The organism is Rhizobium sp. 21-4511-3d, assembly GCF_053522545.1.
Window position 1 is genome coordinate 1 of sequence record NZ_JBNWCF010000012.1, and the last position, 54,546, is coordinate 54,546.

General features: G+C 58.8%; 57 protein-coding genes and 4 pseudogenes (1 of these 61 only partly in view). 27 read left to right on the forward strand and 34 right to left on the reverse strand.

Annotation, left to right across the window (positions count from 1 at the left end; all coding sequences use genetic code 11):
• The first annotated feature begins 631 nt into the window (after positions 1 to 631).
• Positions 632 to 1,408, forward strand: coding sequence for an SOS response-associated peptidase (locus ACQZ5H_RS23555; protein WP_203431640.1), 777 nt, complete (start codon positions 632 to 634; stop codon positions 1,406 to 1,408).
• Between the two features lie 1,327 nt (positions 1,409 to 2,735).
• On the opposite strand, the gene ACQZ5H_RS23560 is transcribed toward ACQZ5H_RS23555, so the two are convergent.
• A complete protein-coding gene (locus tag ACQZ5H_RS23560) occupies positions 2,736 to 3,065 on the reverse strand; it encodes a hypothetical protein (RefSeq protein WP_449099144.1) in 330 nt (109 codons plus the stop codon).
• A gap of 562 nt (positions 3,066 to 3,627) precedes the next feature.
• Here ACQZ5H_RS23560 and ku (ACQZ5H_RS23565) point away from each other — a divergent pair.
• Positions 3,628 to 4,545: a non-homologous end joining protein Ku gene (gene ku, locus ACQZ5H_RS23565; RefSeq protein ID WP_203431641.1), complete on the forward strand. Its 918-nt coding sequence runs from the start codon at positions 3,628 to 3,630 to the stop codon at positions 4,543 to 4,545.
• 11 nt (positions 4,546 to 4,556) lie between these two features.
• Entirely contained in the window at positions 4,557 to 5,369 is an 813-nt protein-coding gene (gene ku, locus ACQZ5H_RS23570) for a non-homologous end joining protein Ku (RefSeq protein ID WP_203431305.1), read from the forward strand.
• Between the two features lie 272 nt (positions 5,370 to 5,641).
• Here ku (ACQZ5H_RS23570) and ACQZ5H_RS23575 read toward each other — a convergent pair whose 3' ends face one another.
• Positions 5,642 to 6,058, reverse strand: coding sequence for a low affinity iron permease family protein (locus ACQZ5H_RS23575; RefSeq protein WP_112716942.1), 417 nt, complete (start codon positions 6,056 to 6,058; stop codon positions 5,642 to 5,644).
• 445 nt (positions 6,059 to 6,503) lie between these two features.
• On the opposite strand from ACQZ5H_RS23575, the pseudogene ACQZ5H_RS23580 reads away from it, so the two are divergent.
• Both ACQZ5H_RS23580 and ACQZ5H_RS23585 read left to right on the forward strand, forming a co-directional pair.
• A pseudogene (locus ACQZ5H_RS23580) lies at positions 6,504 to 6,776 on the forward strand (Na+/H+ antiporter NhaA); the annotation flags it as partial.
• Positions 6,777 to 6,867: 91 nt separating this feature from the next.
• A pseudogene (locus ACQZ5H_RS23585) lies at positions 6,868 to 7,326 on the forward strand (hypothetical protein); the annotation flags it as partial.
• A gap of 201 nt (positions 7,327 to 7,527) precedes the next feature.
• On the opposite strand, the gene ACQZ5H_RS23590 reads toward ACQZ5H_RS23585, so the two are convergent.
• From ACQZ5H_RS23590 to ACQZ5H_RS23610, 5 genes are all read right to left on the reverse strand, one after another.
• Positions 7,528 to 8,586, reverse strand: a complete 1,059-nt coding sequence (locus ACQZ5H_RS23590) for a nucleotidyltransferase family protein (RefSeq protein WP_246777768.1) — start codon at positions 8,584 to 8,586, stop codon at positions 7,528 to 7,530.
• Between the two features lie 415 nt (positions 8,587 to 9,001).
• Positions 9,002 to 9,169 (reverse strand): hypothetical protein, encoded by a 168-nt coding sequence (locus ACQZ5H_RS23595; protein WP_246777689.1) that lies wholly within the window; start codon positions 9,167 to 9,169, stop codon positions 9,002 to 9,004.
• The gene (locus tag ACQZ5H_RS23600; RefSeq protein WP_246777690.1) at positions 9,166 to 9,618 is read right to left on the reverse strand and encodes a zeta toxin family protein; all 453 of its coding nucleotides are present in this window, start codon (positions 9,616 to 9,618) and stop codon (positions 9,166 to 9,168) included. The genes ACQZ5H_RS23595 and ACQZ5H_RS23600 overlap by 4 nt, the downstream gene beginning before the upstream one ends.
• 10 nt (positions 9,619 to 9,628) lie before the next feature.
• Positions 9,629 to 9,802, reverse strand: coding sequence for a hypothetical protein (locus tag ACQZ5H_RS23605; RefSeq protein ID WP_203431307.1), 174 nt, complete (start codon positions 9,800 to 9,802; stop codon positions 9,629 to 9,631).
• A 195-nt stretch (positions 9,803 to 9,997) separates the two neighbouring features.
• On the reverse strand, positions 9,998 to 10,261 hold the full coding sequence (locus ACQZ5H_RS23610; protein WP_203431308.1) for an MFS transporter: 264 nt from the start codon (positions 10,259 to 10,261) through the stop codon (positions 9,998 to 10,000).
• Positions 10,262 to 10,864: 603 nt separating this feature from the next.
• Here ACQZ5H_RS23610 and ACQZ5H_RS23615 point away from each other — a divergent pair.
• From ACQZ5H_RS23615 to ACQZ5H_RS23625, 3 genes are all read left to right on the forward strand, one after another.
• Positions 10,865 to 11,203, forward strand: coding sequence for a type II toxin-antitoxin system RelE/ParE family toxin (locus ACQZ5H_RS23615; protein ID WP_449099145.1), 339 nt, complete (start codon positions 10,865 to 10,867; stop codon positions 11,201 to 11,203).
• 3 nt (positions 11,204 to 11,206) lie between these two features.
• A complete protein-coding gene (locus tag ACQZ5H_RS23620; protein WP_203431309.1) occupies positions 11,207 to 11,530 on the forward strand; it encodes a helix-turn-helix domain-containing protein in 324 nt (107 codons plus the stop codon).
• Between the two features lie 328 nt (positions 11,531 to 11,858).
• Entirely contained in the window at positions 11,859 to 11,981 is a 123-nt protein-coding gene (locus ACQZ5H_RS23625) for a hypothetical protein (RefSeq protein WP_281438227.1), read from the forward strand.
• A 1,103-nt stretch (positions 11,982 to 13,084) separates the two neighbouring features.
• Here ACQZ5H_RS23625 and ACQZ5H_RS23630 read toward each other — a convergent pair.
• The 15 genes and pseudogenes from ACQZ5H_RS23630 to ACQZ5H_RS23700 form a co-directional block, all read right to left on the reverse strand.
• Positions 13,085 to 14,347: a type II toxin-antitoxin system HipA family toxin gene (locus ACQZ5H_RS23630; protein WP_112716948.1), complete on the reverse strand. Its 1,263-nt coding sequence runs from the start codon at positions 14,345 to 14,347 to the stop codon at positions 13,085 to 13,087.
• Positions 14,344 to 14,571: a helix-turn-helix domain-containing protein gene (locus ACQZ5H_RS23635; protein WP_112717548.1), complete on the reverse strand. Its 228-nt coding sequence runs from the start codon at positions 14,569 to 14,571 to the stop codon at positions 14,344 to 14,346. The genes ACQZ5H_RS23630 and ACQZ5H_RS23635 overlap by 4 nt, the downstream gene beginning before the upstream one ends.
• A 145-nt stretch (positions 14,572 to 14,716) precedes the next feature.
• A pseudogene (locus tag ACQZ5H_RS23640) lies at positions 14,717 to 15,307 on the reverse strand (HNH endonuclease); the annotation flags it as partial.
• A 670-nt stretch (positions 15,308 to 15,977) separates the two neighbouring features.
• A pseudogene (locus ACQZ5H_RS23645) lies at positions 15,978 to 16,187 on the reverse strand (aldo/keto reductase); the annotation flags it as partial.
• 152 nt (positions 16,188 to 16,339) lie between these two features.
• Complete coding sequence (locus tag ACQZ5H_RS23650; protein WP_203431310.1) at positions 16,340 to 16,837, reverse strand: GNAT family N-acetyltransferase; 498 nt, start codon at positions 16,835 to 16,837, stop codon at positions 16,340 to 16,342.
• Entirely contained in the window at positions 16,834 to 17,124 is a 291-nt protein-coding gene (locus tag ACQZ5H_RS23655) for a type II toxin-antitoxin system TacA family antitoxin (RefSeq protein ID WP_203431311.1), read from the reverse strand. The genes ACQZ5H_RS23650 and ACQZ5H_RS23655 overlap by 4 nt, the downstream gene beginning before the upstream one ends.
• Positions 17,125 to 17,693: 569 nt before the next feature.
• Positions 17,694 to 18,641, reverse strand: coding sequence for an ABC transporter permease (locus tag ACQZ5H_RS23660; protein ID WP_199628404.1), 948 nt, complete (start codon positions 18,639 to 18,641; stop codon positions 17,694 to 17,696).
• Position 18,642: 1 nt separating this feature from the next.
• Complete coding sequence (locus tag ACQZ5H_RS23665; protein ID WP_203431312.1) at positions 18,643 to 19,620, reverse strand: ABC transporter permease; 978 nt, start codon at positions 19,618 to 19,620, stop codon at positions 18,643 to 18,645.
• A gap of 1 nt (position 19,621) precedes the next feature.
• Positions 19,622 to 21,103 (reverse strand): sugar ABC transporter ATP-binding protein, encoded by a 1,482-nt coding sequence (locus tag ACQZ5H_RS23670; RefSeq protein WP_203431642.1) that lies wholly within the window; start codon positions 21,101 to 21,103, stop codon positions 19,622 to 19,624.
• Positions 21,103 to 22,116: an ABC transporter substrate-binding protein gene (locus ACQZ5H_RS23675; protein WP_130279691.1), complete on the reverse strand. Its 1,014-nt coding sequence runs from the start codon at positions 22,114 to 22,116 to the stop codon at positions 21,103 to 21,105. The genes ACQZ5H_RS23670 and ACQZ5H_RS23675 overlap by 1 nt, the downstream gene beginning before the upstream one ends.
• A 142-nt stretch (positions 22,117 to 22,258) precedes the next feature.
• Positions 22,259 to 23,143 carry an SMP-30/gluconolactonase/LRE family protein gene (locus tag ACQZ5H_RS23680; protein ID WP_449099146.1) on the reverse strand — a complete coding sequence of 295 codons (885 nt, stop codon included), beginning with the start codon at positions 23,141 to 23,143 and terminating at the stop codon, positions 22,259 to 22,261.
• Positions 23,144 to 23,146: 3 nt separating this feature from the next.
• A complete protein-coding gene (locus ACQZ5H_RS23685; RefSeq protein ID WP_112716998.1) occupies positions 23,147 to 23,338 on the reverse strand; it encodes a tautomerase family protein in 192 nt (63 codons plus the stop codon).
• Between the two features lie 111 nt (positions 23,339 to 23,449).
• Positions 23,450 to 24,190 (reverse strand): response regulator transcription factor, encoded by a 741-nt coding sequence (locus ACQZ5H_RS23690; protein WP_130279693.1) that lies wholly within the window; start codon positions 24,188 to 24,190, stop codon positions 23,450 to 23,452.
• Positions 24,191 to 25,468 carry a GAF domain-containing sensor histidine kinase gene (locus ACQZ5H_RS23695; protein WP_449099147.1) on the reverse strand — a complete coding sequence of 426 codons (1,278 nt, stop codon included), beginning with the start codon at positions 25,466 to 25,468 and terminating at the stop codon, positions 24,191 to 24,193.
• A 609-nt stretch (positions 25,469 to 26,077) separates the two neighbouring features.
• A complete protein-coding gene (locus tag ACQZ5H_RS23700) occupies positions 26,078 to 26,413 on the reverse strand; it encodes a hypothetical protein (protein WP_203431314.1) in 336 nt (111 codons plus the stop codon).
• Positions 26,414 to 26,486: 73 nt separating this feature from the next.
• On the opposite strand from ACQZ5H_RS23700, the gene ACQZ5H_RS23705 reads away from it, so the two are divergent.
• On the forward strand, positions 26,487 to 26,840 hold the full coding sequence (locus ACQZ5H_RS23705; RefSeq protein WP_203431315.1) for a cupin domain-containing protein: 354 nt from the start codon (positions 26,487 to 26,489) through the stop codon (positions 26,838 to 26,840).
• A gap of 59 nt (positions 26,841 to 26,899) precedes the next feature.
• Here the strand turns inward: ACQZ5H_RS23705 and ACQZ5H_RS23710 are convergent, their stop codons facing one another.
• A complete protein-coding gene (locus ACQZ5H_RS23710; protein WP_449099148.1) occupies positions 26,900 to 27,316 on the reverse strand; it encodes a prolyl oligopeptidase family serine peptidase in 417 nt (138 codons plus the stop codon).
• Complete coding sequence (locus ACQZ5H_RS23715) at positions 27,220 to 27,555, reverse strand: hypothetical protein (RefSeq protein ID WP_449099200.1); 336 nt, start codon at positions 27,553 to 27,555, stop codon at positions 27,220 to 27,222. Before ACQZ5H_RS23715 ends, ACQZ5H_RS23710 begins: the two co-directional genes overlap by 97 nt.
• A 250-nt stretch (positions 27,556 to 27,805) precedes the next feature.
• Between ACQZ5H_RS23715 and ACQZ5H_RS23720 the strand changes: the two genes are divergently transcribed.
• From ACQZ5H_RS23720 to ACQZ5H_RS23735, 4 genes are all read left to right on the forward strand, one after another.
• Positions 27,806 to 28,141 carry a hypothetical protein gene (locus ACQZ5H_RS23720; RefSeq protein ID WP_203431318.1) on the forward strand — a complete coding sequence of 112 codons (336 nt, stop codon included), beginning with the start codon at positions 27,806 to 27,808 and terminating at the stop codon, positions 28,139 to 28,141.
• A 314-nt stretch (positions 28,142 to 28,455) separates the two neighbouring features.
• Entirely contained in the window at positions 28,456 to 31,119 is a 2,664-nt protein-coding gene (gene ligD, locus ACQZ5H_RS23725; protein ID WP_449099201.1) for a DNA ligase D, read from the forward strand.
• Positions 31,120 to 31,457: 338 nt separating this feature from the next.
• Positions 31,458 to 31,703 carry a hypothetical protein gene (locus ACQZ5H_RS23730; RefSeq protein WP_203431319.1) on the forward strand — a complete coding sequence of 82 codons (246 nt, stop codon included), beginning with the start codon at positions 31,458 to 31,460 and terminating at the stop codon, positions 31,701 to 31,703.
• 291 nt (positions 31,704 to 31,994) lie between these two features.
• Positions 31,995 to 32,618: a hypothetical protein gene (locus ACQZ5H_RS23735; RefSeq protein WP_203431320.1), complete on the forward strand. Its 624-nt coding sequence runs from the start codon at positions 31,995 to 31,997 to the stop codon at positions 32,616 to 32,618.
• 16 nt (positions 32,619 to 32,634) lie between these two features.
• Here ACQZ5H_RS23735 and ACQZ5H_RS23740 read toward each other — a convergent pair whose 3' ends face one another.
• Together ACQZ5H_RS23740 and ACQZ5H_RS23745 are read right to left on the reverse strand one after the other, a co-directional pair.
• Positions 32,635 to 33,387, reverse strand: a complete 753-nt coding sequence (locus ACQZ5H_RS23740) for a sulfite exporter TauE/SafE family protein (RefSeq protein WP_203431321.1) — start codon at positions 33,385 to 33,387, stop codon at positions 32,635 to 32,637.
• 114 nt (positions 33,388 to 33,501) lie between these two features.
• Positions 33,502 to 33,792 carry an SDR family oxidoreductase gene (locus ACQZ5H_RS23745; protein WP_203431322.1) on the reverse strand — a complete coding sequence of 97 codons (291 nt, stop codon included), beginning with the start codon at positions 33,790 to 33,792 and terminating at the stop codon, positions 33,502 to 33,504.
• 374 nt (positions 33,793 to 34,166) lie between these two features.
• On the opposite strand from ACQZ5H_RS23745, the gene ACQZ5H_RS23750 reads away from it, so the two are divergent.
• Together ACQZ5H_RS23750 and ACQZ5H_RS23755 are read left to right on the forward strand one after the other, a co-directional pair.
• A complete protein-coding gene (locus ACQZ5H_RS23750) occupies positions 34,167 to 34,457 on the forward strand; it encodes an HAD hydrolase-like protein (RefSeq protein WP_203431324.1) in 291 nt (96 codons plus the stop codon).
• Positions 34,458 to 34,700: 243 nt separating this feature from the next.
• Positions 34,701 to 35,345, forward strand: coding sequence for a DUF6904 family protein (locus ACQZ5H_RS23755; protein WP_203431325.1), 645 nt, complete (start codon positions 34,701 to 34,703; stop codon positions 35,343 to 35,345).
• A gap of 233 nt (positions 35,346 to 35,578) precedes the next feature.
• Here the strand turns inward: ACQZ5H_RS23755 and ACQZ5H_RS23760 are convergent, their stop codons facing one another.
• A complete protein-coding gene (locus ACQZ5H_RS23760; protein WP_130279705.1) occupies positions 35,579 to 35,923 on the reverse strand; it encodes a Rap1a/Tai family immunity protein in 345 nt (114 codons plus the stop codon).
• Between the two features lie 557 nt (positions 35,924 to 36,480).
• On the opposite strand from ACQZ5H_RS23760, the gene ACQZ5H_RS23765 reads away from it, so the two are divergent.
• The 4 genes from ACQZ5H_RS23765 to ACQZ5H_RS23780 all read left to right on the forward strand — a co-directional run bounded on the left by ACQZ5H_RS23765 (position 36,481) and on the right by ACQZ5H_RS23780 (position 40,040).
• On the forward strand, positions 36,481 to 37,356 hold the full coding sequence (locus ACQZ5H_RS23765) for an alpha/beta fold hydrolase (RefSeq protein WP_203431326.1): 876 nt from the start codon (positions 36,481 to 36,483) through the stop codon (positions 37,354 to 37,356).
• 161 nt (positions 37,357 to 37,517) lie between these two features.
• The gene (locus tag ACQZ5H_RS23770) at positions 37,518 to 37,760 is read left to right on the forward strand and encodes a hypothetical protein (protein WP_112717031.1); all 243 of its coding nucleotides are present in this window, start codon (positions 37,518 to 37,520) and stop codon (positions 37,758 to 37,760) included.
• A gap of 766 nt (positions 37,761 to 38,526) precedes the next feature.
• Positions 38,527 to 38,709, forward strand: a complete 183-nt coding sequence (locus ACQZ5H_RS23775; RefSeq protein WP_112717033.1) for a hypothetical protein — start codon at positions 38,527 to 38,529, stop codon at positions 38,707 to 38,709.
• 761 nt (positions 38,710 to 39,470) lie between these two features.
• Positions 39,471 to 40,040 carry a type 1 glutamine amidotransferase domain-containing protein gene (locus tag ACQZ5H_RS23780; RefSeq protein ID WP_130279708.1) on the forward strand — a complete coding sequence of 190 codons (570 nt, stop codon included), beginning with the start codon at positions 39,471 to 39,473 and terminating at the stop codon, positions 40,038 to 40,040.
• Positions 40,041 to 40,312: 272 nt separating this feature from the next.
• Here the strand turns inward: ACQZ5H_RS23780 and ACQZ5H_RS23785 are convergent, their stop codons facing one another.
• The 3 genes from ACQZ5H_RS23785 to ACQZ5H_RS23795 all read right to left on the reverse strand — a co-directional run bounded on the left by ACQZ5H_RS23785 (position 40,313) and on the right by ACQZ5H_RS23795 (position 42,474).
• Complete coding sequence (locus ACQZ5H_RS23785; protein ID WP_203431328.1) at positions 40,313 to 41,044, reverse strand: SDR family NAD(P)-dependent oxidoreductase; 732 nt, start codon at positions 41,042 to 41,044, stop codon at positions 40,313 to 40,315.
• Positions 41,045 to 41,113: 69 nt separating this feature from the next.
• Positions 41,114 to 41,692: a TetR/AcrR family transcriptional regulator gene (locus ACQZ5H_RS23790; RefSeq protein WP_203431329.1), complete on the reverse strand. Its 579-nt coding sequence runs from the start codon at positions 41,690 to 41,692 to the stop codon at positions 41,114 to 41,116.
• Between the two features lie 185 nt (positions 41,693 to 41,877).
• Positions 41,878 to 42,474 carry an alpha/beta hydrolase gene (locus ACQZ5H_RS23795; RefSeq protein ID WP_203431330.1) on the reverse strand — a complete coding sequence of 199 codons (597 nt, stop codon included), beginning with the start codon at positions 42,472 to 42,474 and terminating at the stop codon, positions 41,878 to 41,880.
• Positions 42,475 to 42,974: 500 nt separating this feature from the next.
• On the opposite strand from ACQZ5H_RS23795, the gene ACQZ5H_RS23800 reads away from it, so the two are divergent.
• The 5 genes from ACQZ5H_RS23800 to ACQZ5H_RS23820 all read left to right on the forward strand — a co-directional run bounded on the left by ACQZ5H_RS23800 (position 42,975) and on the right by ACQZ5H_RS23820 (position 45,843).
• The gene (locus ACQZ5H_RS23800; protein WP_348652537.1) at positions 42,975 to 43,181 is read left to right on the forward strand and encodes a helix-turn-helix domain-containing protein; all 207 of its coding nucleotides are present in this window, start codon (positions 42,975 to 42,977) and stop codon (positions 43,179 to 43,181) included.
• A gap of 391 nt (positions 43,182 to 43,572) precedes the next feature.
• Entirely contained in the window at positions 43,573 to 44,085 is a 513-nt protein-coding gene (locus tag ACQZ5H_RS23805; protein ID WP_203431331.1) for an RrF2 family transcriptional regulator, read from the forward strand.
• Between the two features lie 12 nt (positions 44,086 to 44,097).
• A complete protein-coding gene (locus ACQZ5H_RS23810) occupies positions 44,098 to 44,850 on the forward strand; it encodes an SDR family oxidoreductase (RefSeq protein ID WP_203431332.1) in 753 nt (250 codons plus the stop codon).
• A 12-nt stretch (positions 44,851 to 44,862) separates the two neighbouring features.
• Positions 44,863 to 45,303 (forward strand): cupin domain-containing protein, encoded by a 441-nt coding sequence (locus tag ACQZ5H_RS23815; RefSeq protein WP_449099202.1) that lies wholly within the window; start codon positions 44,863 to 44,865, stop codon positions 45,301 to 45,303.
• Between the two features lie 93 nt (positions 45,304 to 45,396).
• Complete coding sequence (locus ACQZ5H_RS23820; RefSeq protein ID WP_112717055.1) at positions 45,397 to 45,843, forward strand: carboxymuconolactone decarboxylase family protein; 447 nt, start codon at positions 45,397 to 45,399, stop codon at positions 45,841 to 45,843.
• Positions 45,844 to 45,910: 67 nt separating this feature from the next.
• Here ACQZ5H_RS23820 and ACQZ5H_RS23825 read toward each other — a convergent pair whose 3' ends face one another.
• Positions 45,911 to 46,834, reverse strand: coding sequence for an SDR family NAD(P)-dependent oxidoreductase (locus ACQZ5H_RS23825; RefSeq protein WP_203431334.1), 924 nt, complete (start codon positions 46,832 to 46,834; stop codon positions 45,911 to 45,913).
• A gap of 62 nt (positions 46,835 to 46,896) precedes the next feature.
• On the opposite strand from ACQZ5H_RS23825, the gene ACQZ5H_RS23830 reads away from it, so the two are divergent.
• A complete protein-coding gene (locus tag ACQZ5H_RS23830) occupies positions 46,897 to 47,844 on the forward strand; it encodes a LysR family transcriptional regulator (RefSeq protein ID WP_203431335.1) in 948 nt (315 codons plus the stop codon).
• Between the two features lie 65 nt (positions 47,845 to 47,909).
• Here ACQZ5H_RS23830 and ACQZ5H_RS23835 read toward each other — a convergent pair whose 3' ends face one another.
• The 3 genes from ACQZ5H_RS23835 to ACQZ5H_RS23845 form a co-directional block, all read right to left on the reverse strand.
• Positions 47,910 to 48,104, reverse strand: a complete 195-nt coding sequence (locus ACQZ5H_RS23835; protein WP_112717061.1) for a hypothetical protein — start codon at positions 48,102 to 48,104, stop codon at positions 47,910 to 47,912.
• A gap of 388 nt (positions 48,105 to 48,492) precedes the next feature.
• The gene (locus ACQZ5H_RS23840) at positions 48,493 to 51,660 is read right to left on the reverse strand and encodes a PAS domain-containing protein (protein ID WP_449099149.1); all 3,168 of its coding nucleotides are present in this window, start codon (positions 51,658 to 51,660) and stop codon (positions 48,493 to 48,495) included.
• Positions 51,661 to 51,837: 177 nt separating this feature from the next.
• Positions 51,838 to 52,605, reverse strand: a complete 768-nt coding sequence (locus ACQZ5H_RS23845) for an EAL domain-containing protein (protein WP_449099150.1) — start codon at positions 52,603 to 52,605, stop codon at positions 51,838 to 51,840.
• Between the two features lie 155 nt (positions 52,606 to 52,760).
• Here ACQZ5H_RS23845 and ACQZ5H_RS23850 point away from each other — a divergent pair, with 155 nt between their 5' ends.
• Together ACQZ5H_RS23850 and ACQZ5H_RS23855 are read left to right on the forward strand one after the other, a co-directional pair.
• Positions 52,761 to 54,272: a helix-turn-helix transcriptional regulator gene (locus ACQZ5H_RS23850; RefSeq protein ID WP_203431338.1), complete on the forward strand. Its 1,512-nt coding sequence runs from the start codon at positions 52,761 to 52,763 to the stop codon at positions 54,270 to 54,272.
• 148 nt (positions 54,273 to 54,420) lie between these two features.
• Positions 54,421 to 54,546, forward strand: the 5' portion of a protein-coding gene (locus ACQZ5H_RS23855) for a CsbD family protein (RefSeq protein WP_112717069.1). Its footprint extends 54 nt past the window's final position; the window shows 126 of its 180 coding nt (coding positions 1-126); it begins with the start codon at positions 54,421 to 54,423; the stop codon falls past the right edge of the window.

A 54,546-nucleotide genomic window follows, 5' to 3' on the forward strand; every position in this document is an offset into this window, starting at 1 on the left:
TCGCCAACGGCCATCCAAATAGCCAAATCGACGACCTGCTGCCGTGGACCTATGCCGCAAGGCACGAACTCAAAGCCGTGGCCTGAAAACAGCGCTTACTTTGTAAGGCTCCGATCGCCTTTGCGACCGGCCATCAGCGGCGTCTCCCGTAACCGGTAGGCGCCGCTTTTTTTGGCCACGACCAAAAATCAAAGAACGATCCATGGAAGACACCGCAACGGGCAGGCGCCTCGATCGCCGCAGAGGACCGCGCGACGAGCGATCAGCTGAAGGTTCGGCTGGACGACGAATTAGCAGGCCGATGTGTACACCCGCGCTGCGCGAAGAAGGAAGCTTGCCGGCGACGGCGCGGAGCTTCATATGCCGGACCGTAACGGGAACAAGAGATCTCACCTTGGAAGACCGAATTTGAAAATGGAACTTAGAAGCCAAAGAAATGATACGACAACAAGAGCTTACGGGAATCGATGGTGGGTGCGGGAGGGGCCCGTGACCATGTCCGTTCCCTGATGCTCTGTCCTCGGAAGACGGATTGGGATCGTCTGGCTTGCGCCCCGCCAGTTGGAATGAAACGTTGGCACACCAGTGCCGTTGGACTACGGTTTCCGCTCGTGCAGGAGGATGGCGAGCAATGTGCAATTTGTATCGCATGGAAGATCGGGATTGGGTTTCGAAATGGGCTGCAGATGCTGAGAGCCTGATAAACCTCATGCCGGCCTACCAAATGAACCCGGATCAGCTCGGACCGATTATCCGCAACACCAACGACGGAAGGAAGCAGCTTGTCCACGCGAGGTGGGGCCTGCCCTCACCGGTCTTCGTCCAGAAGAAGGCTGCTGAGACGCGCGCAGCAAAGCTTGCTGCCAAAGGCAAGCCTGTAGACATGAACGAACTGCTCCGGATGGAGCCGGATCGCGGCGTCACCAATGTCCGCAAGCTCAACTTGCCGCATTGGCGGCGATGGTTCGGAGCCGAGCACCGCTGCCTCGTTCCTGTAACGACCTTTGCGGAACCCGACCCTATCAGCCAGGAGCCTGGAGGCAAGACGCCGAATGCCTGGTTCGGCCGCGCCGACACGACGGATCTTATGTTCTTTGCAGGCATTCATGTCCCGCAGTGGCAGAGCGTTCGCAAGGTAAAGGACGGGCTGACGACCGATGATCTCTACGGCTTCTTAACAACCGCTGCCAATAACGTGGTCGCTCCAGTCCATGAAAAAGCGATGCCGGTCTTACTGCTGACTAAGGAGGAGACCGACGTCTGGATGCGCGCACCCTGGGACGAAGCCCAGCACCTGGCACGTCCCGCGCCGAACGACGCGATCCGCATCGTGGCAAGGGAGCCATACGGCTCGACGATCGTCGATGTGGCCGGCGAAATGCTGACGGAGCCGGATCTTTTCGGCTAGAGGACGCGAGCGACGTTCATGAGGATGAGTAACCGATGGGCTGTTGATCCTGCTGACGCGGGTCGAAGTAAACTCTGATCAGTCACGACAGAAAAAGCGGGCAGCAATCTTTTGATAAGCCCTCGCGGGCGGTGAAGTGCACGCCGAACCCTGAACCCCGTCTCAACCTCGAAGGTCTTGTGGGTAAACGGGTAATGAATCTCTCCGCGGCGAATATCGAAGAACCATCAGGCAAACGGTCTATGCGATGGATGCGATGTCCCGCAACCGATGAAAGGAACAGATTTGTTTCTGGCTCGTGCCGTAATTTATTCTCGCTCCGTGAGGCGGAAGACATCATCTTGATCAACGCGTTTCCGGAGCGGTGAGCAGATTCTAAGAGAGCACAGCGATGAAGAAGCCCACGCGAGGGCGGCGCGCGGCTCTGATGATCTCTGCAATGGGTCGAGGGAGAAGAGATTGAACGCGTGCGGTGGGTTACCGACAACGTTCGCCGTCTTAACTTTAATGTCAGCAGCAGGTTCGACCGGCTCGCAAAAAATTCGGCTGTGATCCGCGTTGACAAAACGGGCTTTCATATTTTAGCAATTTGCTCGTTGTGGACCTGAGAGACCCACAACACGAAATGATGGTGTGCATGAGAAGGCTTCGGGCCATTAGGGCAATGGTGGTTCCGAGGCCTTCTTCTAACACGTGCTGATGTGCAAACCCGCGCCGAGTGACGGACGTAACAACAACCGGGGGTCTCCGGGTAACGGGGTGTGCGGGACTACGTCGGTTAGGCACGGCGGCCATGACCTCATGCCATGATCGCGCCACCGGACACGAAACCAGATGGGAGAAATCCGTCATCCCTCACGGCTATTGCCGCGGGCGACTGAGGTCTTAACTCCCGCAGTACGCCGAGGGCACGGAGGCGCGGATGCTTCGTCCCATTACCGGAAGCGGGCGGCAAGGGAGGTGCTCGGTAAAACCAGCAATGACGCGCTCACCACACCGACCGCCGTTACATTATCGTTCGCGGCCGCCTTTGGCGGAGGTCGAGACCTGATCTGACTGAAGGTGAACACAAGCGTCTCGTGGCGGAGCTTGTGTCTGCACGCAGGAAAGTGAGAGAAGCCTTTACTGACCCGGCGCGTCTGCTTGAAGCCAGAAGGACAATCGATGCCCCAAAGGTCTCGCTCGGGAGCGAGGGGCGGTCTGGTGGTCGGAGGGAGCCCCGGCCCTGAACAGGCGCCGGCAAAGACGACGCCCTATGCCGTCTGGAAACTCGAACAAGCCTCGGAACGGTTGAGCGTTATCCCTCCTCCGCGCAATCGATGCCGGATCACGGCTTGACTATTGGCGATGGCGGATGTCGGCGGCCGAACGCCTCACGGTGCGAGTGAACGAATGCAGCTTTTAACCGAGCACTCAACAGGCGTGAGTGGACGGCATAGGACGACGTAGCATTCACACGGGTTGCTGCAATCCCGACGACGTCTGAGATGAGGGTGGCGGCCAGCATTTCGAGGGATCGACAACCGTTCGCGTAAAGCTTGATGGCCGCGTCGCAAAGGAACGAAGACGCATTATCGTCCCAGCCGACACCATAGTGCCGATACCAGGCGCTAACAGCCTTTGAGATCAGGACGTGATCTTCCGGAACATTGGACATGGGTGCCTCGTCGATACGGGTGAAGCGGTTGTCAGCAAACGCAGGAAGTTTTTGCTGGTTCCACCAATTCAGTGCAGGCTTGCTTGACAAAGCGCGTGCGCTCGACGAACGGGGCCCGGCGCTCGCCAGTCATTATCGCGATACTTTTATGCCGAGCAGGGGCCGAATGGCCGGCGCGGCTATTTCACCGCGGGATCCAGATGACGGCAACTTTGGCCTCTTTTGCCGCTGAGTGCATCATCACAGTTCACGCAGATGCTCGGCTCTACCGATTGGCTGCCTGGCGGCGGCCTAGTCCTCGGCTGGTTTCGGTCCCCTACTTGGCCTCTCGCTCTGGATGCATCGCAAGCTGCGCGGATTGCCGGCCTTTTAGAGATGAAGGCCGAAGCAGGCTCGAAGGCGCCACTAATGGAAGCCTTTCGAAATTGTCAGACGGTGACAGGCCAATGAATCAATCTCAGAGCGAAACGCCCTAAGCCTTTGAAAAATGATTCGTTTCGAGTCGGAACGAATCACCCGTTTCGGACTTGAGTCGCAACTGGGTGATTCGGAGTATGGCGTCATGGCGGGTGGTCAGCGTGCCCAATGGAAAGGTTTCCTGAAGTTTGGCGAGGTCTCTTGCGGCGTCGCCCTGTACACCGCGGCCAGCACCTCGGACAGGATCTCGTTCAACATGATCAACAAGGCGTCCGGCAACAAGGTCAACCGCATCTATGTGGACAGCGAGACTGAAGATCCGGTGCCGCGCGAGGACCAGGTCAAGGGCTTCGAGATCGACAACGGTCAATATTTGCAGATCGATCCGGAAGAGATCGCTGCCACCATTCCCGAAAGCAACAAGACGCTATCAGTCGCGGCCTTCATACCCTGCGATGAGATCGACGATGTCTATTTCGACAAGCCCTACTATCTCACGCCTGACAAGATGGGCGGAGACGCCTTCGTCGCGCTGCGTGACGCAATGAGAAAGTCGAAGGTTGCGGCCGTTGCGCGTGCAGTCCTCTTTCGAAGGATGAGGACCGTCCTCATACGTCCCCACGGCAAGGGCCTGATCGCCACTACCCTGAATTACGACTACGAGGTGCGTTCAAGCGCCAAGGCGTTCGAGGAGATGCCCAAGCTGAAAATCGAGGGTGAGATGCTGGATCTCGCCAAACACATCATCTCCACCAAGAAAGGCGAGTTCGACCCAGCGACTTTCAACGATAGGTACGAAACCGCCCTTGCCGAACTGGTCAAGGCCAAGATCGAGGGCAAGGCGCTACCCAAGCCGAAGAAGGTCGAGATCTCCAAACCCAACGACCTGCTTGCGGCTCTTCGCGAGAGTGCAGGATTGCTAGCCTCCGGCGCCAACGGCAAAAGCAAGGCGACGCGCACGGCGGCCAATGCCAATCAGGGGTCTTCCGGAAAGGCTGCCCGTGGAACGGCCTCGAAGGCCGCCCCGTCATCGAGATCCACGTCGCACCGGAAGGCAAGCTGAGGAGATCGACCATGGCCCCTTATCGTTGGAAGGGTTATCTGAAGCTTTCGCTGGTCACCTGCCCGGTTTCGATGACCTCTGCGACATCGGAATCGGAGAAAGTCCGGTTTCATACGCTCAACAAATCGACGGGAAATCGCGTCGTCTCCCAGTATGTCGACAGCGTAACCGGCAAGCCTGTGAAGGACGAGAACGAAGCCAAGGGCTACGCCCGTGGCGAGAACGACTATGTCATACTGACAGACGACGACCTTGACCGCGTGACGCTCGATACGGTCAAGACGATCGATATCGAGAAGTTCGTACCCGCCGAATCCATCGAATGGGTCTATCTGGAGAAGCCGAATTACCTCATGCCTGACGACCCGGTCGGCAACGAAGCGTTCGCCGTCATTCGCGACGCCATGAAATCCGATGGCGTCGTCGGGGTCTCCAAACTCGTAATGGGCCGCCGGGAGCGTGCCGTCATCCTGGAGCCGCGCGGCGAAGGCATCGTCCTCTGGTCGCTCCGGTTCGGTGATGAGGTCCGCCCGGAAGAGAACTACTTCGACGATATCGAAGACGAAGGCGATCCCGACCTGGTGCCGCTGGTGCAGAAGCTGATCAAGCAGCAGACATCGCATTGGTCACCTGACATGGTCAGCGATCCGATCCAGGAAAGCCTCCTGAAACTGATCGAGGAGAAAAAGAAGGCGCTGAGGCCGAAGAAGTCTGCTAAAGGCAAGACGTCCGAGGCGTCTCCGAAGTCGAACGTGGTCAACATCATGGACGCGCTGAAGAAGTCGGTGGCGGAGGAGTTGAAGAGCAGGAAAGCAGCCGGGTAGGTACCTGCGTTCATAACACGTCCAAGCGAGCTGAGATCGCTCTGGAGCTTCAGGAGGCCCAAATGCAAAAGATTGCAGTCTCGGCAGTATGTGCTGCTCTGGCTCATGAGGGAATGATCACCTTACAGCTCTATGACCTGGACGCCGCCTCCGGCGGGCTGGCGGGAGCAACGGTCGGCGGTCTTGGCATCACCATTGCCAGAATCCGGCGCTCAGCGACCCGGCGAAACGTCCGTCGAGAGCGTCGGCGTTCTTGATGCAGCTCCGTTCTTTTAAACGGGCCGACGCTCACGCTCCTCGGCCTTGTCCTCTGCGACTTCCTCGACGCATTGAGCCCTCTCCGCCAGCTTCTGGCTCATTTCCCTAAGCTGCTGCTCGTCCAGCTTCTCGATGCCGACGAACTTGTTCTGCGCTTGCGATGTCAGGATCAATTCATCGAGCTTCGCCTGCAAAGCCTTGCCGTCCCGGTTCTGCGAGTTCTGCAAAACAAACACCATTAGGAAGGTGATGATCGTAGTGCTCGTATTGATCACCAACTGCCAGTTTTCGCTGTAGTCGAAGACCGGACCCGAGGCGGCCCAGACAACAACAAGTGCGACCGCAAGTACGAACGTTGCCGGCTTGCCAGACAGATCCGCGATCAGGGTGGCAAATTTCGAAAAGCCTCTGGATATAACGTTATCGCTCATGGAAATCTCGCTGTTGCCCGGCCAATGATAACGCAAACAGGAGCAGAGCTGTTCCAGTTGGAGCAGGTCTTGGGACTTTAGTCTGGGTTCGGACCCACCCGACGTCGCAGACCGTTCCTCCGTATCCAGCGCAGCGTCGAATGGAACGCCCCACACTCCCTTGCCCCGGTACTCGAATTGAGGGTGACGTACTTTGCGAGCTCTTTGCCCTTTGCATCCCTGCCGATACGGGCGACCCCGCGGCGCAGACGAGGAGGGCTTTGAGCTCGCATTTGCCGGCAAGATGAACTTCAAGCGTGTCGCATTTATTCGGCTTCTTACACTGCTGCTTTAAAGAGGCAATGACCTTAGAATCATCCGTGAAGGTGAACGTGCCATGATGGCGATGGTATGTTCAATTTTTCCTGTTTCGTAAGGTGAAGGACAGTTTCTGACCCTATCAGGCGTGAAGTACATCTGGGCCTATCTCGGGCTTGGGGCTCTTCTGTGGTACGCCGTCTTCCTGTCGGTGACTCACGCCACGCTCGCAGGCGTCGTCCAGGCGCTTCATACCGCTGAAAGTCACACACGGCGATATCGAAGCTGGGCACGAGTAGTCTCCGCTCCACAAACCCGAGCACGCACTCCAGAAGCCGGTGGCTTTCTTCATCGTGTCGGTACTGCGCTTCGCAAATGCCGTTGTCTCCTTCATGGGCGCGTCCGCAAGCGTGCTGGCGGAGCCAGTCACTTCGGCGTCGCCTCTGGACTTAACCTCGGGAAGCTCGCAGGCGCACTTGGAATCTGGCGCTTCAGGTTAAGTCCGGGTCCGCGAAAACTCTGGCTCCTCCTTCTTCGCACAGAAGCCGTTCAAGCTGATCCTGCCCGACTTGCTCGATCTCTACAAATACCTCGACGCTTACATCGACCGCCATCGTGGTGTTCTGCTCGACGGAGTCTGTTCGTCAAGACGCTCAAGACCACCAGCCTTGATGCGGCCTACAACTCGACAACCTTCTGCGATGCTTGGCGGACGGTCATCCAATGCTATGGCATCTATAATGCCTATACCGGACGGGGGTGCGATCAAGGGCTTGTTGCCGCATGGACCCCATAACCTGCGCGACATTCTTGCGACGCATATTCTGAAGCAGACCGGATCCTACGAGCAGGCAAGCTACGCCATTCAGGACATGCCCGACGTCGTGCAATAGCACTATGGTCGCTCCCTGCCACAAGACAAGGCCGCACTTGCGGCCAAGATCCTCAATCAGGCTTGGGAAGCTGCATAAAATCGAATGAGATGCTCGCCTTGGATGTCGGCTACACCCTACGTCCGAGCCGAGCTCGTCGTTTCGCTCTTAAGGGATGTGAACCATCGCTTCCTATAAGGTCGCGGCGGTCTATTGATTTTATTTGCTTTTCAGGTGGGGCCGCACAATCTGATGCGAATGAGTATTGTCATAGGCGTTCCTTTTGAGCAGGCCTGACCTTTATCTCTTGAGAATGCCAACCATTCGATTGATAGCGTCCCCATATTCCTTGTGCATGGTTTCGGCTGCTTCCGAGATGGCCAGCTTCCAAGCAGGTCCGCGATCCCATGCCTCTTCCAGAGCGTCAGCCAGTGATGGCCCATGGCCCGTGACCGGCAGGACCTCGAATAGTATTCCTGCCTGTCTAAGGTCTTTATCCCGTTTGGCCTGGCCGCCGGCGTCATTCTGACGGCGGCCGGCAATGATAAGCTTGTGCACCGCGTACCTGCAAGGATCAGGGATAGCAACTGAAATACCGGCACCATGTAGCAAGATCGAACGAACGGGATCGCGGATTAAGAAATCCATGAATCTTAGCGGTTCGGCTGACGCGCCTCCGAGAGCAGGCATGTTGGCGGGTTTGTCCGAATATTCTTCGGCTCCCCTGTTTGTCGTCATGAACTCGACCCTGTAACCGCTCTGGTTCCGGAAGGCATGAGATCGAGAGCTGCCGCTGATATGCGGCACTGCGCGGAACGTTGGATCAAGCCCTTTCAGGAGATCGAGGATCGGCGGCAGCGAATCTGCCACCTCGGCGGAGATCGCGAAATCCTGGGCCAGGTCTGCATCACCTGTTAGGATCGCCGCCGAAGGCAGACGGATGCCAAGATATGCCGAGTAGCATTGAAAAGCGACAGTGCCGATGAGAACACCGCGCAGCCGGAAGAGACCGGCCTTGGCAAGCGCCTGTACGATATCACCGGTAAAGCGATCAGCGGCAATTAAACCGGCTTCGCGCGTTAGCGTAGAAACGTACTTGCGGCGAGCCTTATAGTCAGACTTCTCACCCTTGAAGGTTTCGACCCGTTCCGAAATCAGGGGGTCGTCGGCAGGCCCGACATAACGGCGTTTCTGCCCACCCTCTCCGTCGGGCTGGTCGAAATACCAGTAACGCCGGCCATCAACTGCTACTGGCACGAATCTACCCGATGGAGGGAAGTCTTCCGCCCAATCATCATCAAATGCCCGTTGCTGGAGTTCCGCGACCATGGTGCGAAACATGAGGTCAATCTGCTTAATCATGCCACCTCTATATCTTTTTCGCAAATCTAGTATAGCAAGTTTTGCGGCTTTCCCCGGTGGACGCTGCCCGCCTCTGCCAGTGCAAGACACCACCTACCGTGATCCTCACTATACTATCTTCTCGGACATAATATAAGGCCGGTGTCGAGATGCCCGACTTGTACGGACCCGAACTATCGCCCCTCACATGCTAAGCTACTGATCTAACGTCCCTGTTGCATAACGCCTTTTTATGGACCTCCAGCGATCGCCGCCGGCGATTATCATTCTCATTCTGACCTGGAGCCCGCGCCGGGTAGATTTTCCTTTCGGCAAGCCCCATGAGGGCAGTTCGCCGAACTTTGCGGTGCGCGGTCGGAAAGTGGGCGAGATTTAAAGGTCTGTCAACCGAAGGCAGGCTATCCCTCCTCAATCAACTGCTCTCAAAGCATTCCAGCGCTCGCATGAGATGGTACGCTTCGCAGACCTTGGCCTCAAAGAGCTTGTGCAGCGCTTGGTTGTCATCGATGTCGAAGGACTGGACGACGCCGCCGTTAATGGCGAAGACCTCGTGCGGTTCTATCCCTGAGTTGTCGATCAACAAAACTTCGTCTGCAATCCCGAGCGCTTCGTCAGCTTCTCGAAGGATCCATCGTGCCGCCTGCGGATGTTTTCCTCCGGGATGTCGTGACCGCCCTTGAGGACACGCTGTCTAACGCGCTCGACGTTCGTCTCAACGGAATCCAAAGCAACATAGTAAAGGCCGACCTTGAACCCGGCTGCCTTGGCAGCCCGCATCATTCTCAACGATTGGTTGCTGCTCAGCGTCGTCTCGAAAATAAAAGACTGCCTGGTGTCGATCATCTCGTGAATCTTCACGAGAGCCGCTCGACCAGCTTGGATTTCGGTCGATCTGTTATCGGCGGCCGGCATCGCTTTGGCGATCTCGTCCGCGTTGATCCAAACACCCTCGAGCTTCAGCTTCGCGAAGGCGGAAGTTTTGCCGGAGCCGTTCGGCCCTGCGAGGAGGATACACGACAACTCGGGCATGGAGCGATTGCTACCTCACGGTAGCCGGAGCACGTTCCTTGCGCTCATGCCGGGCCTTATCCTTCGCCTCGTTCTGCCGATCCTTGGCAGTGATCGTTAGGCCCATACGGCGGCTCTCGGCGATGGCTTCCCGGCCGATCTCCTTCAAGGCTTGCCTGTTCTCGCGGTATTTCTGCAAGAGCATCAGCGATCTCCTTTCCATTCTTCCATAACATAATGCGACAGGCCGTCGGCTGCAAATACAGCTTGTGCCAGGTGCCAGCGACAGCAGCACTGAATGCAACGGGCCGAAGGAGACAGCTTCGATTGAAGGGATGTGAACCAGCGCCCACCAAGTTTCAAAAAACCAACATGCTCAACGCGCGTCTGATCAATGGGTTCACCGGAGCGGTTCGATCCGGCGGATGCCAATGGTCCAGGACAGAAGCCCGATGACGGACATGAGCGCGGCAAGCAGAAAGGCGGAGCCATACGCCCCCGTCGCGTCGACGATCAAGCCAGTCATGACCGGCGCTACAATCCCCGAGATGTTGCCGAAGCAGTTTTGCAGCCCGATCCACTTCGCGGTCGCGGACGGCCCTGCGAGGGTCTGGCCGATCGCAAATAGATTGAAGCCGCCGAGTCCGTGGCCGATGGACGACACAGCAGCCCGCCAACAGCGACGTCCGGATCACGGAAGGTGCACATCAGCATGCAGATGGTGGAGACCAGGCAGGCGGCTTCCATGCAGGTCTTGCGGACAACGTTCGGGCGCGGTCCACTCGCCATCAGTCGGTCGGCCGCCCCCAGCGCCTTCATCGGCATGCTATCGGGTGGTAACTTCGGCAAGCTTCTGGTCAGGGTCGGAATAGGATGAACGTGCGAACGATGCTGCCACCTTTGAGCCGCCGGGTTGGATGCTCTTGAGCAGATATGAACCTGTGGCCCGCTACGAACTTTGGCCTAGCCAACGACCAGCGACGCTGGTTGGTGATTGTGTGCTGCTGAATGAACGTTGCCGATTGGCGAAGCGACTGAGACAAGAAGCATCGGTTGCCGTGGGGCTTGTAGGAGCCGGTCTGCTTGAGGAAATGCGTTGCCAGGATATCCCGCAGATTATGTGGGCCGTGCGGCAGCAGTCCTTTGATGGCACCTTCCGCAGGACCAGCCTGCCTTTGCTGCTTGCATTCCTAGAATCAGGTATGGGAAGCTGAATAGTTCTCTCCCTATACCTTGATGGGCATAGCACTTAGTGCTATATAAACCGATGTCAGACAGAGTGTTCAAAACAGCATGGTTCGCCAAGGCGGCAAAGAAGGCGCGCATTTCCGACAAGGTTTTGTCGGCGGCAATCCGCCAAATGGCACTTGGACAGGCCGACGATCTTGGTGGTGGTGTCTTCAATAAGCGTCTCAACGATAACATGCATCGTTCAATCGTTCTGGCCAAGGCAGGCGAGTTCTGGGTGTTCGCCTATCTCTTCGCGAAGAAAGATCGGGCGAACATTGATGACGACGAGCTTCAAGCATTCCGAAAGCTCGCTGACCTCTACCGCCGCAAGACGAAAACTGATCTCGAGTCGGAACTCGAGGCCTTTTGGAGATAGACCATGGCGACTAATCGCAAGTTCAAGAGCGATGCCTTCGAGGCAATCCACAGTGCTGTTGAAGGCATGTATTCGGCGGGGACCATCGATAAGGAAACGATGCGGACATTCGATGAAGATTGTCTTGTGGTCCCACCTGACCTGACGCCGGATGAGATCAAGGCTTTGCGTGAGAAGAACCACGTCAGCCAGCCGATCTTCGCCCGCTATCTGAACACCAGTCAGTCGACAGTGCAAAAGTGGGAAACCGGCGCCAAACGGCCTAGCGGACCCGCGCTGAAGCTACTTTCGCTTGTGCAGAAACACGGACTTCAGATGTTAACGTAACCGGAGCTCCGGTCCCTCGCGTATTCGATTTCGTCATTTTCGCCTTGAATGGATTCGAACCTACGATCAGTGAGCGGATTTTCCCGCTGTACTGAATTGGCTACCTTTTCACATCATTACGGGCCTCAAAACGCGTGCTACTAACTGGTCTGTTATGGTCTTCACTTGACCGATGGCGTGCCGCTTGTCATACATGAGGCGGCCTTACACGCAGGCCGGTGTGCCCGCCACGCAAAGCTATGTCAGCGTTCCATCTCTGAATTGTCACACTGTGCCGGCAGGTCTGGCCATTAGCGGGCACATGGTCGGATCAATTCAGGAACTGAATATGACCGAAGCAGCAGAAATTAGCCACCTCAAGCTTCTTGGAAAACATCCCGCCCGAGTCACCAGGGTGGCGCTACATGAAGCTCTGAACTTCATTGCCATACACCTCGGCATTGCGAATTAGACACAACTCGTCACCGCCAACAAGAATGGGTGGATCCCAAGCTCCGAGCAGGTGGCGACCATCGAAGCAGTGGTCGCGAAGCACGTTTCACCGGCGGATTTTACGATGGGAAGTACCGACGCAAGTGCGCGTCGCTGGGGGTATCTTGAACAAGGACGAGTGTTGCAGCCGACGACCAGTGCCCCGTGTTCGACGCCGACTTACTCGAAGAAGCGCTGAGCCTAGGCAACAATCGGATGTCGCAGGTTCGCAGCAAGATCTCGTCCGAGTGGCCAAGGAGGTCGACAAAACCTGATGGGGACGGCAAAGCTCGCCATCCGCTATGAGACCGCGACTCCGACACCTGGTTTTGCTTGCATTGCGATGGGAAGATCACGGGCGTTCAGATCGCTAAAAATCTGTGGCATTGCCCCGCATGTGGCGCTGCCCCAGTCGACATTTTCGACGCTGCTTTCTGGTGCGAAGATGAAGGCAAATCGCTCCCGCCGATCGGCGATAAAGCGAAATCAGACACTAGCAAACCTGAATTCCACGTAGTCGATGACCGTCCAAAACTTGAGTTGAACGAACGCAACATCGTTCTTCTCATGAGAAGCGCACTCTTAGATGACTCGACGAACGTAAGCGAACGACTGGGGGCGCTGTTGGCCGAAATCACCGTCGATGAAGACAACGACGTTTGAATCTCGCTCGAAGAGGATTTGTGGCCGGATGATAAGGCCCCAACTCAGGCGATCAACGTTGCAGCACAGCGCGGTATCGAAATTGAGTGGGAGACCATGTGGTCGAAGATACCTTTTCACTGACCAGCTTTGGGTGAGCAGACCTCAAGCACCACCGAATACCTGCAAATGTTGCTAGAGGCATATGCGCATTATGCTGTCCCCTCATACAGCGACGCGTAGTCGTTTCAGGCCAACCTCCTCGCTTGAATATCTACCGAGGAGGTTGGTCACGACAAAGCGTACACTCCGGCCCTTCGAAACGAAGGTGGTCTTGCATCTCAGACGAGGAAAGCAGTTTCCGGAGCCGAAGGAAATGATTTGAACCACCGACCCTTTGATCGAAGGACAAGACGCTGGATATCCGCGACCACTAACTGCTTAAGATACATGCTCCGCGGCTCTCTGTAGCAAACCAGCCCGACTTGAGATGACCTTGCGAATTGCACTCAGGATGGGGTGCCTGATCCCCTCGTGGGCCAGTTCTGCAACAAGGGCGTCGGCCTCGCTCACAATCCTTTCCGCCATCTGGGCAAGATCGCGGACAAGGATGCGCTGAGAAGATTTGGTTTCGGGCACGAGTGTCGCCCAATGCTTCAACTGGATCGTGTCGGGCACATCGCGGCCACCAATCTTCATGGCGAGCCTCTTTGACAAGCGGGGATAAACAGCCGTGCAAACGACGTCGTAGATCGGCGCCAGATCCGGTTCATCGGAGCCATAAAGCAGGGCGTAGTTCTTGCCGTGGGCATCAGCGTTGCCGACGAGATAGTGGAAGATCAGCATGCGGATGAACTGCAACCGATCCGCGACGGGCCTCGCGCAGGCGTTGTCGATCAGCCCGAGAGATCGTTCTGTTCCCGGTCCTCCCTCGGCCTCATACTTCAGCTCTGGCGGTACGCTAAGGGCCTGGCAGAAGTCTTCCTGGTGTAGGCGCTCAATGATGCCGTCCGCAGCTTTCGTTCGATCATAACGCTCAACCAGGAGAAAGGCAGTCGCCCCGTCCAGGCGAATCTGAACATGGGGTACGGGCAGCTTGAGGCGGGCGGCCAGCTGCATACAAAAATACTCGTTCTCCACCGTGCCTTCCAACGCCTGGATGACTGGTTTCAAGATATGGGTCGTTGGTCTTCCGTCTCTTGCCAAGGCGATAGAATCTCCATCGACAATGACCGCCAGTTTGTCCTGCGCGCCGGCGAGCGACAGGCGGATGCCCTCGTCTCCGCCAAGCAGAGGCCGGGTCCGCAGCCTGCTGAGAACCTCGTCCAGACGTTCCGAAGTGAGAATTTCGGCTTGGGACTGGCCGGGAGGTTCGGGCGCTGTGCCGGTGGGATAGATTGACAAGGCACCTGCGCATTCGCCGCCGATAACTTCCAGTAGCCCGAAGGCATTGCCTGCCGAGAGGCCGAGCGCACCAGCTAGGCGTTGCCGCGCGCCTTCGTCCGGCAAGAGACCGGAAAAAAACGGGCGCACGACCTGATCACCAAAGGGTTCTTCTTGCAGGGGCATCGAGAACGAGATCGCTCGCGATCGTTGGTCCAGGAGATACGCGCCATCGTAGGCGAAGATCAGTAGGCCGTCGTCAAGCCGGCCGAGCACGCCCGCCTTGGTGTCGCGAAAATAGACGTCCAAGACGCGGGTCACGATCGCGGGCCCTGGCGACGCCCAACGGAAACAAGAAGACCAAGACCGGCCAAGACTTGCATCGCACGGCCAATCTGGCAGCTCTCTTTGCCGGCCTCAAGTTCACGCAGAAACCGTACGCCCACACCAATCGCCCCGGCCAATTGCTCCTGGGTTAACCCTTGCTGTCTGCGCTCCTGACGGATCAGCATGCCGAGAGTTTTTGTATCTTTGATCTTGTCCATAATCACCCCTATCGGGATGATTATATCATCGGATGGCGCAAAAGAAAGACAAAAGAACCGATCGGGATGATTTTCGGATTTTTTTGGCCAACTGACCGAAATAGACCCGCTCGGGACTACATCGCACGACTTACCCTTGCGCTTACTACTTGAAGCAGTTCTCACGGTGCCATCTCAGGAACTGGGGATGTGGCCGCTCGAAGACCCATGCTAGGCATGGTCGCCTTCCCAGTCTTGTTGAGGAGTCCTTGAATGCTGTCAGGATCATTCGCCTGACGCGATATCAGGATATCAAGATCGTCCGAAAGACCAATCAGACCGCGATCAAACATCCAGTGTGCGGTGCCCGAAAGAGCAATTCCGTTGGAAAGAATGTCGGGTCCGCTCGCTTCCACCGGCCCGATATGTGCGGCGTCGACCTCCGCCCGGCCACCACCGTTGATGAGCTTCAATCCCGTGATGGCGGATCGTTTGTCATAGGCGTGAAGAACGAGCCGGCGAAACAGCCGATTTCGAACGATCCGCGACGAGAGTTGCATAACCCGGTCGCGCTCCTGCTCGAACATGAACGGCGCTTGAGCTTCATCTGCAAATCCATCGGCCGCATGCGTCCCCCCGGCTCATCCAGCCGAGGCAGTTCAGGCTCATGCTCGTCTATGCCAATCGATACGATGCGGTTGAAATCTGCTGCGGACATCGGCCGGACTGCAGCCTGCGCCCTGCCGGAATACGGCCCTCTTCAACATCCACGCCATCCCAGCCTGGATGTACCAGGCCGCGGAGACCATAACTGCCGATCCGCCGCCCCAGAAAGACGGAAGCACTCTGCCAAGCATTTCTGGGTTCTCCAGGGAAATGGAGCTGGGTGGTGCGAACGCGCCTACCCGGACGCTGGACTTTGAAATGAAAATGACGCGTTCGGCCGGGATAAAGCGCCGGCATGATGGTGGTGGACCACCAGCGCCCCTTGGTGTCGGCGAACTGGTGCCCACGCAGACGGAAACCCACGGTGTCCTAGGCGCCGTTTTCGTCCGCATGCCAAATCTCAACGCGGCTGCCGCCAAGCGGCTGGCAGCGAATGTCGAGTACGAACTGCGACCGTTATTCGCTCGCCTCCGGGTGCATCCGAATAGAGATCCCGGTTCAGCGGCGAGTTCGGCTTGAAGAAGGGGCCGCCTTCCCGTTCAAGGGTCGGTCCGTCTCCATCGTTATATGCGGGCGTGAGCGGCAGTTCGGGAACGGCCTGCGCAAACGCCTCATTCTCGCCACCTCAACGAGCGGCAGCGTCAGAAAGGCCGTCAGAAGCGCGCGTCTAGTGGAAGGCAAGGCCGGCCTTCCCGTGATTGTGCCAACGTGATGGCGGGTTAATCAATGCGCCGTTACTGCAGGCGCTGCGCGGCATTTGTCTATGCCTCTCGGATCAGGCCGGAATACATATTCTCTTTGCCGATATACCACGGCATCGTGCCGATGGAGCCGAAGCCGGGAATTGTTTTCATGTGCGCGACCATCCGAGCCCGCATGCGCTCGTCCGGAAGAGGTCCTGTCATCGCCTGGACATCGTAACTCATGTGGTCGGAATTGGACGTGCCGCAGAGGACGCTCGTGACGGCGGGGCCGTCACCGATTTTTATCTCCATCCTGCCGCACCTCCTTGACTGGCTGATTGCAGCACTTGTTCTGTTCACTTGCACCTTCTGGATGGAACGAACATCCCGCGCAGCGATGCCGCTCAGCGTTGCTGAAACCGAGCACTCGATGATAGCGTCTACGCGCTCAACGCGTTGCTGAGATCTTTCAATCCGATCATCAGCATCAGCGGGTCAGACGGAGATGGGAGAAATCCAACGGCCTCGTAGAAGGTACGTGCGTCATCTGAAATCGCATGCACCAGCACGCCGCGGATACCAAGTATTTCGGCTGCGTTGAGCAGGCGCAACCCTGCATCACGCACCAATGCCCGACCGATACCGCGGCCCTGATAGGTCCGGTCGATAGCCAGGCGACCAAGTCCAGCGACTGGGATCGGATCTGGCATGTTTCGCTTAAACCGGCCTGGAACTTCTGGTGTCCTCACCGCGCCGGAGGCGAGAGCGTAATAGGCGACGACACGATTTCCGTCGCAAACCACGAAAGTACGAGACGCACCGCTTGCCTGATTAACTCGCGCTCGTCGGCGCAGCCAATCATCCAGTTCTGAAACGCCGGAATCAAATCCGACAAGTTCATGATGCTCGGCCAAAGGGGCAGGCGAAGTGAGGGTCACGCCTCATCCCATGGAGCTTGGGTCAACATTGTGCGTTTCAGACGCGCATTCGGCTTCGCGGGCGCATCAAGTCGGGTAAGGTATTCGGCATACACCTCAGGACTTACCGTGAAGACGGTACGGTCAAGCAGTACTTCCTCGGCGCGGCGTTCAGAGGCTTCCAGCATGAAATCTGTGCGTGTCTTGCCAAGCAGTTCAGCCGCGCGGTCGATAAGATTGCGCGTTGCGGGCTTGATACGGATATTCAATGGAACGCTTGCTTCCAAATTTTTGCGTTTCGTCGGCATGGGCAACTCCAATGTGATAATGCTATAGCGTAACGACACTATCGTTACAAGCCCCGTAACGGTCGTGTCGTTACGGGATTATGAGCTGACACGTACAATGGGCTCTCGATGGGGTGCGAACCACCGGCCCAGTCGTAATAGAGCTATCCAAGGAAATTTCTTTGTAGTGGGCGTCAACCTCGCTCATTTGGATTCACCACTCGAAGCTAGGAGGCAGGCTAATGGCTATGCCTGAGACCTTTGTGCGCGGGATCCTCAACTCTTCGGAAAAGATTACGCTGATCTGACCGTACGGCTCGCATATTACGGACTTCCGCCGTGCAGGGCGATGACTACCACCCAATTGAACGTTGCCAGCAAGCATCTCCGGTCAAGCTGGCAAGATGCCATGACCTCGGGGCCACAACCGGCACCAACACCGCCCTCCTGCACGCACACAGTTCCGATGGTCAGGCTGTTAATCAGCGCCGTTGGATTATCGATACGCGAAGTGCCGAACAGGAGCTTAAGTGATAAACCGGAAACAACAGCCGCGCTCTCACGGTTAACTGACAAACGACACCAGCCCTTTACCGCGCCGGCTTCTGGCCTCCCGCTGCGGTGATGACACCGACAATGATGAGGCCGGTGAGTAGCAGGCGTATGCCTGCGCTGACGCCAAAGGTGTTCAGCATCGTCAGCAACAACACGAGAAAAAGCGCCGCACCCCAGATGCCGGGAACATTCGCCTTGCCGCCGGCCACGGACGTGCCGCCGATGACGACCACCGCAATGGACGACAGCAGGTATTCATTGCCGATATCAACATTGGCACCGCGGAAATAGCCGGCCAGCAGTGCGCCGTTCAATCCCCCGAGCATGCCAGACAGGGTATATGTCAAAAAGCGGATGCGGCCGACATTGACGCCGGCGAGCCATGCGGCGCGGATATTCTGCCCGATTGCCAGGACGGACCGGCCATAGATCATGCGGTTTAGGGCAATCGAAGCGCCCACCGTGAAGAGCACCGTGAACATAGCCAGTACCGGAAAGCCAAGAATCTGGATGTTGGTGAACTCGGCAAAGCCAGGCGGCGGCTTGATTTGCAGCCCGCGGCCATAGCTGATGTCGATCGATTGGATGATGAAGCTTGCCGACAGCGTCGCGATGATCGGTGGGATGCGCAAGGCCCAGATCAGCAGATAGTTCGCAACCCCTACCGCAGCGCCGCTGGCGAGCGCCGCCAGCAGGCCGATCACGATCATGCTGTCCTGCCCGTCCATCGTCTTCATGGCGACGGCACTGGCGAGACCGATATTGGCCGGCAGCGAGAGATCGACATTGCCGGGACCAAGTGTGATGACGAACATCTGGCCGATACCGACGATGACCATGAACACGGCGAGCGAGAGTGCTGCCGTGATCATACCGCCGGCACCGTAGCCGCCGGTAAAGGCGATCGTCGCCACCCAGGCGGCCAATGCGCCCATAAAGGACCAGATCCAGGGCTTTGCAGCAAGAGCCTTCAAACGCGCCATATTACGCCTCCTTGCGGCTGATGAGAGCACGCGCTGCAAGCACGATGATGAGGATCGCACCGTTTGCCGCGACCTGCCAATCCGGCGGAATATGCATGAAGGTCAGCAGCGATGACGCCGCAAGCGCGAGCGTCAGCGCGCCTATGACGGCACCAATCGGCGATACGCGCCCGCCCATGAATTCGCCTCCGCCGAGAATGACGCCTGCGATCGACAAGAGCGTGTAACCATTCCCGATATTGGCATCTCCCGACGAGGTGATCCCGATCAGCGTCAGCCCCGAGAGGAGGCCAAAGCAGCCGGCAAGCGCAAAAAGCGTGACCTTGGTGCGCAACAGAGACCATCCGGCGCGTGCAAGCGCTGCCGGATTGCCGCCCGATCCGCGCAAGATCACGCCATAGGAGGTGCGCATCAGCCCGAAATAGACGATCAGGGCGATGATCACGGCAGCAACGATTGGAAAGGGAACAATGGGCGGCTTGAAGGATGTGATCGCCTGCAGCCAGTCCGGCGCCTTGCCACCTGGCTTCGGCAGGACCAGGATCGCCAGCCCCTGCCAAACGAAGCTCATGCCCAGCGTCACGACGATCGATGGCAGGTTTCGCAGGTGGATCAATGCCCCCAGTAATGCATAGATACCAATGGATCCAAGCAGAATGGCGATGCCGAGAAGCGGCGCATCGCGCAGCCAAGTCGCAGTGACGCAACCGACGAAACCGACAAAAGTGCCAATCGAAAGATCGAGCTCGTTGCCGGCGATCACGAACATCTGCGCGATGGTCGCAAGCGCAATCGGAATAGCGAGGTTCAGCATGAGACTGAAGCCGAAATAGGAAATCGCGCGCGGATTGAGCCAAGCGATCGCCATCAGCACGAGCGCGAGCGACAGTGCCGGCAGCATGGCGCGCAAGGCCCTCGTCCTGCCGGCGCTATTGCGGGCCGCACGCGTGACGGAACGGTCGAGCGAAACGAAAGTCATCCTAATGCACCTCGGCGAAGGAGGATTGAATGATCTTCTCCTCGGTCAGCTCGTCACGCGTCAGGTTAGCGACGATGCGACCGTTCTTGAAGACATAAACGTGATGGCAGTTGTCGAGTTCTTCCGTCTCGGTCGTATACCAGATGAAGGTACGACCGTTTGCCGCTTCCCGGCGGATGAGATCATAGACCTCGAGCTTGGTGCCTATATCGACGCCGCGCATCGGATCGTCCATCAAAATGATATCCGCATCGGAACCGAGAGCACGCGCAAACAGTGCCTTCTGCTGGTTTCCGCCTGAAAGCGACACGATATTGTTGCTCATGTCCGGCGTGCGGATGCCAATACGGCTCTTCCAGATCTCCGCCAACTCGGCTTCGCGTTTCGGCGAGATCAGCAACCGGTCGCACAGCCGCTTCAGCGAGCGGATACCGATGTTCTCGGCAATCGACCACTGCGGAAAAATGCCATCCGATTGCCTGTCTCCGGCAACAAGGGCCACAGGTGCCGTCACCTCGACACCGGTTGTTCCGCGGTTGGCTGCTTTGAATATCGAAAGCAACAAGTCGGTCTGCCCATGACCTGCAAGTCCGGCAAGGCCGATGATCGAGCCGGCCCGGGCGACGAGTTGCGTGCCATCCTTTTGCTGGGCGGGCTTCGCCCTCACACGCGGCGCGCCTGCCGGTTGGACGGATGCAACCACCTGCGCCGAAATCTTTCCCCGGTGCGCGGCGCCGCCCATGGTGGCGACCAGCCTATCCCGGTCGTACGCACCGGCCAGATCAGTTGCGACGACCTTGCCGTCGCGCATGACGACGATCCGGTCTGAGTTCTGCAGCACTTCGCCGAGCACATGGGAGATCAGGATGCAACTTCCTCCCCCCGCCACAAACCGCCGGACGAAGGCAAGCAGCTGTCCGGCAGTGTGGGCGTCAAGCGAAGAGGTCGGCTCGTCCAGAATGACGAGATTCAGCGGATCCTCCGTTACCGTGAAAGCCCGGGCAACCTCGACCATCTGGCGTCGGCCGATCGAGAGATCCGCCACGACATCGGAAGCATCGATGCCATGGTCGGGAAATATCTCGTCGAGGCTAGCGGTAATGAGCGACGCGGCTCGCTGGTGCCAGCCGAAGCCACGCAACGCAGGATGATTGATCCGGGTGTTTTCAGCGACCGAGAGATTGGGACAAAGCGAAAGCTCCTGGAAGACGCAGCGGACCCCAACCTTTTGTGCCCTGGCAACCGAATAATGCTCCTCGACCGTCCCAGCAATCGTCATCCGGCCGCGGTCGATCGTCAACGTTCCCGCAAGCATGTTCATCAGCGTCGACTTGCCGGCGCCGTTATGGCCGACAAGCCCGACACACTCGCCGGGATTGACCTGGAAATCCACGCCATCAAGTGCCCTCACGGCGCCGAAATGCTTTTCGGCGCCGCTCAGGCTGACAATGGGCCGGGTGTCCTCAGCCGGTGCTGGCACCATCACTTGATGTTAGCCTTGATAGCTTTCATCGCATCGTCCTGCGTGTATTCGGTGGTGGCGACGCTACCAGCCGGGATATCCGCCAGATGCTTCTCAAAATCGTCCTGAGTAAAGGCGAGATAGGGCACTAGAAGATCGTGCGGAATGTCCTTGCGGCCATCGAGGACCTGTTGCGCTACCCAGAAGGCCAGCGTTGAAACGCCGGGAGCGATCGACGCCGACCAGGTGGTGTAACCATCCTTGGCCTTCTGCTCTTTCCACCATTGCAGCTCATCCTGCCGATTGCCCATGATGATGGTCGGACGCGGCTTGCCGGCTGCCGCAAAGGCCTGCGCGGCACCATAGCCGTCGCCGCCCTGTGTAACGACGCCGATGATGTCCGGCAGAGAAGGCAGGACGGTCGCCACGGCCTTCTGTGCGGTGGTCTGGTCCCAGTTGCCCGTCACAGAGCTGACGATCTTGAATTCCGGATGAGCGGCGACGCCCTCCTGCAGACCCTTGTGAATGGAATCGTCGATGGATGTGCCTGCCAGCCCGCGGATCTCAAGCAGGTTTCCACCATTAGGGTGGAGCTTCTTCATCTGCTCGATTTCTTGCTTGCCCATGTCCTCGAAGTCAACGACGACACGGTAGGCGCAGGGCTCGTTGACGATACCATCGAAGGAAACGACGACGATACCTGCATCGCAAGCCTGCTTGACGGCGCCGTTCAGCGCATCCGGCGAAGCCGCATTGATGACGATGGCATCATATCCCTGCAGGATCAGATTCTGTAGCTGCGCTGCCTGGGTCGGCACCTCCTGATCCGCCGTCGTAAAGACGTCGGCGGCGCCGACGATCTTATCGGCAACGGCTTTCTTGGTGACGATGTCATAGCTCTTCAGCATCGCCTGTCGCCAGGAATTGCCAGCGTAGTTGTTCGAGAACGCGATCTTCTTTCCGCTGGTATCAGCAAGAGCCGTGCCCGATGCAAGCAGCGCTGCAAGGCCGGCGAGTACGAAAATTTTATGCATTTCAATCCTCCCAATTTGTTCGCATTGAGCGAAAGGCTCTTCCCCCGGTTCCGGCCCTCCGGCAACCGTCATCCGGATGCCGAGGCATCCGTGGCGCCGATCCTCCATCGACGGCCATTCCTGCTAGCCGGTTTCCCGGACTTCAGAACAGTCTCAACCCCGGCACGCGCACCCTCAGTCTATGCAGCGAACTCGAAGCAGTAATATAAAGGCTTTTCAAGTCATCGTCTCCGAAGGCAAAGTTGGCCGTCGGCTCCGGCGTGCGGATGATGCCGAGCGTATGGCCAGACGGGTCAAAGACGTGGATGCCGCCCGGTCCGCAGCAATAGATATTGCCGCAGCTATCGATCTTCATGCCATCGGGCGCGCCCGGTTCCTCACCTTTGGTCTCGGCCCACACGGCGCCTCCCGACAGCTCGCCCCGCGGCGAGATGTTGAAGACGCGGATATGCTGGCGCTCCGTGTCGTTGATGAAGAGACGCGATTCATCAAGGGAAAAACAAAGTCCATTCGGCTGGGCGAAATCGTCGATAAGCAGGGTCAGGTTCGAACCGTCGGGGTCGACCCGATACACGCCTTGAAAGGCGAGATCCTGCGGCCGCGGCACGCCGTAATATTCCATGCGCCCGAACGTTGGGTCGGTGAAATAGATCGCTCCGCCCGTCGCAACGACGATATCGTTCGGGCTGTTCAGCTCCTTGTCCTTGTAGTGCGTGGCAATGATGCTGGTCGAACCGTCGCGCTCGAGGCGCGAAACACGGCTCGTTGCATGTTCGCAGGTGAGAAGACGTCCTTGCCGGTCGAGTGTATTGCCGTTCGCCTTGTGGCTCGGCCGCCGGAAATCCTCGATGATGCCGTTGGGCCGGCGGATATACATGCGGTTCTCAGGCATGTCGCTGAAGACAAGCCATTTTTCGTAGGGATGCCAAACTGGACCTTCGGTGAAGCCGAGCCCGCTTGCCAGCGTCTCCAAAGCCCCATCGCCGACGACATCCGCAAAACCGGGATCACGCGCGCTTTTCGCCATATCTCAGCTCTTGGTCGCCTTGACGGTCTTTCCGGCGACGTACCAATCCGTGTCGGCAACATCCTCGAAAACGACCCAGATCGCTTCCTTGGGCAGCTCCGCCACCTCGCTGACCGCCTCGGTGACACGCCGCGCGATCTCGTTCTTGCGGTCCTGAGAATGTCCTTTGAGTATCTGAATATTGACGAAGGGCATAAGGTGTTCTCCCAACATTCTTATCATTGTGCCGACAGTAAGCCACGGATGCGGAATATCCCGCTACGCACGAAGACGCATAACGGAGTGTGTATTCGCACAGTCTACCCGCTATTCTTTCCGGGTTGCGGTCTGTGCGAGCCACGCATCAAGGCTTTCCTGGGCCCGCCGCAGCGCATCGGCATTAATAAGGCCGCGCGCGAGCGCGAGGCAAATTGCCCGCGTTCTCGAGTTGAACAGAGAACCGCCCTCACCCGCGCCCTCCTCGGGCACGGCGACGCCAAGCTTTTCGTAAAGATGACGAATGCGCGCCTGCGCACCGCGTGTGGAGAGGCCACGCCGCGTGGCGATCGCCTTGTCGGTCAGCCCGAGCGCGACGTCGAGCAAGCTCTCATATTCGCTGTCGGTGATCCCTTCCAGCCGATCCTGCACCCGATGCTGAATGCCTCTGACTTCCCGGTCGATGATGCAGTGTCCCTCGGCGAAGACCCCTCGCAACGCCGACCGCATGCCCTCCTCCGAGGCCGATTTTAACACATAGCCGTAGACCGTGCCGGGCGGCACGATGCGCGCGACACCGCGCACATAGGATTCGTCGGCAAAGTTCGACCAGAAAAGAATATGAGTATCGGCGCGCCGGTGCCAGATCGAGCGTGCGACCTCGATGCCGGTTGCCTTCGGCAACTGCAGATCAAGCACGACATAAGGCGGCTCCCGGTTACGGGCGAGATCCATCGCCACATCACCGCGGCCGGTTTCGATGACCTCGACATTGCCGGGCCAGAGGTGTTCGATGATATTGCGCACGAAGGCCCGATGTAGCCCGTCATCTTCAGCGACCATCACCAGCATTTAGAGGCTCTCCATCGCAGCTGGCGCGATTTCGGGCGGCAGCGTTCCGGCAAAGACCGATTCGCCGGCAAGTGGCACTTCGAGCGCCACCCGTGTGCCGGCCTTACGGCCGGAGCGGCCGATACGCAACCGCGCGCCGATCAGGTCGGCGCGCGTGTGCATATGGCCAATGCCGCCGCTCGCCTGCGGATCGACGCGGAAACAGCCCGATCCGTCATCGGAAACGATTACCCGCAGCAGCGCCGGTGTCGATTCGACGCGCACCTCGATGCAGCCAGGCGTTGCGTGCTTGACAGCATTGTTGATCGCTTCCTGCGCAATACGGTATATCGCCGTCAGTGTCCGCTCAGGCAGGTCATCGGCTGCACCGCCGCTCGTATCATGGATGTTCACTGCAATCGATGGTGTGGCCCGGCTGACGCTCCGGTTAAGATGCGCCTCTATTGCATCGCGCAGACCGAACAGTTCGAGGACGCTCGGCCGCATGTCATCGACGATGTGGCGCAGTTCCGTCAGGCAATTGACGATTTCCCGCTCGAGTTCGGCAAGCTGCCCGGCTCCGGCAACACCATGGCGATGAAGCGCCGACACCTGACGCACCACCCGGGACAGGTCTGCAAGCGTTTGGTCGTGCAGGTCCATCGCAATGCGCCGCCGTTCCCGCTCCATGCCTTCGGTCAGCCGCGAAGCCCCGACGCGTAAAAGTTCCTCGCGATTGCGTGCCGTGCTTTCGGCCAGCATGGCGCGGTGCGCCTCCTCGCTCTGGATCAGGGCGAAGATATAGGGAGCAATGAATTCCGCACATTGCTGGGCGATCTCCAGATCGGCGGGGGTGTAGCAGCCCGGTTCATGGCGGCTGATGTTGAGCGCGCCGATGATGTCGCCCCGTGCGCGCAACGGCACGATGATACGGCTGCGGAGCTTCGCGGCAAAGATTGGTTCGTCGAGCGCACCGACGAAATGAAACCGCTGATCGTGCAGCGCGTCGTCGGTCAAAAGAAAGGGCAGCTCGCCTCTGAGCACCGCGCGTACCGGGCTCAGCTCGACCGGCGGCGGACTGAGCACCAGTTCGCTCCAACTCGTCGGGCAGCCGGTCTCATAACAGATGTGACTGCGACCCTCGTTCAGAAGTATCGCGACGTCGATATGGTCGTGCGGCAACAGCCTGCCGATCTCGACTGCCGTTGCGCGAAACGCTGTCCCCGGATCCATGTGTCCGGCAAAGGCCCTGGAGATCGCCAGCAGCCGATCGACAAGTTCAGCGTCGTTTCCGATCATGCATTATCCTCCAACTCCGTTCTCCCGGCGAAGTCAGGCCGATGATGGCACCTTTCTATCGAGATTGCATCAGGTTGATTTTCCGGGTCGTGACATTGCCCGGCGAGAAGGCTGGGCTTTCGTCCCTAAAGCCGCCCAACGCGCGATCGGCCACTCGATGTCGGCCCATCACGAATGTTCGCCGCACGCGACTTTGCGGCCGAATTTAAAGCGGCCGACCGGGACGTGAAAGTTGAGGTTCGAGCGGCATTGTTGCTATTGGCCGACAAAGGCCCAAAGCTTGGTCGGCCGTCGGCCGATACCTTGAGGGACCAACTACGGCAATATGAAAGAGCTCCGTTTTGAAGCCGCTGATGGGGAGCGGCGCGCGGCATTCGCATTTGATCCCGAGACAAAGGGCGCAATGGTAAAAGACCATGTCGATCGCGGGTACTTTTCTGCACGTTTTGCCTTCATGGTCTTCCCCGATGGAAGCGCTCTACCTCTATCTCCTAAGCCGCCGTCATCAATCGGCGGCGCTGCGAGCGCTTGTTGCCTCCTAAAAGTCCGTGCCAGCGACCGACCAGTCCTGCTCAAGCGGAGAGCGATATAACGACGTCCTGGATCGGTTTACTGGGCACCGCCGCCTTCTCGCCAATAACTGTCGATGATATTTTGGCCATTGTTGACGACCCGCTGACCCAGCTCTGGATCGCCGCCTTTCAGCGTATCGGGATCGCCGCCGCACAAGCGGACGAATGTCACCTGCTGAACCGTGAACATGAAATACTCCGTGCTGGTCGGGCCGAATTCCAGGCCGGCCTCCTTGAAACCGTCTGCGACCTCGGCAGCCGCGACGTCGATTGCCTTGAAGACCTTGTCTAACATCGAACGCTCCGCCGCATTGCGGATCTCAAGGTATTTCCGCTGTTCGGGCGTCGGCGCGGAGCAGGTCTTTTCAGTCATACTTTTCTCCATAGGATCAGGTTGGCGTTACGAACGTTTGCACTATTTGATGGGGAAACGCAGGAGGTTGTAGATGAAGGTCCGAAAGTTCAGCATGTCGGACGCGGAACTCGTCAAATCACCCGGACAGGATGCCGACATTTATGTCGGAAACCTGGTGGACGAGAGAAACGGTGGCCCTGTCTCGATCGGCTATGGGCGGTACGCACCCGGTCAGTCGCTGACCGAAACGATGGCCGTCGACGACACCATGATCGTGCTTGAGGGACGACTGTCTGTATCCACCAACGACGGAACGGTCACCGCGGGACCCGGCGACATTGTTTACATGCCTAAGGGTCAATCCGTCACCATCACGACTGAGGGCGAAGGCGCGACGACGGCTTATGTGACCTATCCGCACTGGGCCGAGGCTCGAGACAGATGAGGAAGACCTCCTGCCCTGCCGACAGGGCCTGCCCGGTTTTGCAGCCGCATAGCCCTATCCTATTCGGCGATACGAGAAGACCCGTTGGATTCGCCCTGGATCGCGAGACCATCCGATGAGGTGATGCCGCTCTTCTTGAGGACCCCCCCCGGCCGCAATGAAGTCGTAAAACGAATTCTGCTTATTCGCGACCTCTCCGGCGCGCGATGCCAGGCTCCCCCGTATTCTCCACCACCGCGGATGCCGGCGATTGCCATAACCCCGCCCTGCTCCACCCAGGCGAGGTGGATCGGGTTGGCATAGGGAACCCGAGGAATTCCGAAGGCTCCGTAGCCACAAGCAATATCGGGCAGCGATCGTAACGTCCTTGCGGCGCACGTTAAAGATCGGCACCTCCGTCCATTCCTTCGAGCGGTAGACGCGTTGCTCGACAGTGATGTCGTCCGGCTTGTTGGAAGCGTTCCGCTCCACCGCATTCCGTATCGTGCTGATGGACCGCGGTCGGCGCAGCGAACGCCGTAAACCCGAAGAATGCTTCGCTGTCGCGCGGTCGGCCCTGAAATCCGCCCGCCGTCGCAATACCTGGCAACGTGACGATCCCTGCAGGTCTGCCACTCATGCCGACGCGGCGTATCTCCGGCTTGGCATCGACGAGATGGGCGATGGAGAGCCCTCTGCCCATGACCGCAGCCTCGTTGAGAACCCCTATCTGCATCCTCGGCGACGACTTGCCGGAGACGAGGATCGTCCTCGACCGTGCCGAGCGACACGACAAGCCGGCGCTCTGTGCCATCGGGTGACGAGAAAAGGCTTGCTTTCGTCATTACCGATGACGAACCATTCGGCCCCCATACGCCGTTCCAGCATATCGCGGCCGGGAAGCGCGTGGAGATAGCGCTTGGTGACGTTGTTCCGGGCTTCAACCCGGATGGCGACAGTTATGGGGCAGAACAGAAGTGAAACTGATGCTCCAGACAGCTCAAGCAACTGATCTGGGCGAAAACTACGTTGAGAAAGTTCGCCCCGCGAGAAAGCAAATCAAACGTCCCCAACGTGTGATGTCTTTAGCTGCCGACGCCTCCTTCTCCGGCATCCGCGCTGTCGCAGGACTAAACGAAAAAGCCTGCCGCGGGAGGAGTTGCGGCAGGCTTTCAGTAATAACCGAACAGCAACTGGGAGGAGGAGTGTTGCCGTTCCCGCAAACGCCTCTGGGAGGAGTAGGGCGCTTGCATATCGAACCGATGCGGGAGGAGGTGCATCGCTTCGATGGACACATCATATGGATCCCCGCCGCCTATTAAATAGACTTTGCTGCACTGCAGTCATGCGCAAGGCGCATACCAACAACAGAGAGCCTCGGTCGATTGTTCAAGGCCGAATGGCGCGTCTGCCCACCTCCGCTCTCCAACGCGACGGAACAAATCGTTATGTATTGCCTTTTGCTCGTCGAGGTCGCGTGCTCAGTCAACCGGACGTGACAGGGATGACGAACGCGATGGTTTTTCCGGTTTCTCATCGCGGCCAACGAAGCGGCAGTCGAGCGTCCAACCTGTCTGGCCCGCGCCTCATCCCGTCTTCATACGAGGCGGGAGGCGGATTTGTACCGAGGACGGCCATGGCAAGCGACAAGCTCTCGACCTACAAGCAGAAGCGCGATTTTCAGAAGACGCAGGAGCCGAGCGGCGCAGCGAAGCTGAAAGCATCGAACCGCAGGCGCTTCGTGATCCAGAAACATGATGCGACGCGCCTGCATTATGATCTGCGGCTCGAGCTCGACGGTGTCTTCAAGTCCTGGGCGGTGACCAAGGGACCGTCACTTGATCCGCACGACAAGCGTCTGGCGGTCGAGGTTGAAGACCACCCGCTGGACTATGGCGACTTCGAAGGGACGATCCCCAAAGGCCAGTATGGCGGCGGCACGGTCATGCTCTGGGATCGCGGCTACTGGGAGCCGGAAGGCAACAAGACGCCTGAGCAGGCCCTGGCCAAGGGCGACTTCAAGTTCACATTGGAGGGCGAGAGGCTTCACGGTAGCTTTGTCCTGGTGCGAATGCGCAGCGACCGCGACGGCGGCAAGCGGACCAACTGGCTACTGATCAAACATCATGACGACTTCTCAGTCGAGGAGGACGGTGCTGCAGTCCTTGAGGACAACGCAACGTCGGTCGCCTCCGGCCGAACCATTGAAGCGATCTCCGCCGGCAAGGGCAGGAAGCCGAAGCCGTTCATGGTCCAGAGTAGCGACGTTCAGGCCGATGCCGTCTGGGACAGCAACAACGGCCTTGCCGCTGAAGAACGCAAAGCCGAAACCAAAACTAAACGGACATCAGCCGCAGCCAAGGGTGCCAAGCCAGCGAAGTCCGTAATGCCCGAGTTCATTCCTCCGCAGCTTTGCGAAACGCTGGAACGCCCGCCCTCGGCCGGGGGCTGGGTCCACGAGATCAAGTTCGACGGCTACCGCATCCAGGCTCGCATCGAAAACGGCGAGGTGACGCTGAAGACCAGAAAGGGCCTGGACTGGACGGCAAAATATCCGGCGATTGCAACATCGGCCGCGAACCTGCCAGATGCCATCATCGACGGCGAGATCTGCGCCCTCGACGAAAACGGGGCGCCAGATTTCGCGGCACTTCAGGCGGCGCTGTCGGAAGGCAAGACCGACGCCCTGGTCTACTTCGCCTTCGACCTCATGTTCGAGGGTGATGAGGATCTACGGCAACTGCCGCTGACCGAGCGGAAGGAACACCTGCAGAAATTGCTTGATGATGCCGGTGAGGACCCACGCCTGCGTTTCGTCGAACATTTCGAAACCGGTGGCGACGCCGTCCTCAAATCGGCTTGCAAGCTCTCGCTGGAAGGCATTGTTTCAAAGCAGGCGGATGCTCTCTATGAGTCGGGCCGCACCAAGACATGGGCGAAGTCCAAATGCCGCGCCGGCCATGAAGTCGTGATCGGTGCTTATGCCAAGACCAACGGCAAGTTCCGCTCATTGTTGGTCGGCGTGTTCAGGGGTGACCACTTCGTCTATGTCGGCCGGGTCGGAACCGGCTACGGGGCCAAAACGGTCGACGCGATCTTGCCGAAGCTTCGGAAGATCGAGACCGACAAATCACCGTTCACCGGCATCGGCGCGCCGAAGAAGGATCCCAACATCGTCTGGGTTGAACCCGAACTGGTCGCCGAGATCCAGTTCGCCGGCTGGACGGCGGACGGCCTGGTCCGTCAGGCCGCCTTTAAGGGATTGCGCGAAGATAAACCCGCAGCCGAAGTCGAGGCGGAAATGCCGGCATCGCCGGCGAAGACAGAGACCCCGGCGCCGACCGCGACAAAGCCATCAAGGCCGGCACGCGGCAAGAACGCCAAGGCCGAAGTGATGGGCGTGATGATCTCCAGCCCGGACAAGGCCCTGTGGCCGGATGCCAATGACGGGGTGCCGGTCACCAAGGAGGATCTCGCCCACTATTATGAAGCTGTCGGCCCATGGCTTATCGACCATATAAAGGGGCGGCCATGCTCGATCATCCGCACGCCGGACGGCATCGGCGCCGAGCAGTTCTTCCAGCGGCACGCAATGCCTGGAACGTCGAACCTCCTCGAACTGGTCAAGGTGTTCGGCGACAAGAAACCCTATCTGCAGATCGATCGGGTCGAGGGCCTCGCCGCCATCGCCCAGATCGGCGGCGTTGAGCTGCATCCCTGGAATTGCGAACCCGGGCAGCCGGAGGTTCCCGGTCGTCTTGTCTTCGACCTTGATCCCGGTCCGGACGTACCCTTCTCCACCGTGGTCGAAGCCGCCCGCGAAATGCGCGATCGACTAGAGGAACTCGGCCTCGTCAGCTTCTGCAAGACCACCGGAGGCAAGGGTCTGCATGTCGTCACCCCGCTTGCCGTGGCCAAGGGCAGGAAGCTGACATGGCCGGAGGCAAAAGCGTTCGCACACGATGTCTGCCTGCAGATGGCACGCGACAACCCCGACATCTATCTGATCAAGATGGCCAAGAACCAGCGCAATGGCCGTATATTCCTCGACTACCTGCGCAACGATCGCATGGCGACGGCGGTCGCGCCCCTATCGCCACGCGTCCGGCCTGGAGCAACGGTATCGATGCCGCTCACCTGGAGCCAGGTGAAGACGGATCTCGATCCGAAACGCTTCACGATCCGCACGGTACCGGCGCTCTTGTCCAAGACGATCGCCTGGCAGGACTATTGTGATGGACAGCGCTCGCTGGAGCAGGCCATCAAACGTCTTGGCAAGATGATGAAAGTGGCGGCATGACGAGCGAGGCCATAGTCAGTGCACGGAGTTCCACAATGTCGACCGTCTCCGTCCGCATTCGCCACATCCGTCGGTTAGCGCGGCTCATGGACCCGGGATTCCACGTTCCCGGCATACGATTTTTTTGGCGCTTTCCGCAACGCCGTCGCCTGCGACGCAGGCCCTCGCATTGACCATTTCCTGCTCAGTCCCTCGCTGCGGAACAACTACAAACCTGCGGCGTCGACAAGCTCGCGCGCCGGGGAGCACACCAGCGATCACGCCCCGGTCTCTATCGAACTGGATAACGATTAGGCCGCGATCGCCAAAACCATTGATGACAAAGGAGCAGGCAGACAATGGCGGAGGGACAAGACTTTGATGCCGCGGCGTTCGCGGACCAGCTTTCCGCGATGACCGACGAAGAACTCTTTGTGCTGATGCAGAAGCTCGAAGACGAAAGCGGAGACATTCCTTCTAAAGACCGCGACAGCAGCGAGGTCTTTGTCAGGATCGCCATGGTTGAAACCGCGATCGAAGAGCGATTCCCAGGACAGCTATTGGCGCCATACAAGGACTGGCAGCAGCGACACCTAGATATCTAAGGAGCGACGATGGTGACAGAGTGACCCGACAAATGCCTGTTCCAGCGTTGCCGAGTTTGGTATCGACCGGTGTAAAGCATCACCATGTGTCCTTGCCATCATGGAATCGGTGTCCAAACCCAAGCAGTCCGCGAACTCCCTTCGGTATGGTCTCTTAGCTTTTCGCCGTCACGGTCGTCATGTCCTAATCCCGTAACTCGGTAGGTCAGAGGTATTACTCTTGACCGTTGCTTTCAGTTATCGCTCTCGATACGTGTTGACGAAGGATCGCTAGCAACCCATTTCAATGCCATGCGAAAAGAACAGAAGAATGACGTCGAACTCCTGAAGACGTGGCGGCTCGCGTCGGCAGCGACCATGGGATCAGCGGTTCGCGCCAAGGGTATTCTTCTGGAACTCCGGGCACGGGTTCCGGCCGCCGTGAAGAAGTCGCTTGATCTCGATGCGGGCGAAATCACCCTCGTGATGCCCGCCAGCCAGAAGAACGAATTCCATGCTGTATCGGCTATCGTCAGCAAGGTGCTCGACGGCATCGAGCAGTTGCCGGTCATCCCGCGCGAGATCCAGGACATCCTGACGATCACGACCAGCGAGCGCCATCGTTGGCTGGCGGACGGCCGGCTACCGAGTGCTGGAACACGAACAGTCCGGCTGAACGGCCGCGCCCGCCGGATCACCTTTCACGTGTTCGATCCGAAGGTTGTCGTGGACATTCTGGATCGAGGTGCAGTGGAGGAATGGCGCGAGGAAGACGCGATTGCCAAAGCCGAAAATCGGCGCCGCGCCGCATATCAGGCGAAGCTGACCCGATCACTGAAAAAGAGTAAGGCAAAAAAGGCTGAGACCACGGCCGACGCCAATTCGCCGAAACTGGAAGGCTGGGAAGAATTCGGACGCGACGGTTTCTTGAAATAGGTTCCGATCCAGGTCTCTAGGCGAAATACGCCCGGGCAAAGAATACCGTGGTTGTTGCTACCGCGAGCACAATAGTAAGAGCCCTGATCACAGAAGCCGGCAGTTTCCGGCCGATATGCGCTCCCACCCAGCCGCCGAGGAGCGCCCCGATCAACATGGGCAGGCATTGAGACCAGGCAATCGCTCCGGCGATGACGAAAACGATGACAGCCACCGCGTTTGCGGCCGTGACCATCAGCATCCGCATCGGGTTCAATTCCTTGATCTCTCCTCCGCCGAAGACACTCCAGGCTGCCAGCATCATCAGGCCGACCGCTCCACCGAAATAGCCGCCATAGACGCCGAGTAGGAACTGGACGGGGACGATGGTCGAGGTTCGGGCTGAAGCACGGCTCCGGAAGGCCGCGCTGATGCGGCGCCCGAAAACCAGCATGAGCGTAGCGATCAGCAGCAGCCAGGGAAGGATGGCGTCGAACACACTGGAAGGCGTCAATAGCAGCAGCACGCTGCCGCAGAGCCCTCCGAGGACCGTTGCAAGCGCAATCGGCAAGACCGGCACACCGCAGACTTTGCCGAACCCTTCGCGATAGACCCAGGAGCTCGCCAATCCGCCAGGGAAAAGGGAAAATGTGCTCGTCGCGTTGGCTGCGACCGACGGTACTCCGACCGAAATCAGCGCCGGCAGGGACACGAAGGACCCGCCACCGGCCAACGCATTCATGCTGCCCGCCAGCATCCCCGCGAACAACAGAAGCAAGATATCATTCATCGAAACTGCCAGGATTTGCATGTGGGCGCGTCGTACGAATGATGGTCTATCATCGCACACGCGTCGAAGCGAGGCCGCGCGAGTGCAGTCCTGCCCTCGACTGGTGCTGGGGCGCTAGCCAACGCTGTAACCGCCACCGACAGGCAAGGTCACACCCGTGACGAAGTTCGCAGCCGGCGAGCACAGGAACAAGATCGGCTCGACCAGATCGTCGGCCGTGCCCCAGCGCCTGAGAGCTGACCGGTCAGCAATCTTCGGCTCGCTCTGCGGAACCGACCAGAGCGGCCTCGTGCACCCAGCGCTGCTCGTTCGAAGCCTGGCTCTTGTTACGCGAACGAGGATCAGGTTACCAGCGCGCGCTGGGACGCAGCCAATCAAGCCGAGCGCGCACGGAATTCCGTCCATTTGTGGAATAGGTTGCGGAATTCCGAATGATCACTACCGTTTTTTCAGTCATTGGGCAAACAACTGCTCGCAGCCCGCAAAAATCGTCGGCTGAGCCAACCAGCACTGGCTGAGCGAGTTGGCCGAAATCGTGCCCGCATATCGGAACTGGAACGTGAACTTGCCAACAATCGCCTGGGCAGAGCTCGTCTGACACTATTTGCCGAATTCTGCGATTCGCTTGATCTCGTCCCCATGCTGGTTCCGAAATCGCGCATGGAAAGCGTGCGGCCGCTATTCGATGACATACCATTTCCGAGTCATTCAACCGAAGTTCCAAAAGCCTTCGACGAGCTATTCATTGACCTTGACGACGATGAGACAAAGGCAGGGTCATGGCGATAGCAGCGGCCGTATTGGGCGTCTTCAGCCGCGAGCCTTACATCGTCGGCAAGCCAAATTCGATGATGTTCAGATCCGCGCTCAACAGATTCGGCGTTCATTCGGAAGGTACGGGCATGATTGGCGATCACATCGACACGGACATCGTCGCTGGCATCGAGGCAGGATTACATACAGTGCTTGTCCTTAGTGGCATCGCCGACAGAGCAGAAATTGCACGCTATCCTTTCCGGCCGAAGCTGGTGATCGACGCAGTGGCGGATCTGCTCGACTACCTCTCGTAGCAAGGTATGTGCCGGAGGCATCGCGGCACGCTTGAAGAATGCCATGTCGGCAACTGAGGGTGTGGCCGGTCGAAGACCCTTCAAGGAATGATCGGCGCCCTGATCTCGTTGAGGGGCGTTGTCAGAGTTATTGCTTGACGCGATATCAGGATGTCGAACTCGTCGAGAGCCAATCAGACCGCGGTCTAACATCCACGGCCACACTGATAGGTCATTTAGATATGATTGAAAAGGATAGTGCGGATGCTTTCCTACGGGCTACTCAAGAATCACGCCGGCATGCTGTTGATCGGCGACTACACGTCCCTAACCTGGCTGCACCACGTTATCCATGATGTAAACGAGCGATCGCCGGTAGTGAGAGACAAGGAAGGATCGTTTCTTGGGCTGGCTTATGACGTGCGCAAAGCATTTGAGCGGCAGCGTGAGGTTATCCTGCCACCCAAGCATTGTGAGGAAATCGGCGCCCGATACGGCGTTCAGATCCTGTGGCCGGTTCTGCTGCTACAACAGAGGCTATTAAGGCAATCTCTCGCATTTCTCGATCACACGGCCAAGACGCAGGCGATAGTTTATGCCTTGGAAGCGGTTATCGAAGAGGCGTTGCGCGAGGATTTCGGAGTACAGGCCGCTCATCTCATAGATCTCTGGAAGCGCCTCGACCCAGCACAGCCTGGAGTATTCGACATGATCAACAGTCGGGGAGGCCTCTTCTGCTCATGGACGAAGGCGCAAAGGAAGGCTGGTTTTGCGCAACTTCTTTCAAGTTTCGATCCGATGTATGAGCGCTTCCACCCAACGCGATCGCAGACTGGCGATAGACATCTGATCTCTCCGGCGACGTTCGCCATCTGGGAAAATGCGGACTGGCCCGATCCTCGCTGGTAATGGCGGTTCGATCGAGTAGCCAGATGGATATAGTCCCGACCTCATCGAAGAGCGACTGCTGGGTTTGGCCGCCAGGATCGGGCGCATAAATGCAGGTGAGATTGGCGGCCGAAAGTCACCGGCGAGGTGTTTTGGAACGTGGCCGAATCTGCCGCAGCGGTCGAAGGCGCAGCGGAAAAGCCGCTGCGTTGCGAGCAGCCTCCATCAAATGCCAAAAGCAACGCAAGAGTGCATTATTGCTGACATGGAAATGCTTCGCCCAGAGCCTTTGTCAGCAGTTCATCTGAGCTTTGCGACAGCGCATCCTGATGATTAGCGAGATATCGGCAGTAAGCTGTCGTCATTTGATTGGCGGAGAGGTTGCGGCTCAAGCAGAGCCTCGTTGCGCCATCGACCTTCGAGCTTTCCAGACCGCTCAAGTTATCCGCCGACCATTTGTCGACCCATCCAGTCACGTAACCGGTCACGAAGCTTGGTGTTCGCTGACAAGCATCATGAAGGTCCTGGCCCGTCCATGGACCTGCAATCAAGGGTGTGGTCGAGGAAAGTAGGAATGCTGCGGCCAAGTGAAGCTTCATGTTATCCCTTCTCTTTCACTTCTCTGCTGTTTGAAGAGCTAATAGCGCCTTCTGCAATGTGCAATCGTAATTTAGACGCACAGCTGGCATCTCGCGACGATTGACCCAGCCCTCACCGGGGCGACGGAGCCGAAGTCGATCGTCTGGGGCCACACCTCATATCGCCAATCCCGGTAACGACCGAGGAACCGACCCGCTTAAGCCCAAGACCTCAAGTTTGCCGGGCGTCCGCGCCGAAAGCCGGCGTTCGCCAGCTTGCCACCAGCCGGCCTACTAGGCCCCAGGTGATGCCCGCCCACGAGGCCGTTCATGACCCCTGAGAAAACCAAAGCGCGCTACGCCGAGAATGGTTTCGCGTAGGTGCACTCAAGATGACAGGAGAGCACATCGAGCTCACTGGTGATGCGGTGATGCGGTGATGCGGTGATGCGGTGATGCGGTGATGCGGTGATGCGGTGATGCGGTGATGCGGTGAAAACGGCTGAGCAAAGGGCCAATCCGTCAACGGAACAAGAAGCTTTTTGGAGCGTTTTGCGCTCAGATCGACAGAGGCACGCATGCACGCCAAATCCAGGTTTTTCCGCACTTTCAAAGGTACAAGCGTTCACTATCTAGAATCTGGACCGAGTGAGGCCGCGCCGGTTATTCTGCTTCATGGGTGCGGAAGTTTCGCCGAGGAAGTTTTACTGCCCTTCCGGGACACGAGCCATCGTCTTATCGCGCTCGACCGGCCCGGCTACGGCTACAGCGACAGCCTGGACGGCCCTGAACTCGGCCCGCTTGGTCAATCGTTCTGGCTTGAGGACGTCCTGGAGGGTCTGAAGATCACTGAAGCAGTCGTCGTCGCGCATTCGATTGGAAGCGCAATCGCTGTGCATCTTGCCGCGCGAAGGCCCGATCTTGCCCGCCGCCTGCTGCTGCTTTCTCCCTGCTGCAGCCCGATCTACGACAAGCCGATGCTCGACCTGCGTATCGCAACGGCTCCAATCGTTGGAACCTTCATAAGTAGACATGTCCTTTCCCGATACGCGGCCTTGCTCGCAAGGAAGGGGCTGACAGCGTCAGCCTTTCCGAACGAAGTCCCTACTGAACTTGCTGCGCTTGCGCCTGAGCGCTTCGTCAATAGCAGCGCTATTGTGACAATGGCCAACGAGGCGAGGCTCTTTAACCGCGACATGGCCACTCTGTCCAGATTGCCAAGCGACTTGGAGCTGCGGATCATCTTCGGATCCGGCGACCGGATCATCAAGCCTGCCCGTCACATCGAATGGCTTCGACGCGTGCACGGAAATCCAACGGTTCGGGTCCTTGAAGGGGTGGGGCACCTACCGCACCATTCGTTCCCTGGCATCGCGCTCGAGGCGCTTCAAGAACTCGTCAGCTGTCAAGCCATGGCCGATCCCGCTCTCCAGCACCCCCGTGCTGTTGCTTGATCACGATATTCCTAGCCTTTGATCACGATATTCCTAGCCTTTGAACTCGATCCGACAGCCAGTGGAAAACCCGTCGTGGCACCCGCACACAGTTTTCTGCAGCAGTCATCTAGTTTTGATGCGCGTATGACACCGTCGCCTGAGAACCAATAGGAGGCGAAATGCGGGAGAAGAAGCTACGTCAGATCGAAGGCATGGCCACTACGATACGCGAATTGGCAGTACCGGGCATGAAGCCCAAGGCGCTGATCGATGCCGTTAAAGCGCGCTATCCGGATGCATCGAAGAAAGAAATCGCTCGCGCTGCGTTCTTAAGCGTGATCCTCTCGTCCGAGTTCAGCCCCGAAGACACACAGGCGCTGCATGATCTGGCACGAGGAACACGCGACAGCGACAACGACTGACGTCCATGAGACAAAGCCTTGCTGAAGCCGCGTCACAAGGATGCCATTGCCACTACAGGCAATCCCTGAAGCCCTTTAAATCAGCTGACATTGGCGGTCGATGGCTCCCGCATTCTAAACGGTCAGCAGCAGAACTCCGACAGCCCGCTGCGAAGTTGCCGGGCGCGCCCGGGCCTGCTTGTCCAAAGTCGGCTGCGAGGTGCCGCTCCCGTTGCCAACGACTGGCGCATTCGCGTCCAGAATGGTGCATGGAAATGCTGTTTGGCCTGAAGCCTGGGACGCGCAAAAGGGTGGAACAGACTGTTAGCACAGCGGCGCAGCAGGGCTTGAAGCTCTCTTACCGCCTCGGCAAGCAACCGGAACGGAATGGCTTTTGTAGCCGCTTAACGTCACCGCACTCAGGTGGGATGACGTCCGGATCGTAGCCGGTGATGAAAACAAACGCGACGCCGCGCGCCTTCATGGACCGGGCGATCTCGAAGCGGGTCCACCACCGCGCAGGTCTAGATCGAGCACGGCGTGGGACCGAGCGTCTTTCTCCAAAAAACGTTGCAGCGGCTCCCTCGCTTGGACACGGACAAAGGACTTCCGCCCCAGCTCCCCGTAACGCTGCCGCGGCGTCGCCGGCCAGATAGTCGTCGTCCACGGCTAGGATCCGGCGAGGTCACGCCGGCTATGGTCCTTTCTTTTCAGGAAGGTCTCGCTACGGCTCGCACGGAACTCCAAACCTTCACGCGGGTTTTCCCTCACAACAAAGGAGTGCCGAATGCACAAGGATACAAAGGCCCAGCAGGCCATCGAAGAGACAGGAAAGAAATCGCCTGAAGCAGCGGATCTCCCGGCAGCCGGCCCTCACGACAAGCCGCACCTACAGGACGAGAGCAAGACGCCTGGCGCCGGTTTGCTTCCAGACAAGAACGACGACAGCGTTTCACCAGGCAGCGGCTGAATATAAAAAGGGATGCTCCCCGGTTGGGAACGGGTGAACCCTCTCGGCGACGACTGCGGCGGAGACCGGAGTGGTTGGACGAATGCCGTGCGAGCCCGGGTCGGCCTAGCAGGCGGGCGATGAACGAAAGTTGTACGGGCAAGATTGGAACAGCGTTTAATACGAGGTAGTTCCCAGCGCGCCCACCGCGTAGGTTCATTTCTCGCAGCGCTTCCACGCTCAGACCACGCCGGGAGCGCGTCCGGATTGCCCGCTCGTAGGCGGTAACCGTGTCGCCCCGCGCTCGTTTTGATGCCTCCAGGCGGCGTTGCCCAGCATGTCGCCGAACGCGATCTTGCAACTTGTGAACGTCTGCTTCATGTCGCCCTGGGTCGGAGCTTCGACTTCTAGTTCGCGGCCAATGCCGTTGTGCACCTGGACGTGCCGCAGGTGGGTCTTCCTTGAAGAGGCAATCTGGCTTGCGGTTTCCCGGCCATTGAGCCGCTCGATGCGAGATCTTATGCGGCGGTCGCATCATGTCCGAGGTAGAGAAGCTTTGTAGATCCTTGATGTCGGATTAGTTGCCAACGGACCAATGTCGTTCTCCTTCTTGGGTTGCAGGAGATCGGGCACAACATGCTTTAAGGGGTTCTTTCTGCGCCGAAACCGTCCTCTATCGTACCGTCCTCAGAATTGAGGGCATATCGGCCGGAACTTCTACGGTACAGGCGGGTTACAATCACGACGTTCCTGTTCCAATCCCATCCCAACTGGAGATGACCATGACCCTAGAAGGGAAGAAGATCGCTATCCTCATTGCACCACGCGGCACCGAGGAACCCGAATTCAAGCAGCCCAAGGACGCAGTCGAAGCTGCGGGCGCGACTGTCACGGTCGTCGGGATCGAGGCCGGCGAGGCCAAGACCAACAACGGCGATCTTGATCCGGGCGGCAGCTACCCCGTGGATAAGGCGGTAAACGACGTGTCGGCTAGCGATTTCGACGGACTCGTGATTCCTGGCGGGACCGTCGGCGCCGACAAGCTGCGGGCGGACGGCGATATCGTTTCGTTCGTGCAATCCTTTTTCGAGCAAGGCAAGCCGGTGGGTGTGATCTGCCACGGCCCCTGGCTCTTGGTGCAAGCGGACGTTCTGAAGGGGCGTACGGTCACGTCCTATTCGTCGATCCGGAAGGACATTGAGAACGCCGGCGCAACCTGGGTTGACCAGGTGGTCGTGACCGATCAAGGGCTGGTCACGAGCCGAAAGCCCGATGACCTGCCAGCATTCTGTGCAAAGATCGTCGAGGAGTTTGGCGAAGGCAGACATCCAGAACAGGCACGCAGCGCCTAATCGGATATAAAGAAGCGTCGGCTTCTTCGGCGCTTCACCACCTTCGAGCGGCCGTCAGCCCACTGCTTACGGCATTTCTTGAACGGATCTCTTTAAATTGCTGGCGGCGTCGTTCAGGCAGAGCGAAAAGCCGAAGCGTCCCCACGACGATTTCAAGGATGATGAACGTACCGGACGCCGAGAGACTACGGTCCATCGTGCCGGAACCATAGCCGCCGCTGCGGCTATGGTTCAAGTCGATGCCCCTTGGCGTCCCGTCGCCACAAGCGCCTTCAAAGGATCCATCCTCCATCAATTGTAAGGCTTGCGCCGGTCATATAGGCAGAACCAGGGCCGGCAAGGTACGACACGAGTTCGGCGATTTCCGCCGGATCGGCGACGCGCTTCAACGGGCTCCGATCCGCAAGGAACTCGATCGACCCGGCATTCATATCGGTATTCGTCGGACCGGGCTGGACGTTGTTGACCGTGATGCGCCTGGGCGCCAGGTCGAGCGCGAGCCCTTTGACCATGGCCGCGACTGCCGCCTTCGTGAACTGGTACACGCTGCTTCCCCGAAATCCGGTTCGTTCAGCCGTATTGGAACCGATGGTGATGACCCGACCACCATCCTTCATCTGTGCGACCGCGGCCTGTATTGCGAGGAAAACGCCCCGGATATTGACGTCAATCATCAGGTCCAGTTCTTCGAGTGTGACCGCATCGACAGTGTTAAGGCGAAGGACCCCGGCGTTCAGGACGACGGCGTCAAGTTTGCCCAGTTCGTCCACCGCCTTGCTCACTGCCGCCCGGATCGCTTCGGGATCGGCGCTGTCGGCCCGAATGGCGACAGCATTTCCCCCTCCTCCTCGAATTGAGGAAGCAAGCTCCGATGCGCTGTCGGGTCGCGACACGTAGGTGAAGGCAACGGCGAAGCCATCCTCGGCCAGCTTGCGTACGGCTGCTGCTCCAATTCCACGCGCACCTCCGAAGACGAGTGCGGTTCTGCGTTCTTCGATCGTCATGATTTTCCCCATTTTTGACAGGTCGATCCATAACTGGCGAAAAGAAATCCCTCTTGCTAGAGGGACCGATTAGTTTTCGAGGCGTCGCGTCGCGAAGCGAGCCATTGCCTTCAGTTCTGCGCTGGATGCGCCGCCGCGTGCCGCCAGCTGGAGGCCGGTCATTGTCATCAGTACGAACGAGGCCGCCTCCGCCGGGTTGAGGCTTCCATCGATCTTCCCCTGCTCCTGCCCTTCGCCAATCCTTTGGGCAATGCCCCTGTAGAGACGTTCGCTGGATACCTTCCTGCGGGCATTGAGTTCCGGGTCCGTCACCCCGAACTCGCCGACCGATCCGACGCCCATGCATCCCAGCACCCGCTCCTGGTCATCTTCGGCGACGAGACCTGAAAGCAGGTTTTCGATACCTTCGAGCGGATCGCCCTCGGATAGGCGTCTGAGATGACCAGACGTTGTCCGACGCTGGTATGCATCAAGTGCTTCAAGGTACAGGGTCCGCTTGTCGCCAAATGCGCCATAAAGGCTCTGTCGACCTATGCCCATCGCTGCGCGCAGATCGTCCGTGGATGTCGCGGCGAAACCTTTCGCCCAAAACACCCTTAAAGCCGCTTCCAACGCCGCGTCGCGGTCGAACTCTCTTGGTCTTGCCATGAGGTATCAGTACGGGTTACGGACAGATCAGTCAATAACTATCTTAGCGAACGCTTTGATGAAGGCGGGGCAATATCGCGGGAAGTATCACGTTCGCAGTCTATCTCACGTCCTCGACCTCCGCATAATGACATCGCCTCTGCAAGATCGGTCATGGCAGGACGGTCGGGAGTAGTGTGTTTCGCCTACACGAGAGACTTCCGCAGAAAGGATAGTGCCTTCGCGGCGCCGGCGCTCGAAATCGTATGTCCGACGCCCGGCTCAACATCGAGCTCGACGTCGAAACCAGCCGCTCGGAATTGTGCCGCCGCAAGCGTCGACGCAGCGTATGGGATGGTCGTGTCGGCCTGCCCGTGCACCATGAGGATCGGCGTCTGCCGGCTGACTAACGATATCTTCTGGGGCGGAAGGAGGCCAGCGAAGGAAACGACTGCGCCGACCTGCCAGCGGCCGGAGCCGACCGCATCGAGAGCGACGATGGCACCCTGCGAGACGCCGACGAAGGCGACCCTGCCGTGCGCGTCTGCGAAACCTTCGCGCTGGACGACGTCGTCGATCAGTCCGTCGAATGCTTCGCGCGCGGCCATGATCTTGGCTGGATCAAGCGGATTGCCTTCCGTCGAGAACCACTGGTGGCCGCGCCAGTGATGCATGGGGGCGTCCGGGGCAGCGAACCGGGTGTTCGGTAAAACGGCGCGCCAGGAGGAGGCCAGCGGCATGAGCTGAGCGCCGGATGCGCCGATGCCGTGCAGGAAGATGACGAGGTGGTCGAGGGATGACATGACGATCCTTGGAGGTTTCGAAAAGCCCGACGGCGCTCGACCTCAAGAGAGGGAGCGGCCGTCTCACCCCACGCGCAAGCCGTCACGCAGACGCCGGCGGACGCCGCTGCGGAAGCTCACGTGATAATGGGGTGGCCCACTGTAGATGGTGTAGAGAATGCATCTTTGCAAGCTGCACGACGCGTGCCGTACGCTAGTGGACGGGAGGCCTCAACCTGTTGAAGGACCCGCTCAATCACCCCATATATGAGACAACCCTCAAGGATGATTGTCATGGTAAGCAGGATCAGGAAGACCCTGACTGTGCAACAGCGCGCGGCGGCCTTCGAACACACGAACAAGATTGCAGCCGACGCTGCAGATGAAGAGCGGCGTCTCCGCGAAGAGAAGAACGAGCGCCTCCGCAAGCTCCGGCTTGCGGCCGCCAACTCATCTTCAGAATAAACCGTTGTGGAAGCCCGAACGTGACAAACCGTGCTTGCAGCACATCGGAGGAAAATATGGATCCCCTCACTATCGAAATGTCCTTGGACGATGCCGGCAAGACGGTCGGCTCACGCCTTCGCGAAGCCCGCATTTCACGGTCATACAGCCTCGAGGATCTTGCGATCGCCACCGGCCTGACCGAAGCGGAGATTTCAGCCATCGAGGTCGGGACGTCCATCGACGCTCTTCATATCGAACGCATCGAGCACGCGCTCGGCTAGGGAGCGTTCGATCCCACTCTAAATTCGGGCCGCTCAAGAACTCCGGAGCTTCATATGAACTTGTGCTAACCCGTCACTGCTGCGGCCCCTCTCCCGGATCTTCTTCCTCCACCGTCGCTCAGTCTTCTGTGGCTACCGGCGACGGCGAGCAGAAGCACACCGATCACACGAAGAAGCGTCCCGCCACTGAAACTCGAGGACCGGCAAGCAAGGCGGCCTGATACCATGTTCGGGAACCTTCTTCCGCTGCCGCAATCGGCGGCAGGCCGAGGCGTCTCGCCCCAGAACCTGCAGTCGGTCTCTCGAGGGGCGTCGAATGCACGGTCCACACATTGCGGGTTGACGACCGAAATAATCATGGATATTTTGTATCCATGATATGGAGGTTGCGATGAAACTCAGCGACGGCGTCGAACAGGCAATTCATTGCGTGGCGTTCCTGGCGGGACTGTCGGAAGACGGCGTGCTTTCGGCGGCAGCCCTGGCGGAACTGCATGGCGTATCCACAAGCTACCTCTTGAAGCACCTGCAGGCGCTCTCCGGCGCCGGGATCGTCGTGACGACGCCCGGCCCGAAGGGTGGCTATCGACTGGCCGAGGCGCCGAAGGACATCAGCCTGCTCGACATCGTCCTTGCGGTTGAAGGTCCGGCGCCCGCGTTTCGATGTGCAGAGATCCGCCAGCGTGGGCCGAACCCTCTTCCGCAGCGCTACTTTACCAAGCCCTGCCAGATCAACGCCGCGATGTTGAAGGCCGAGAAGGTCTATCGATCAGAACTCGCCAAGGTGTCCGTCGCAGACCTTCTGGCGGATCTCGGCGCAGACGACGACGGCGGTATCGCCGCCCGTGGATGCGCCTTCCTGGAACTCCACGAACGCAAGACGGGCAATCGCGCCTCGTCATAGGAGAAAGCACCCATGACCAAGATGAAGAAGGTCGTCGTCATCGGCGGCACGGGCCTGATCGGCTCGAAGGCAGTGAAGCTGCTGCAGGACGCCGGCCATGAAGCGGTCGTTGCAAGCTCACGCAACGGCATCAACGCCTACACGGGACAAGGACTGGAAGCGGCGCTTACGGGCGCCGACGCCGTCATCGACGTGTCGAACATGCTCTCCTTCGACAAGGACGTCATCACCGACTTTTTCAGGACGTCGAGCCGGAACCTGACAAGCGCCGAACAGGCCGCGGGCGTGCGCCATCACGTCGCCCTCTCGATCGTTAATGCCGACCAGCTTGCGGCCAATCCTTACATGGCCGGCAAGCTGGCACAGGAAGAGGCGGTCGCATCCTCCGGTCAGGCCTATACCATCGTCCGGGCAACGCAGTTCCACGAATTCATCGAAACCCTGGCTGGCGCCTATGCAGCCGACGGGGTGGTCAAGGTACCGGATATCGACTTTCAGCCGATCGCGGCCAGTGACGTCGCCGCCGCTCTGGTAGAGGCCGCGCTCGGGCAGCCGAAGAACGGAACGGTCGATCTTGCCGGACCGCATCGGGCACCGTTCGAAACCTTTATTCGGGCGTATCTCGATGCGAAGGGCGACGGCAGTCCGGTGACCGCGGACGCCGCGGTCGATTACTTCGGCGCCCCCGTCGCCAAAGGCTCGCTTGTTCCAGGTGGAGAGTACATCAAGGGCCGCGTCACGGTCGCCGAATGGCTTAAGGTATAGAAGGAGCGCACGATCATGAAGACCATTTCATATGCGGCTGCGGCACTCGCGGCCACCCTTGCCACCGCGTCCGCTCACGATGTCGCGAAGCCAGGACTCGCGTACGATACGAAGGATGCCAAGGTGACGCTCGTCTACGAGCATCCCCTGCCCGACGTTCCCGGCAAGAGCCTCAAGGGCGTCCTCGTCGAGTACGGCCCCGGCGGCTACAGCTCCGCCCACACGCATGCGAAGTCTGCGCTGATCTATGCCACGGTCCTAGAAGGCGCGATCCAGAGCGCCGTGAATGGTGGCGAGACGAAGACCTTTACCGCCGGTCAGAACTTCACCGAGCTGCCCGGAGACCGGCACGACGTCAGCGCCAATGCAAGCAAGACTGAACCGGCGAAGCTGCTCGCCGTCTTCGTCGTCGACACCAGCGACACCGTCCTGACGACGCCGCGCAAGCCGTAAAGCGTCCTCCGAACCTATTCGCTAAACCACAGATCAACCAACGACGGCTTCTCCGGCGATCGGAAAGCCGTGTCCTCAAAAAAGGAAAACAACATGTCCCGCATGAACTGGTCCGAAGTCGCCCCCGAGGGTGCCAAGGCGCTCTTCGGTGTCCACCACTATGTCACGGCCAAGACAAACCTGCCGGCAGAGCTGATCCACCTCGTCTTTCTGCGCGTGTCCCAGATCAACGGCTGCGCCCACTGCATAGACATGCACAGCCGCGATCTGCGCAAGACGATGTCCATCGACAAGATCACGCTGGTTGCCGTGTGGGACGAGGTGCCTCACCTGTTCAGCGACAAGGAACGCGCCGCTCTCGCCTGGGCAGAGGAAGTGACAAATGTCAGCCAGACCCATGCGTCGGACGAGGCCTATGCTGCCGCTGCGGCCGCCTTCGACCCGAAGGACCTCGTCGATCTGACGATCGCGATCGCCGCTATGAACGCCTTCAACCGCCTCGGCGCGCCGTTTCGCCTTCCGGTGGCGGCAAAGGCCTGATTTGGCCCGCAGCACTCGGAAGAAAGTGGCCCGCCGGACTGCGCAAAGGTCCGGCAGGCTGCGCCGACTACAGCGGCGACGAGACCATCCGCGTCGCCATCTCCCAAAGACGGAAAGCGTTCTGTGCATCAACCGCGTATCTTGCTACTCCCTTGAACGGCAAGGCTCCGCGCTCGTCGACGACAGGGGCTTCCTGGCAGTCATCGAAATATTTGCCGGAAATTCCCTCCACAAGCGGCGACGCCGCAAGCAACACCGTCGTGGATGCCCCCTGCTCTATCGTCTTGCGCAGATGCTCGGGTGTGCGAAGGCCGCCAGTGTGCTTCTGGAGGCCGGTAGCGATCGCTCCGGGGTTGAGGGCGTTCGACGTGATTCCGTCGCATGCCCACGCCTGCCTGATACCAACGGACATCAGAATGCAGGCCGTCTTCGACTGCCCGTAGGCAAGCAGCGGATCGTAGGGAATGAAGCGGAAGTCTGGATCATCCCAGAATACCGGTGCAAACAGGTTACCCGTCGAGGCGACGGAAACGACGCGGGCGCCGTTCGCGCTGGCCAGATGCTTTCGCAGGCCAAGCGTCAACGCGAAATGCCCCAGATAGTTCGTGGCGAACTGCATCTCCCTCCCTTCCGCACTCCTCTGCAGTTCGGGAATGGCCATCACGCCCGCGTTGTTGATGAGGACGTGAAGGGGTTCGTCCCAGGACTCGGCAAATTCCTGCACGGAGGACAGATCGGAGAGGTCGAGGCGACGAACGCTTAGCCGAGCGGCGGGCATTGCCTGCCTCATCTCGGCGACAGCTCTCTCGGCCTCGTCCGGGCGGCGCGCCGCGATTGTTACAGCCGCGCCTGCCGCCGCGAGTGCGCGGCTCGTCTCCATCCCGATGCCCGCGGCGCCCCCGGTGACGATGACATTTCGTCCGGCAAGCTCGACGCCTTCCAGAACGTCAGCGGCGGTCGACGAGAACCCAAATGGGATGGATGAAGTCATGGTCCTACTCCTTCGAACATTCGACTTGCCCGAAAGATAAGCGCGTGGCATTCGTGAACTAGATGGCAGAGGTTACACGCAATGATGAGATAATTCGTACAGTCGGCTCGCTCCCGCCCGGCGAGCTCGCGGCCTTTCTTGCCGTTTCCGAGCACGGCGGCTTTCGTGCCGCCTCGCGAAGGCTCGGCCAGACGCCGTCGGCGCTGAGCCACGCGGTCGCCGGACTGGAGAGGCGTCTCAAGGTGAAGCTTTTTCACCGTTCGACCCGGAACGTATCGCTGACGGAACCGGGGCGGAGACTTGCGCAACGGCTTATGCCGGCGCTTTCGGAAATTGGCCTCGCGGTCGAGGAGCTGCACGAACAGAGCACCTCGTTGTCCGGGCTGATACGGATCAACTGCGACGCCAATGCCGCCGAGCAGGTCCTGATGCCACTTCTGACCCGCTTCATGAAGCTCCAGCCCACCATGCGCTTCGAAATCCGCTCCGAGGGGAGACTGGTCGATATCGCCGAAGGAGGATACGACTGTGGGGTCCGGGCGGCCGAACTTGTACCCGACGAGATGGTCGCGGTCGCTATCGGTCCAGACCAGCAGCACATCGTCGTGGCGTCGCCTGCCTATCTTGGTGGCGCGCCCGCCATCAAGATACCGTCGGACCTTTCGCTGCACCAGTGCGTCCAGCTTCGTATGGCGAACGGGTCGATCTATCGCTGGGAGTTCCAGCGCCGCGGCGAGGACGTCGTCGTGACAACGCCCGGCAATCTCGTCGTCGACCAGTCCAGACTTCTTTTGGCAGCGGCGTTGGACGGTATCGGTCTTGCATATGTGACGCGATGGATGGCGGCCGACGCTCTCGCCAACGGCAAGCTGCAGCAGGTGCTGGACGATTGGACACCGCCCTACCCGGGCCTTTGTCTCTACTACCCGCGGCACCGCCATCTCGGCTCGGGCATGCGCGCCTTCCTTAATTTCCTGAAGGCCGAAGGATCGTTACGAGCTGCGCCTTGACGACGACCCAAGCGGCACCATTCTCCCGGGCATGAAAGCTGTCGCCCCCTCCTCCCAACGCTCACTCAGATCGCTTCCCGAGATGCCAGAAAGCGTTGGCCGATCGCATGTCGGAGGTCACACTTGCGGGCAGTGCGGCCGGCTGGCGTCCCGAAGAGATAGCTGCCGCGCTCGTCGAATTGGCGGACAACGCCATGTTGACAGTCCTCGCGACCCGAGACGTTGAACGCAATCTTGCCTTCTGAAGAAAGACTGATCATGTGCGGACGCTTTTCCTTCAAGCATGAATGGCCGGACTTCGTGGATCTTCACGATCTGCTCTGGGATGTCGAGCGCTGCCGCAACACGCGTGCGGGCCGCAACACCGCGCCGACGCGGCAGGTCCTTATGGTGTACAACGAAGCCAATGGACGCAGGTAGCCGATGAGGCTCGATACCGCGCCGGCGTTTCGAGAAGCTTTCAAGAGCCCGCGATGCGTCGACCGTTCCTTCGTCAAAGGCCGATGGAGGCATCAGGCACAGCAATTCATCGCCCCGTCGATGTCATCCGCAGATCACTTCCATGACCAGCATGGGCGGCCAACGTCACCGGCGCCGCAACCAAGCACTCCGAAAGGGAATTTTCAGGCTCGGGAGCGGCTACTGCACCTAAACTTTGTCCTCTTCGACGGCGCCGCTGCGCGCCGGATTTCCTTCTGCGAAACGATATGCCCCTGTAGTGGCTAAGGCCTCAGCGAGTTTCGCGGCGTCATAGGGTTTTGCCAAAACGATGGCACCTGTCTCACCGCGCACAGCCGTCGGATCCCCGGTGGCGAATACGATCGTCGTTGACGGGTTCAGAGCCCTGGCCTCAGCCGCCAGCTCTAATCCCGATGCGCCTGGTAGATTGAGGTCGGTCATGAGGATATCGACTTTCATCGTCTGCAGAGCCGCTTCGGCTTCCTCAGCACTTCCCGCCTCGACGACAATCAATCCGGCATCCTGCAGCATCTCGGCCGTATTGATGCGGATGAGCGCATCGTCCTCGACCAGCAATACACTTATGCGTGCGACGTGTTCCGCAGTCACCGCCGCTGCGCTCTTGGCGGACGTCACCGGCGTGTCCAGTTGTGGCAGGGGCTCCGGCGGAAGTCCCGTTGACTTTTGATCTTTACGCTGAGCTTGATTGGCCAAAACATGCCGGAATTTCCGCGCAAGCGCCTCACGGGTATAGGGCTTCGACAACAGCTCGACCCCTGCATCGAGCTTACCGCCGTGAACAATCGAGTTTTCGGTGTAGCCAGACGTAAACAAGACAGCGATATTCGGCAGTCGTTCTTTCGCCTTGCGGGCGAGTTCGGGGCTTTTGAGCGTGCCTGGCATCACGACGTCAGTGAAAAGAATATCGATCGGAATGCCGCTATCGATCACCGTCAGCGCGCTCGATGCATCAACCGCCTTCAGCGTGCGATATCCGAGGTCGGTCAGCATCGCGATGACAGTCTCGCGGACCTGCGCGTCATCCTCGACGACAAGGACAGTTTCCGTGCCCCCGACGATCGGCCCATTATCGACGGCGACTTCGACATCTTCCGCCTCCATCGCGCGCGGCAAATAAAGCTTGATCGTCGTGCCGTGACCAACTTCCGAGTAGATTTTGACATGCCCGCCCGACTGCTTGACAAAGCCGTAGACCATCGACAGGCCGAGACCGGAGCCTTTGCCCTCTGCCTTCGTCGAGAAAAACGGCTCAAACACCTTCTCGATGATCTCAGGCGGCATGCCCGACCCAGTATCGGTCACCGCCATCATTACATATTGACCGGGGGTGACCTCGTCATGCGAGCGCGCATAGGCATCGTCAAGATGCGCATTCGACAGCTCGATGGTGAGTTTACCCCGTCCTTCCATGGCATCGCGTGCGTTGATCGCGAGATTAAGGAGAGCATTTTCGATCTGCGTCGGGTCGATGAAGGTATTCCAAAGCCCTCCTCCAACAACCGTCTCAACCTCAATGGCTTCGCCGATTGCGCGTCGGATCATATCATCCATGTCGCGGACGAACCGGCTGATGTTGACCACCTTAGGCTCTAGCGCCTGACGGCGCCCAAAGGCTAGGAGCTGGCTTGCCAGCTTGGAGCCACGCGATACGCCCGCCATGGCGTTTGCGATCTTCGACTCGGCGCGTTGGTTGCCGGTGACCTCCTTCGAGAGGAGTTGCAGATTGCCGCTCACGACCTGCAACAGGTTGTTAAAGTCATGCGCGACGCCGCCGGTCAGTTTCCCGACTGTTTCCATCTTCTGGGCCTGCGCCAGCTTTACTTCGGCCTGACGGCGCTCGGCGACTTCGGAGATAACCCGCGCCTCAAGATTTTCATTCAGCTGCTTGAGCTGCTCTTCGGCCCGTTCTCGGTGACGGACCTGGCGAGCAAGCACGTCCGCCTGATCGCGCAAAGTGGCCTCCGCCGCGCGCTGATGGGTGATATCGGTATGTACGCCCACCCATTCGACGATATCGCCATTTGAACTGATGATCGGCAAGGCCCGGATGGCGAACTGGCGCCAGGCGCCATCGTGTCGGCGGACGCGGTGCTCATGCACATACATGGATTTGGCTTCGACAGCCGCGTTCCAGGTCGCGACTGAGGCATCCATGTCATCCGGATGCACCGCTTGCGCCCAACCGAAACCTTGATATTGAGCAAAAGTCTGACCGGTGAGTGCTGCCCACCCCGGTTGTTCTCCGACCATTCTACCATCGGCACTATTGGTCCAGAGGACACCATGCACCGCGTTCATAGCCGTGCGAAAGCGGCTATTGCTCATTTCCAGCTCGGCTTCGCGCACAGCACGATCTTCGATATCGATGCCAAGGATGTAGACGCCCGGTACTGACCCGTCGGCCTCGACATGGGGTACGTAACGGATCTCGAGACGACGCGGCGCGCCGCCGTTGACCGGCATGTCGGCCTCGCCTGTCACGACTTCACCAGCCAATGCGCGATCAATGTCAGGCCGCCGGTTTTCGTACGGCCCCTGGCCAATCACTGCGCCGATGTGTCTACCGATCATGTCATCAGGCTTCATCCCGAACCACGTCTCGTAGGCATGATTGGCGAAGCGATAAATGTGCTGACGGTCCACATACGATATCAGCATCGGCACAGCATCGGTCACGCGGCGGAGTTTACCTTCGCTGTCCTTCATGCGCTTTTCCATCGCGACGCGGTCACTGTTGTCGACGACCGTGCACATCACGCCGCCGATTTTGCCATCAGCCTCATATACCGGCGTATAAAAGAGATCGAAGATAAATTCCTCAGGCCGCCCATCTCGGATGAGCGTCATGCTTTGATCGTGATAGGAACGAAGCTCCCCGCCAAGGCCGGCCTCAAGCATGTCGCGGTTCCAGTCCCAGATCTCAGGCCAGACTTCCGCGACGTTGCTGCCGAGAGCGCCTGGATGTTTATCGCCTGCGATCTTCGCGTAAGTGTCGTTATAGACCATCACATGGCCCGGTCCCCACATCAGCACTTTCGCGACCGGAGAGTTCACAATGTTGGCGATAGTCGTGCGGAGTTCGACAGACCAACCGCTCATCGGTCCAAGGGCAGTCGCAGACCAGTCTATCTCCCGAATGATTTTTCCGCAGACCCCGCCTCCGATCGGCCACGCTGATGCGACTGTTGCCGCCGGTCTCAGTCCATCGCGAAGCAATCGTAGCCCCGACTGGACAACCTCACTGGCGTTACTGTAGTCGCCGGACGACAAACATTCGGAGATGAACCCCTCGAGTTCGGGGGTCAACGTGAAATTGCGTGTGAGACGTTTGGCCATAATTGGCTCGTCTCATGGAATTTTGCATGTGTCAACGTGTGGCGCTCCACAAGGGATTCTTGCTCTCGATGACCCGGCTTTCCGCCAATATTTGGATCTCGATAATCGGAAACGACAGCATCGTTGCTGAGCGCCTTCAGCACAGCTCCAGTGATAGCGATTGCTTGCAGTTCGTTGCTAAGCTACGGCTAAGACCTGGTCGCCAGGAGCTGCAGGCATTGTCAGGGTTTCAAAGCTCGCTTTTGCCAGTACATAGCCCTGAATGAGCGATACGCCGAGATCTTTCAGCGTCGCCAGCTCATCGACCGTTTCGACCCCCTCGCACAGAGGGACAATTGCCAGGCCCTCGAGCATATCGAGCGTGTGTTTTACAATTTTGCGTCTCACCGGATCGACATCGATCCCACGGATCAGATCCATATCCAGCTTCACGATGTCAGGCTGGAAATGGGTTAAAAGCCCAAGACCCGAATGACCCGCCCCGAAATCATCGATCGCGGTTTTAAATCCCATGTCTCTGTAGGTGCGAAGGATATGAAGGACGTGTTTGGTATCGAGTTGCTCGTTCTCGGTAAATTCGAAAATAATACGATCGAGAGGAAAGCCCGTCTTCATCGCGGTGGCCAGTGTAAGTCGAATACAAGCCCGCGGTTCATAAACGGCGTTCGGCATAAAATTAATTGAAAGCTTCACGTCATCAGCCGGATCGTAAAGGCCCGAAGCCAATTCGATCGCCTTGACCCGACATTGCTGGTCGAAAGCATAACGATTGCTATCCTTGATCTGGCTGAGAATCGAACCAGCCCCCTCGCCATTCGGACCCCGCACCAAGGCCTCGTGCGCAAAAACAGCGCCAGTCCTGATATTCACGATAGGCTGAAACGCCATCGAGAAAGGAACCTCGAAAGCAGCGCCATCGCGGCAGCCATCACAGTGCGTTGGCATATAGAGCCCTCCATCAGATGATAAGCCTTACCGGATCGCCGATTAAACTTTCGTTGCTCGGCAATACGATAAATCGCGGTCGTTGCTTAACACTCACCCTTTACATCGCTTCCAGGGACGCGACCTATGGTCCACCGATACACTTGAGGGACGACATGAGCGAAAATCCTGAGCCGCCGAAGATCAACAAGGGTAGCCTTCAAGAACTGATCGGAGGCCTCAGTGACGGCATCATCCTTTTAGAAGAGGGAGGCCGGATAGCATGGGCCAATGCAGCAGCCTTTGCCATGCATCGAGTGAGTAGCATTGAGGAACTCGGAGGCGACGCAGCAGGATATCGGCGAACGTTCACCCTGCGGTATCGTAACAATCATCTTCTGGAGGCAGGCCAATACCCGATAGAGCGGCTTCTCGCTGGCGAAACAATCGACGATGTGACAGTCGAGATATCGCCGGCAGCCGACCTTGACCTGGTCTGGGTACACACCGTTCGCACGATGTTCATCACCGACGCTGGCGACAAGCCTGACGCACTGGCCCTGATCGTCAAAGACGAGACCTCACGCTTTGAAGCGGAGGAGCGGTTCGAGCGATCGTTCAATGCCAATCCGGCCCCTGGCCTGATCTGCCGGCTCGACGATCAGCGCTTCATTCGTGTCAACGAGGGATTCCTGGAGATGACCGGCTTCACCAAGGACGATGTCATCGGCAGAACCGTCGAGGCGATCGGACTGTTTTCGAACTGCGAAACCGCCGATGATGCCCTTTCGAAACTCAACGATGGCCGGGTGATACGCCATCGCGAGGCCTTGGTGCCTCTGCCTGGCGGTGGCGACCGGCTTGTGATCGTCGCCGGTGAGCCGATTTCCGTGGTCGAAGAACCGTGCATGCTGTTTACCTTCGCCGATCTCGACGCCCGGAGAAAGGCCCAAAACGCACTTCGCCAGAGCGAAGAGCGGTTTTCAAAATCGTTCCGGCTGTCCCCTGCTCCGGCAGCGATTTCACGGCTCGACGACTTCGTATTTACAGAAGCAAACGACGCTTTTCTGCAGATTTCCGGATACCAGCTGACGGAAGTTGTCGGCCGGACTGCCGGCGAGCTTCACCTTTGGCAGGACATCGCCGCCAGACGCGCTTTGGAGCAGAAGCTGCGTGACAATATCTTCGTTCGGGAAGAACCGATGCGGTTGAAACAGAGAGACGGTGATCTTGCAGACTGTCTGGTTTCCGCCGAGCGCGTCGAAATCAATGACGAGCAGTGTGTTGTCTGGGCGCTTCAGGATGTGACAGAACGCCGGCGCAGCGAGGCGCAGCTCGTCGAGGCGATCGAAAGTGTCATGGCCGATACGTCATGGTTTAGCCGTTCGATCGTTGAGCGTCTTGCAACGCTCAAGCAAGGGTCGGCAGCCCCGACGACAGAATTGCTGGAGCTCAGCGAGCGAGAGCGACAAATTCTTGGCCTGATCTGCAACGGCCAGAGCGACGCCGAGATGGGAGAAACGCTCCATCTTTCGAAAAACACCATTCGAAACCACGTCGCTTCGCTCTATGCGAAGATCGGCGTCAACCGCCGAGCTGCTGCGGTGATTTGGGCGCGTGAGCGCGGCTTTACAGCACCCGATCAAAAACATCGGGTGCAGCCTGGGAGAAAACCGAGAAAAAAGTGATTTCGACCGCAAAAAAGGTCACGGGATACTAATCGCCCTAGTACTTTCAGCTCTGAGTTTTCACTAGGTGCAGCCTTATTTTCTCGTTCATGGCGCCGGTCGACACCGGGGTCAGTGATCGAAACGCTGTCTAAGGAAAGGCTGCATTATGGATAAGAACCGTATCGAAGGTGCCGCAAAGGAACTGAAGGGCACGATCAAGGAAGTCGCCGGCAAAGTCACGGGCAACGAGAAACTTGAGGCAGAAGGCAAGGTCGACAAGGCCGCCGGCCAG

Coding starts and splice junctions, on each gene's coding strand:
- ACQZ5H_RS23635 (WP_112717548.1), bottom strand. CDS start 14,571: ATGGACAAGATCAAAGATACAAAAACTCTCGGCATGCTGATCCGTCAG.
- ACQZ5H_RS23720 (WP_203431318.1), top strand. CDS start 27,806: ATGCTCCAGACAGCTCAAGCAACTGATCTGGGCGAAAACTACGTTGAG.
- ACQZ5H_RS23700 (WP_203431314.1), bottom strand. CDS start 26,413: ATGACTGAAAAGACCTGCTCCGCGCCGACGCCCGAACAGCGGAAATAC.
- ligD (WP_449099201.1), top strand. CDS start 28,456: ATGGCAAGCGACAAGCTCTCGACCTACAAGCAGAAGCGCGATTTTCAG.
- ACQZ5H_RS23840 (WP_449099149.1), bottom strand. CDS start 51,660: ATGGCCAAACGTCTCACACGCAATTTCACGTTGACCCCCGAACTCGAG.
- ACQZ5H_RS23605 (WP_203431307.1), bottom strand. CDS start 9,802: ATGCTCTTGCAGAAATACCGCGAGAACAGGCAAGCCTTGAAGGAGATC.
- ACQZ5H_RS23825 (WP_203431334.1), bottom strand. CDS start 46,834: ATGACTTCATCCATCCCATTTGGGTTCTCGTCGACCGCCGCTGACGTT.
- ACQZ5H_RS23620 (WP_203431309.1), top strand. CDS start 11,207: ATGGCGACTAATCGCAAGTTCAAGAGCGATGCCTTCGAGGCAATCCAC.
- ACQZ5H_RS23800 (WP_348652537.1), top strand. CDS start 42,975: ATGGATCCCCTCACTATCGAAATGTCCTTGGACGATGCCGGCAAGACG.
- ACQZ5H_RS23765 (WP_203431326.1), top strand. CDS start 36,481: ATGCACGCCAAATCCAGGTTTTTCCGCACTTTCAAAGGTACAAGCGTT.
- ACQZ5H_RS23560 (WP_449099144.1), bottom strand. CDS start 3,065: ATGTCCAATGTTCCGGAAGATCACGTCCTGATCTCAAAGGCTGTTAGC.
- ACQZ5H_RS23785 (WP_203431328.1), bottom strand. CDS start 41,044: ATGACGATCGAAGAACGCAGAACCGCACTCGTCTTCGGAGGTGCGCGT.
- ACQZ5H_RS23600 (WP_246777690.1), bottom strand. CDS start 9,618: ATGCCCGAGTTGTCGTGTATCCTCCTCGCAGGGCCGAACGGCTCCGGC.
- ACQZ5H_RS23715 (WP_449099200.1), bottom strand. CDS start 27,555: ATGCAGATAGGGGTTCTCAACGAGGCTGCGGTCATGGGCAGAGGGCTC.
- ACQZ5H_RS23575 (WP_112716942.1), bottom strand. CDS start 6,058: ATGAGCGATAACGTTATATCCAGAGGCTTTTCGAAATTTGCCACCCTG.
- ACQZ5H_RS23810 (WP_203431332.1), top strand. CDS start 44,098: ATGACCAAGATGAAGAAGGTCGTCGTCATCGGCGGCACGGGCCTGATC.
- ACQZ5H_RS23850 (WP_203431338.1), top strand. CDS start 52,761: ATGAGCGAAAATCCTGAGCCGCCGAAGATCAACAAGGGTAGCCTTCAA.
- ku (WP_203431641.1), top strand. CDS start 3,628: ATGGCGGGTGGTCAGCGTGCCCAATGGAAAGGTTTCCTGAAGTTTGGC.
- ACQZ5H_RS23685 (WP_112716998.1), bottom strand. CDS start 23,338: ATGCCCTTCGTCAATATTCAGATACTCAAAGGACATTCTCAGGACCGC.
- ACQZ5H_RS23615 (WP_449099145.1), top strand. CDS start 10,865: ATGTCAGACAGAGTGTTCAAAACAGCATGGTTCGCCAAGGCGGCAAAG.
- ACQZ5H_RS23845 (WP_449099150.1), bottom strand. CDS start 52,605: ATGCCAACGCACTGTGATGGCTGCCGCGATGGCGCTGCTTTCGAGGTT.
- ACQZ5H_RS23770 (WP_112717031.1), top strand. CDS start 37,518: ATGCGGGAGAAGAAGCTACGTCAGATCGAAGGCATGGCCACTACGATA.
- ACQZ5H_RS23830 (WP_203431335.1), top strand. CDS start 46,897: ATGGCAGAGGTTACACGCAATGATGAGATAATTCGTACAGTCGGCTCG.
- ACQZ5H_RS23735 (WP_203431320.1), top strand. CDS start 31,995: ATGCGAAAAGAACAGAAGAATGACGTCGAACTCCTGAAGACGTGGCGG.
- ACQZ5H_RS23805 (WP_203431331.1), top strand. CDS start 43,573: ATGAAACTCAGCGACGGCGTCGAACAGGCAATTCATTGCGTGGCGTTC.
- ACQZ5H_RS23740 (WP_203431321.1), bottom strand. CDS start 33,387: ATGAATGATATCTTGCTTCTGTTGTTCGCGGGGATGCTGGCGGGCAGC.
- ACQZ5H_RS23555 (WP_203431640.1), top strand. CDS start 632: ATGTGCAATTTGTATCGCATGGAAGATCGGGATTGGGTTTCGAAATGG.
- ACQZ5H_RS23795 (WP_203431330.1), bottom strand. CDS start 42,474: ATGTCATCCCTCGACCACCTCGTCATCTTCCTGCACGGCATCGGCGCA.
- ACQZ5H_RS23775 (WP_112717033.1), top strand. CDS start 38,527: ATGCACAAGGATACAAAGGCCCAGCAGGCCATCGAAGAGACAGGAAAG.
- ACQZ5H_RS23745 (WP_203431322.1), bottom strand. CDS start 33,792: ATGGACGGAATTCCGTGCGCGCTCGGCTTGATTGGCTGCGTCCCAGCG.
- ACQZ5H_RS23710 (WP_449099148.1), bottom strand. CDS start 27,316: ATGCGGTGGAGCGGAACGCTTCCAACAAGCCGGACGACATCACTGTCG.
- ACQZ5H_RS23790 (WP_203431329.1), bottom strand. CDS start 41,692: ATGGCAAGACCAAGAGAGTTCGACCGCGACGCGGCGTTGGAAGCGGCT.
- ACQZ5H_RS23660 (WP_199628404.1), bottom strand. CDS start 18,641: ATGGCGCGTTTGAAGGCTCTTGCTGCAAAGCCCTGGATCTGGTCCTTT.
- ACQZ5H_RS23655 (WP_203431311.1), bottom strand. CDS start 17,124: ATGCCGACGAAACGCAAAAATTTGGAAGCAAGCGTTCCATTGAATATC.
- ACQZ5H_RS23680 (WP_449099146.1), bottom strand. CDS start 23,143: ATGGCGAAAAGCGCGCGTGATCCCGGTTTTGCGGATGTCGTCGGCGAT.
- ACQZ5H_RS23695 (WP_449099147.1), bottom strand. CDS start 25,468: ATGATCGGAAACGACGCTGAACTTGTCGATCGGCTGCTGGCGATCTCC.
- ACQZ5H_RS23820 (WP_112717055.1), top strand. CDS start 45,397: ATGTCCCGCATGAACTGGTCCGAAGTCGCCCCCGAGGGTGCCAAGGCG.
- ACQZ5H_RS23690 (WP_130279693.1), bottom strand. CDS start 24,190: ATGCTGGTGATGGTCGCTGAAGATGACGGGCTACATCGGGCCTTCGTG.
- ACQZ5H_RS23625 (WP_281438227.1), top strand. CDS start 11,859: ATGACCGAAGCAGCAGAAATTAGCCACCTCAAGCTTCTTGGAAAACAT.
- ACQZ5H_RS23750 (WP_203431324.1), top strand. CDS start 34,167: ATGGCGATAGCAGCGGCCGTATTGGGCGTCTTCAGCCGCGAGCCTTAC.
- ACQZ5H_RS23760 (WP_130279705.1), bottom strand. CDS start 35,923: ATGAAGCTTCACTTGGCCGCAGCATTCCTACTTTCCTCGACCACACCC.
- ACQZ5H_RS23670 (WP_203431642.1), bottom strand. CDS start 21,103: ATGGTGCCAGCACCGGCTGAGGACACCCGGCCCATTGTCAGCCTGAGC.
- ACQZ5H_RS23705 (WP_203431315.1), top strand. CDS start 26,487: ATGAAGGTCCGAAAGTTCAGCATGTCGGACGCGGAACTCGTCAAATCA.
- ACQZ5H_RS23780 (WP_130279708.1), top strand. CDS start 39,471: ATGACCCTAGAAGGGAAGAAGATCGCTATCCTCATTGCACCACGCGGC.
- ACQZ5H_RS23730 (WP_203431319.1), top strand. CDS start 31,458: ATGGCGGAGGGACAAGACTTTGATGCCGCGGCGTTCGCGGACCAGCTT.
- ACQZ5H_RS23755 (WP_203431325.1), top strand. CDS start 34,701: ATGCTTTCCTACGGGCTACTCAAGAATCACGCCGGCATGCTGTTGATC.
- ACQZ5H_RS23675 (WP_130279691.1), bottom strand. CDS start 22,116: ATGCATAAAATTTTCGTACTCGCCGGCCTTGCAGCGCTGCTTGCATCG.
- ku (WP_203431305.1), top strand. CDS start 4,557: ATGGCCCCTTATCGTTGGAAGGGTTATCTGAAGCTTTCGCTGGTCACC.
- ACQZ5H_RS23665 (WP_203431312.1), bottom strand. CDS start 19,620: ATGACTTTCGTTTCGCTCGACCGTTCCGTCACGCGTGCGGCCCGCAAT.
- ACQZ5H_RS23835 (WP_112717061.1), bottom strand. CDS start 48,104: ATGATCAGTCTTTCTTCAGAAGGCAAGATTGCGTTCAACGTCTCGGGT.